Below are 55,864 nucleotides of genomic sequence, written 5' to 3' on the forward strand. Positions count from 1 at the left end.
GTTCTCCACCGTCACCGTGTAGGTGATGACGTCCCCGACCTCGTCCACCGTGGTCGTGTTGTCCTCGCCGTCGCCGGCATCCTCGTCGGTGATCGCGTAGCTCTTCTCGAGGTCGATCGCGGGGGCGGGGGGCAAGTGCACGAGTGCTGCGTCGGTGTCGGAATAGGTGATGTCCTCATCGGCGTCGTCGCCGGTGACGGTGGCGACGTTCTCGGTGTCGCCCACCGGGACCGTCGTGCTCCAGACGACCGTGATGGAGCCGCCTGCGCCGAGGTCGTCGGCAATCGTGTCGCCGTCCTCGTCGGTGAAGCCGCCGGCGGTCACGGTGACCCCGGCCTGCACCACGCCGTCGATGATGAGGTCGACGTCGTCGGTAAGGTCGAGCGGCGTGCCGTTGTCGTCGATGAGGTCGACGTCGAGCAGCGCGCCGTCGCCTGAGTTGGTGAGGACATACTGGTACTGGACGCCGTTCACCGCGGGATCAAGCGTCAGTTCGTTGACGAAGGCGTCGGCGGAGCCATCTTCGCGCACGGTCTTGTCGACCTCAACCTGGGGATCGAGATCCTGGATCACGTTGCGCGACAGCGAACGGTCCTGGTTGCCGGTGCCCACGATCTTGGCGTCCTTGGCGCCGTCGTAGCCCACCCAGTCGAGGAGCCGCATGTGGTAGGGCGAGCCGGAGGGGTCGGCGTTGGCCCAGTCGTCGGGCGTCGCGATATGGCCGCCCCAGGAGATGACGCCGTCGTCGCCCTCGTCCTGCTGGTATTCGAAGACGACGTAGAAGCTGACCGTGCTCGACCCGGCCACGCTGCCCGCGCGCTCGTAGATCGCGTCGCCGACCTCGAGGCTGGTGATCGTGTCGGTGACGGTCGAAAGGTCGAGACCGGAGAAATACTGGTCCCGCGTCACCATCACCTCGTTGCCGTCGCCCCAGGTGGTGTCGGAGCCATCGTCGCTGGCGAGATAGTAGATGTCGTCGCCGGTCCCGATGTCGCCGTCGGCGCCCGCGGTCGCGTAGCCGAGCAGGTCGACGCCCCAGGCCGTCATCACGCCCGGTTCCTGGCTGATGTCGTCTGCGGTGCCGGTCACGCCGTCGTCCCCGGCCAGGACGAGCGGATCGAGCGGGATTTCGAGCGTGCTGACGTTTAACCCGCCGTCGGTGATGGTCAGCCCATCGGTGGGGTCGATCGGGCCGTCCCCCTCGTGGGGCGCGCCGGTCTGGAAGCTGTAGTCGTAGGTGCCGATGTAGTCGATGGCGTACTCGCCGCCCTCGGTCAGGTCGAACTGGATCTGCAGGGCATAGGTCATGCCCTCCTGCAGATCGGTCAACTGTGCGCGATAGGGCACGAAATCGTCGTAGAAGTAATGCGCCTTGCTGGCCCCGAGGTTGCCGTTGACCCATTCCTCGTCATCCAGCGGATCGTGCCCGGTGTCAGGCCCGTTCGCCCACTGGTCGAGGCCGTACTGCGTCGCGTCGGTGAAGGAACTGGTGGCCAGGCGGCCATAGACGTCGTCGGCGGTGCCAAGGACGCCGTCCGTGCCGGCATTGACCTCCTGCGCGGTCAGCAGGAAGGTCTGGCCCAGGGAATCGTCGGGGTTCACGAACCATTCGGTGATCACGGTCCCGTTAGCCAGCCCGTCGAGGTCGCCCTCTCCGCCGTCGACGACGATCCAGGCGTCATGGCCGTCGCCGCCCAGGTCAATCACCGTGTCGTCGGCGGTCCCGTAGACGCCATCCGCGCCTGGGCCCGAGACGTGCTGGATCTGGAACTGCACCGCTCCGCCGACCTCGGTGCCGGTTGCGGTAATGATCGCCGTATCCTCGGGCGAATAGTCCAATGCGTCTGTAATGACTTCGAAATTCTGTTCGAGCGACATCCCGCGTACCCCCACGCATGAAATATCTGCTCGTACCCCAACACACCTTTGGGACCGCAAGACGGTCCTATTGGCCCACCCACAGGCAAAAATCAGCTTAGCCCAGTTGCAACCACCTGTAAATGCAGGCAAATCTTTCATCCTACGGGATGTGTTCGCCGCAGAGAATGCAATCAGGAGAAGACTCGCCTCAGGGCCCGGCCGAGAAAGAACCGGCGCCGCGCCGTCACTCGCGGCCGTTGATCGCGCGCATCAACCTCTCCAGACGTCGTAAAGCCGCCGCCAGAATGTCGGCCATGCCTTTGCCTTTCAAGAAATGGCGAGGAAGGACATGGCGGGCATCACTCCGGCTCAGTGTCGGACCTTCGTCTGCTTGATCGCGTGCCTTCCAGGTTCCCGCGTGACCCGCTTTCGCCGATGCCGTGGTCCAGACCTTTCCCTGCAACATGAAGCACGCCAGCGGGATGGCCAGATCAGAACTGCGTGCAACCGGCATCCGGCTTGCGGCGATTGCGCTGACCGCCAACCGAAGCAGTCACCCGGGTTGATCTCGGGCGAAGACTGCCGGTCACGGAGGCAGATCGATGGCTCCAGGGGAAAGACCGCCATCCATTGGCGCATCCGGAATGCACAAGTCAGTTTGTCTGGCGCGATACCGCTGCCGAAGCCTCAAGCCTGGATCTCAAGCGCACGAGAGGCGACACTTTGCGCGTGCAGACCATGTGGACCTATCAGCCCACGCCCCTTGATCAGCGCATAGACCGCCGGGATCACGACAAGCGTCAGCACGGTAGAGGAGACCATGCCGCCGATCATCGGAACGGCGATGCGGCTCATCACCTCGGATCCGGTGCCATGCGCCCAGAGGATCGGCATCAGGCCCGCCATGATGGCCACGACCGTCATCATCTTGGGCCGCACCCGTTCGACGGCGCCGACCATGATGGCGGTGTCGAGATCCGCGCGGGTGAAGGCGCGGCCGTCCCGGGCCACCTCGGCTCGGCGTTCCGCCAGCGCGTGGTCGAGGTAGATCAGCATGATCACCCCGGTTTCGGCGGCGACCCCGGCCAGGGCGATGAAGCCGACGGCTACCGCGACCGAAAGGTTGAAGCCCATCCACCACATGAGCCAGACCCCGCCCACCAGCGCGAACGGCAGCGAGAGCATCACGATCAGGGTTTCGGTCAGGCGCCGGAAGTTCAGGAACAGAAGCAGGAAGATCACCGCCAATGTCACCGGGACAACGATGGCCAGCCGCGCCTTGGCTCGCTCCAGGTATTCGAACTGTCCGCTCCAGCCCAGCGAATAGCCGGGCGGCAGGGTCACTTCCCCAGCGACGGCGGCCTGCGCCTCGGCGACATAGCCGCCGAGGTCGCGTCCGGAGATGTCGACGAAGATGTAAACCGCCAGTTGGCCGTTCTCGGTGCGGATCGAAGTGGCGCCACGTGTCCGTTCCACGGCAGCAACCTCGCCCAGGGGCACCGTGCCGCCGCCGGGGAGCGCCACCTGCACCTCGCGCGCGATGGCGTCCGGGTCTTGCCGCAGCGCCGCCGGGTAGCGCAGCGCCACGTTGTAACGTTCGCGCCCCTCGACCGTCTGGGTGATGGCCTCGGCGCCGAGCGCCATGGCGATCACCTTCTGCACATCCTCGATCGACAGGCCATAACGCGCCAGCCGCTCGCGGTCGGGCACGATGTCGAGGTAATAGCCGCCGATCACCCGTTCGGCATAGGCGCTGGTCGTGCCGGGAACGGCGCGCAGCACCGCCTCGACCTCGCGCGCGATGCGCTCCATCTCCGTCAGGTCCGTGCCGAAGACCTTCACCCCCACCGGTGTGCGGATGCCGGTCGCCAGCATGTCGATGCGGGCGCGGATCGGCTGGGTCCAGGCGTTCGAGACGCCCGGGAACTGCAGGGCCGCGTCCATCTCGGCGCGCAGGCTGTCCATCGTCACGCCGGGGCGCCATTCGTCCTTCGGCTTCAGCTGGATGATGGTCTCGAACATCTCGGTAGGGGCCGGGTCAGTCGCCGTCAGCGCGCGGCCCGCCTTGCCGAAGACCGTCTCCACTTCGGGGAAGGACCGGATGATGCGATCCTGCATCTGCATCAGTTCCGCCGCCTTGGTGACCGACAGGCCCGGCAGGGTGGTGGGCATGTACATCATCGTGCCCTCGTCGAGCGCGGGCATGAATTCGGACCCCAGTTGCCGCGCGGGCCAGACGGTCGCGGCAAGCGCCACAAGTGCCAGCACGATGGTGAACACCCGCGCCCGAAGCACCCACCGGATGACCGGGCGGTAAAGCGCGATCAGGACCCGGTTCACCGGGTTGCGGTGTTCCGCGACGATCCGGCCGCGCACGAAGATCACCATCAGCGCGGGCACCAGCGTGACTGACAGAAGCGCCGCCGCCGCCATGGCAAAGGTCTTGGTCGCGGCCAGGGGGCCGAAGAGACGCCCCTCCTGTCCCTCCAGCGCGAAGATCGGCAGGAAGGAGACGGTGATGATGAGGAGGCTGAAGAAGAGCGCCGGGCCGACTTCGGCTGCGGCTTCGACAAGCACCTCGACCCGCGACGTGCCGGGGTCAGCCCGCTCCAGGTGCTTGTGCGCGTTCTCGATCATCACGATGGCGGCGTCGATCATCGCGCCGATGGCGATGGCGATGCCGCCGAGGCTCATGATGTTGGCCCCGATCCCGAGTGCCCGCATGGCGATGAAGGCCATGAGAAGCCCCACCGGCAGCATGATGATCGCGACAAGCGAGGAGCGGACGTGGAGGAGGAACAGGAAGGTCACGGCCGCCACGACCAGGCTTTCTTCCAGCAAGGTCGTCCGAAGGGTTTCAATCGCCGACAGGATCAGGTTGGACCGGTCGTAGACGGTCACGATCTCCACCCCCTCGGGCAGGCTTTGCGCGATGCTGCCGATCTCTGCCTTGGCATTGTCGATCACGTCGAGTGCATTGGCGCCGACCCGCTGCAAGACGATGCCGCTCGCCACCTCGCCCTCGCCGTCGAGTTCCGCGATGCCCCGGCGTTCGTCCGGCACGATCTCGATCCGCGCAACATCGCGCAGAAGGACCGGCACGCCCCCCTCAGCGCGGAGCGGCACCATCTCAAGATCGGCAACGCCGTCGAGATAGCCCCGCCCGCGCACCATGAACTCGAACTCCGAAAGCTCGACCGTGCGCCCGCCGGTGTCCATGTTGCTGGCGGCGACCGCGTCGCCGATCTCGGAAAGGGTGATCCCAAGGGCGCGCATCCGCACCGGATCCACGGTGATCGAGTATTGCTTGACGAAGCCGCCGACGCTGGCGACTTCCGACACCCCGTCCGCCCGACTGATGGCAAACCGCATTACCCAGTCCTGGAGGGATCGCAGTTCCGCAAGGCTGAGGCCCTCGCCCTTCAGTGCATACTGGTAGACCCACCCCACGCCTGTCGCATCCGGCCCGAGCGCGGGCGTCACCCCATCCGGCAGGCGCGCGGCGGCGGCGTTGAGGTACTCCAGCACGCGCGACCGCGCCCAGTAGGGGTCCACCCCATCCTCGAAGATGACGTAGACGAAGGAGATGCCGAAGAACGAGAACCCCCGCACCACGCGCGACATCGGCACGGTCAGCATGGCCGAGGTGAGGGGGTAGGTCACCTGATCCTCGACCACCTGCGGGGCTTGGCCGGGATATTCGGTCAGCACGATCACCTGCACGTCCGACAGGTCGGGGATGGCGTCGATCGGGAGCGTGCGCAGCGACCAGAGACCTGCCGCGACGGTGAAGACGGTGGCAAAGAGGACGAGAGCCACGTTGCGGGCCGACCAGGCGATGAGATTGGCGATCATTGGTCGGCCTCCGGTGCGGCAAGCGCGGCGAGGGCCGCGTTGAGGTTGCTTTCCGCGTCGATCAGGAAGGTGGCGGCGCTGACCACCCGGTCGCCTGCGCCGACGCCCTCGACGATTTCCACCATGCCGCCACCTTGCTGCCCGGTGGTCACGGGCTGTGGCCTGAACCGCCCTTCGCCCAGGTCTAGGATCACCACCTGCCGGTCACCCGTGTCGATCACTGCCCCCTCCGGCACCTGGACGACGGGCGCGCCAGTCAACAGGATCTCGACATCGGCGAACATGTTCGCAAGCAGACGGCCGTCGGGGTTTGGCAACTCGATCCTGAGCTTGCCCGTGCGGGTCGTCATGTCCATCTCGGGATAGATCGTGTCGATCCTGCCCGTGACCGGCTGCCCGGAAAGGCCGCGAAACGTGACGCGGACCTCGACCCCCTTCGTCACCGCCATGAGCGCTGCCTCCGGCACCTCGGCGATCACCCAGACGGTCGAGGTGTCGGCGATGCGGAACAGTGTCTCACCCGCTTGCGCCATCATCCCCTCGACAGCCATCCGTTCCAGCACCACGCCCTCGCGCGGCGCCGTGATCGGGATGCTGACCGTCGGTCGGCCCTCGTCGGCGATCCGGTCTATCACCTCGGCCGGCACGCCGAGGTTCTCCAGCCGCTGTCGTGCGCCATCGCGCGGACGGCCTTCGGCGCGCAGATCGGTGACGAACTGGGCGATGGCCTGGGCGATCTCCGGCGAATACAGCGTCACCAGCGGGGCGTCCGCCCTGATCGTGCTGCCGGTGGTCACGTCGGCCACCGTCTCGATGAAGGCATCGGCACGCGTCGTGATGACGCTGACCTTGCGTTCGTCCAGCACCACGACCCCCGGCGCACGCAAGGCTGCGGCCAGCGGGGCCAGCACGGCCTCGGCCGTCCGCACCCCGGTACGCTGGAGCTTGCCGGGCGAGACGGTGATGGAACCATCGTCGCTGTCCTGGCCCTCGTAGACCGGGATGTAATCCATCCCCATCGAGTCCTTCTTCGGAACCGGCGAGGTGTCGGGCAGGCCCATCGGGTTGCGATAGTAAAGGATGCGCCGCTCGCCGGTTCCGGTTGCCGCGGGCGCGGTTTCGGGGTCGAGCGACAGATCCTCGCTTGCCCGGACCGGCAGGAAGGCGCGTCCGTTGTCGGTTTGCCGTTCGGTCGCGGACCATTCGGGCAGCCCGTCCGGATGGCGCCAGTAGATCACCGGGCCGGTCGGTTCCGGCCCGGGCATTGCCACGGCCTCACGCCCCATGAGCACGGCAATCTGCGCGACGGCCGCCTCGCGCAGCCCGTCCGAGGTCACGCCGCGCTCCCCGGCGGCAAGCCCGACCCAGGCGGCACTGCCGGCGACAAGCCCCATCATCAGCAATCGCACGGCGCCGCTCATGGCGCGGCCCTCAGCTCAAGCTCCGCCGTTACCGTTTCCGGTTCGCCCTGGATCTTGGCCGCCACCGAGAACCGCCAGCCTCCGGCCATGGTGATATCTGTGGCAAAGCGGTAGCGGCCCGGAGCTTCGGCGGGCATTGCCGTGACGGGCGTGGTCATCGTCGCCATCCCGTCGGGCGCCATGTCCATCCGTGTGGCATAGATGATCGCATCGGGTACGTGTTCCCCGGTGCGCAAATTGGTCAGCAGAAGTTCGATCGTCACCCCCGGTCCGACCCGATGCTCGGTCGAGACCATCTCGAACCGGAAATCATCCGCGCCTGCCCAGGCAGGGGAGGTGCACAGAAGAAGCGCTGATGCGCAGCCGCGCAGGCGGCGAAAGGCGATGGCCATGGCAAGTGAACCCTGGATTGCAGCGAAAGGACGCCCGCACGCCGGACGGGCGCGGGCGCTGGCGGCATCAACCGCGTGCCGAGGCACGCGGCAGGGTCAGACGCGGGGAGGGCGCTTCAATCCGGCGGGCGAATGGTCGGAAGGCAGCGGCTGATCAAGCGAGAACTCGGCCGAGCCTTCGGCGGCAACCAGAGCATCGGGCCCGGACGAAAATGCAGGAACGGCCAAGGCGCCGCTACAGCGGGCCATCAGGCTGCACGGATGGTCGCAGACCGGCTCATCCGGGCAGTCACCGTCGCAGCAATGCGCCATCGACGTCGCGATTTCGGACGCGACGCCGGACGTATGCTGCAGCGTCGCGGCTCCGAAAAGGGTGACGGCCAGAAGCAGCACGAGGATTGGGCGATTAAACCAGATCATGCGAGACGTTTTGCAGAGCGGCATTCGTTCGGCAACACAATTCTGCGAGAACGCATCTCTGGCGAGGAATTCGCCAGGGTGGAGACGACTTTGCTACTTTGCTTCGCCCGTTTGCTACTTTGCTACGCCCGCGCGCGGAATCCAATCGGTCTGGAGCCTCGCCTTATCGGTAATCCTTCCATTTCTTGGCGGGGCGTGACCGTCGAAATCAAGCGACCATTTTCAGCTGCGTGACGGGTGCGACCCCGCCGATGCCCATGTCGGGTGACCTGCTCCGGTTTATCCTCGTTCAGAAGTTGGTTCTGCTCAGGGTTTGGTCCTTTGCTGACCGGTTGACGCGCGCCCGGTCGCGCATGCTTTGGCGGCTCGCGCGCAGGATCCCGCCCGCGTCCGCAGCCTCGGCGAGGGTGCGAAGCACGAGCAGATTGCTGCCCTTCATAAAGTCGTGCGTCCAGACATGGGCGAAGTGGCGGATAAAGATGGTGCGTTCCTCGGCGTGGCTTGGAAACGACGATCCGCGCTGGCCTTTTGGAGGGCGATCGCAACGGAAGATGGCATCTGTTGAATGCCGTCGTTCGGCGACAGGCTACGGCGGCGGGACTTGCGTCTTGACCGCCCGATGCCCATGAAATATCTACGCCCACGCCGAGCGGGCGTTGTGTAATGGTAAGACCTCAGCCTTCCAAGCTGATGACGCGGGTTCGATTCCCGCCGCCCGCTCCAGCAAATGCGCCCCTGAAATTCGTACGGTTTCTGGTCGACCGGCCGCGACGGTGCGTGCCGGGAGCAGCGGCACGGGCGGGATGGCGCGGCGGGTCCGGGCCTGCGGCCATGCGACATCTGGCGCCGGACCGGCCGCCCCGGAGGGGGCATTTCCGCCTTGTTCGCGCGCCGGCCACCGCCTAAACCCGTTTCCTGAACAGGAGGTTTCATGGCGCGACATTCCGATCCCCTGCCGGCCGAGCGGCAAACCTCCCGGCGTGTCGGCTCCCTGGCAGCACTCTGGCCCTTCCTCCGGCCCTACCGCGTGATCGCTTCGCTTGCGGTTTGCGCGCTGGTGCTGACGGCCTCGGTCTCGCTCGTCCTGCCGCTGGCCGTGCGCCGGGTGGTCGACCAGTTCAACGGCGCGACCGAGCTTCTGGACAGCTATTTCCTCGTGGCGCTGGGCTTTGCCTGCCTTCTCGCGCTCGGCACGGGGGCGCGCTACTACCTTGTCACCCGGCTGGGCGAGCGGGTCGTGGCCGACATCCGCCGCGCCGTCTTCGACCGCGTGATCGGGATGAGCCCGGCGTTCTTCGAGCGGCTGATGACCGGCGAGGTGCTGAGCCGGATCACCACCGACACGACGCTGATCCTGTCGGTAATCGGGTCATCCGTCTCGATCGCGCTCAGGAACTTCCTGATCCTGATCGGGGGGGCGGCGCTGATGCTGCTGACTTCGGCCAAGCTGACCGTCTACGCGCTCCTGATCGTGCCGGTGGTGATCGTGCCCATCGTCCTTCTGGGGCGCCGCCTGCGCGCGCTCAGCCGCGAGAACCAGGACTGGATCGCGGAAAGCTCGGGCAACGCGTCCGAGGCGCTCTTGTCGGTGCAGACGGTGCAGGCATTCACCCATGAGGCCGAGAACCGCGCCACCTTCGCCGCGGTGACGGAGCGGTCGTTCGAATCCGCCAAGACGCGGATCGGCACGCGCGCGGTGATGACGGTGATCGTCATCTTCCTTATCTTCGCCGGCGTCGTCGTCGTCCTCTGGACGGGCGCGCGCGACGTGCGGGCGGGCGCGATGAGCGTGGGCGAGCTTGTGCAGTTCGTGATCTACGCGGTGATGGTCGCGGGTGCCGCCGGGGCCCTGTCGGAAATCTGGGGCGAGTTGCAGCGCGCCGCGGGCGCGACCGAACGGCTGGGCGAATTGCTGGCGGCCGAGGACAGCGTGAAGGACCCCGTCAGCCCGGTCGCGCTGCCGCGTCCCGCCGCCGGTGCCGTGGCGTTCGAGGGGGTGACCTTCCGCTATCCGGCGCGGCCCGAGGTTTCGGCGCTGGACGGGGTGGACCTCGCCGTGCGACCGGGCGAGACGGTGGCGCTGGTCGGCCCGTCGGGCGCGGGCAAGACGACGGTGATCCAGCTCCTGCAACGTTTCTACGACCCCGACAGCGGCCGGGTGACGATCGACGGGATCGACCTGCGCGACATGGCGCGCGCCGACTTCCGCCGCGCCATCGCGCTGGTGCCGCAGGATCCGGTCGTCTTCGCCGCGACGGCGCGCGAAAACATCCGCTTCGGCCGGCCCGACGCCTCCGACGCCGAGGTGGAGGCGGCGGCGCGCGCGGCGGCGGCGCACGACTTCCTGACCGCATTGCCGCAGGGCTACGACAGCTATGTGGGGGAACGCGGGGTGATGCTGTCGGGCGGGCAGAAGCAGCGCCTGGCCATCGCCCGCGCGATCCTGCGCGATGCGCCGATCCTGCTTCTGGACGAGGCGACATCGGCGCTGGACGCCGAAAGCGAGGTTGCGGTGCAGAAGGCGGTCGAGGCGATGGCGCAGGGCCGCACGACGCTGATCGTCGCGCACCGGCTGGCCACGGTGAAGCGGGCCGACCGCATAGTGGTCTTCGACCAGGGCCGGATCGTCGCGCAGGGCACACATGACAGCCTTGTCGCCGAAGGCGGGCTTTACGCGCGCCTCGCCCGGCTCCAGTTCACCGAAGGCATGGCGGCGGAGCGCTAGCGGGCCGGCGGCAGCGGTGGTATTCTGTATCTGGCGTTGCCGCGGAGCCTGACGGGGAGGCCATGCGCACGGTCGGAGCCCTGGTCTATCCGAACTTCGAGCTGCTGGACCTTTTCGGGCCTCTGGAGGTCCTTGGCTGGTATCCCGACGAATTTCGCATCGTGCTGGTGGGGCCACGCCGCGGCGCGGTGCCCAGCAACATGGGACCCTCGGCGCAGGCAGACGTCGCCATGGACGAGGGCGCCGATTTCGACGTGCTGCTGGTGCCGGGCGGATGGGGCCGCAGCATCCCGGTGGACACCGGGGCGCTCACCCCCTGGCTGGGCAGGGCCGCCCGCCGCGCGGACTATGTCCTGTCGGTCTGCACCGGCAGTGCGCTTCTGGCGCTGACCGGCTTTCTCGACGGTCGCACGGCGACCACGAACAAGGCGCTGTTCCATTGGGTCGCGGAGAAGCGGCCCGAGGTCGACTGGCGCCCGAGTGCGCGCTGGGTGCGGGACGGAAGGCTCTTCACCTCCTCCGGCGTGTCCGCCGGGATCGACATGGCACTCGCGGCACTTGCCGACATGGTGGGGGAGGAGCGCGCCGAAGCGGCCGCCACGGGGTGCGAATACCAGTGGCACCGCGACGCGGACGCCGACCCCTTCGCCGCGCGCCACGGTCTTTCCTAGGGCCGCGCCGCGCAGGGTGCGGACCGGATGACGCGACGTCCAGCGCGCCGACGGAGCGTGGCACTTGCCCGGCGTGCCGTTTCCTCCCATCCTGCGCAAAAGGGCCCGAACGGGCAGGGGAGGTATCATGGTGAGTTTCGTCACCCGCGCCGACCGCGACGCGGTCGAGCGGGAAATGCCTTGGGCCGCGCGCGGCGTGCCGCAGACTCTTTATGGCTTTCTCAGCCGCACCCGCGACCTTCACGGCGGCCGCAATGCCGTCAGCTATCAGATCCTGTCGGACCCGGGGTCTAAGGCGGAAACCCTGACCTGGGCCGAGCTTCACGCCCGTGTCACGCGGGCGGCGAACCTGTTCCGAAGCCTAGGCGTGGGCGAGAACGATGTTGTCGCCTATCTCCTGCCCAATGCGACCGAAACCGTGGTCACGCTGCTGGCGGGTGCGGTGGCGGGGGTGGTGAATCCGATCAACCCGCTGCTGGAGCCCGAGCAGATCGCCGGCATCCTGCGCGAGACGGGGGCGAAGGTTCTGGTCACGCTGAAGCCCTTCCCCAAGACCGACGTGCCGCAGAAGGCGGCCGAGGCGGTCCGGCTTGCCCCGAACGTCACCACCGTTCTCGAGGTCGACCTGAACCGCTACCTCACCCCGCCCAAGCGCTGGATCGTGCCGTTCATCCGGCCGAAGGTCGCCGTCGCCCACAGGGCCGCGGTGAAGGATTTCAACGCCGAATGCGCGAAGATGCCGGCCGACCGGCTGACCTTCGCCGACAGCGCGGGCGACCGGGTCGCGGCCTATTTCCACACCGGCGGCACCACCGGCCTGCCCAAGGTCGCGCAGCACAAGTATTCGGGCATGATCTACAACGGCTGGCTTGGCGGCACGCTCATGTTCGACGAGACCGACGTGCTGATCTGCCCGCTGCCGCTCTTTCACGTCTTCGCCGCCTATCCGGTCTTCATGTCCGCGATCTGGTCGGGCGCCCATACCGTTTTCCCGACCCCCGCGGGCTATCGGGGCGAGGGCGTGTTCGACAACTTCTGGAAGCTGATCGAACGCTGGCGCGTGACCTTCCTCATCACCGTGCCGACCGCCATCGCGGCCCTTATGCAACGCCCCGTCAATGCCGATGTCTCCTCGCTCAAGACCGCGATCTCGGGTTCGGCGCCGCTGCCGGTGGAGCTTTACAACCGCTTCAAGGCGGCCACCGGCGTCGAGATCGCGGAAGGCTACGGTCTGACGGAGGCGACCTGCCTGGTGTCCTGCAACCCGCCCATGGGCGGCAAGAAGGTGGGATCGGTGGGGCTGATCCTGCCCTATTGCGAGGTCCGCATCCTGCATGTCGAGACGGACGGCACGGTCAGCTACGAATGCGGCACCGACGAGGTCGGAGAGATCTGCGTCTCCAGCCCCGGCGTCTTCGAAGGCTCGACCTACACCGAGGCGTCGAAAAACGCGGGGCTGTTCGCCGGCGGACGGTTCCTCAGGACGGGGGATCTGGGCCGGATCGACGGCGACGGCTATCTCTGGATCACCGGCCGCGCGAAGGACCTGATCATCCGGGGCGGCCACAACATCGACCCGGCGATGATCGAGGAAGCCCTGGCCGGCCATCCCGCCGTTGCCATGGCCGGCGCGATCGGCCAGCCCGACGCCTTTGCGGGCGAATTGCCCTGCGTCTACGTCGAACTGGTCGCCGGTGCGACGGCCACGCCCGAGGAACTGATGGCACACGCGGAGGCGACCATCCCCGAGCGCGCCGCCGTGCCGAAGCATCTGGAGATCGTGGACGAGATGCCGAAGACGGCGGTCGGCAAGGTCTTCAAACCCGACCTGCGCAAGCGCGCGATCAGGCGCGTCTACGACGCGGCGCTGAAGGAGGCGGGCATCGCCGCCTCGGTCGCGGAGGTCTACGAGGACAAGCGGCGGGGCCTGGTCGCGCGGCTCAGGCGCGAGGGCGAGGTGGACGAGGAACGCCTGGGGCACCTGCTTGGCGGTTTTACCCGACCCTGGGAATGGGCGGACTGAAAGGGGCGGCCCCTCTGCGCGCTTGATCCGCGGCATGCCGGCGCTAAGATGCGGCCAACAGGTCGGGCTGGGAAAGACTGTCGCATGTTCAGATGGCCGGCCATCGGCGCCTTCGCAGCCCTAGGGCTGGCCCCTCTCGCCGCCCTGGCCGAGGCGTCGTCCGAAGTGGTCTTCAGCCACAAGCGCTGGGAAGTGCGCTATGTCGCCTTCGATGACGGCAGCGAGGCCTGCGTCGCGCAGGTGACGCAGGGGTCAGACAGCTTTTCCGTCTGGGCGCAGGCGGACCAGACGCTGCAGCTGCAGTTCTACTCCGAAGCCTGGGATTTCGGCGAGGGCCAGACCGCCGACCTGATCGTGCAGATCGACCGCCGCGCCGGCTGGTCGCTGTCGAACGCGGAGCTTTACCTGCAAAGCGTCCTGTTCGTGCTGCCGGGCGATGACGATGGCTGGCGCTTCCTGCGCGAGGTGATGGCCGGCAACACGCTGCACCTGCAGAACGACCGGGGCGAGGGGGTGATGGACTATTCGCTTTCCGGGTCTTCCGCCTCGATCGGTGCGCTGGTGACCTGTTACGAGGAAATCACGCGGTCATCCAACCCGTTCCAGTGATGTCCGCACCCCCCGCCCGACGTGCCCGCCGGCGGGGTCAGAGGTCGTCCTCGATCGGCAGCACGCCCCCGAGAAGCGCGATGAAGCGCGCCATCAGGCCGGCGTCGGGGTTGGGCAGGAAGGTCGTCCGGTCCGCGCCCTTGCGCTTCATCCAGCGGGGCAGGCCGGTATCCCCGACCTCGACGTGATAGGCGGCAGTGTCCGCGATCCGCTGCCAGTCCGCGATCAGGCTGCGGGCAAGGTCCGGGCTGTCGATGCGAAGGATGTGCTCGGTGTTGAGGTTCATCGACCGCGGGTCGAAGTTGGGCGATCCGACCAGGACGAAGCGGCGGTCCACGACGATCAGCTTGGAATGCAGCACGGTCCGGTTGACGGGGCGGCTCGTGCCCGGTTCGAGGAGCCGTCCGGATCCCGCCCGGATCTCGTAGAAATCCACCCCCCGCGCAGCCAGCCGGTCGCGGTAGCGCGAATAGCTGCCGTGAACGATGACATGGTTGGTCGAGGCGAGCGAATTCGTCACCACCGTCACGTCGACGCCGCGCGCCTCAAGCGCCTCGATCAGCTCAGATCCCTGCTCCTGGGGGACGAAGTAGGGGGTCACGATCAGCACCTCGGACCGCGCGGTGGCGAGGCTTCGGTAAAGCGCCTCTGCCACATGTTGCGGCGCGGCTTCGGGGTGCGAAAGCTTCAGCGGCGTGTCGACGATGAATTCCGCCGTGCCGCCGAAGGCGCGGCCGGTCGCCAGCGCGCGCGTGGCGGCCTCTGGCAGGGCGCCAAGGTCGCTCGGCGCGCCGCGCACCTCGGCAAAGGCCCCGGACCGGCCGAAGCGGGGCTTCAGCCTCTGGTAGGGCACGGCAAGCCGGTCGTTCCAGTAGACGTCGAACCCGGCCTCGAGCGGGGCGACCGCCGGCCCCTGCATCAGGATGTCCAGGTCGGCGAAATGCAGGAAGCGGTCCTGGCCGAAATACTCGTCGCCGACGTTGCGCCCGCCGACGATCGCGCTGGCGCCGTCGACGATCAGGGCCTTGTTGTGCATCCGCCGGTTCACGCGGGTGTGGTCGAGGACGTAGCCCACAAGCGCGGGTGCATTGCGCGAGAAGGGGTTGAAGGCGCGGATCTCGATGTTGGGGTGGCTGGTCAGGCCGCCCACGCGGTCGTCCTTCATCGCCATGAACACGTCGTCGATCAGAAGCCGGACATGCACGCCACGGTCGGCCGCGTCCAGAAGCGCCTGCGCGACGGCGCGCCCCGACCGGTCGGCGCGCATGATGTAGGTCATCACGTCGATGCGCGCCCGCGCCGTGGCGATCAGGTCGAGCCAGGTCGCCAGCGTCTCTTCGCCGGACACGAGCGGGTAGAAGCGGGCGGGCGCGGGCCGTGGCACCGGCATGGTGGGCGTCGCCGGCGCGACGCCCATGCCCGAGGGCAGGACAGGCGCACGCTGCGGGCCATCGAAGGGCACCGAGGTGCAGGCGGCAAGCGCAAGACCGGCCGCAAGCATCAGCCCGCGCCACCCGGATGCGGCGATGAGACGGAAACGGGATGGTCCGGCGGGTTCGGTCATGCGGTGTTCATGCCTCATTTCACGGGCCAAACCAAGCGGCAGGGCGGGGCGGGTGCGGTTTCAGTCGCTGTCCCCGACCGGCTCGATCACCTCGGGCCCCTCGGCGTCGCGCGTCAGTGGCGCCACGCGATGGAAGCGGAACCGCCCGTCCCAGCCGGTGCCAAGCCGTCCCTGCGCGGCCTCGGTTCCCATCCGGCCGGTGATCCAGTCCTCGATCTCCTCCGGCGGCACGATCACCGGCATCCGGTCGTGCAGCCCGGCGATCTGGGGCGCGGCCGGCCGGGTGAGAACGGCGCAGGTCCGCGTCCCGTCGCGCAGGCGCGAGGCAAGGCCGGCCATGAAGATCACCGGCAGGTTGGTCTCGACCGAGATGAACCAGGGTTTGCGGCCGCCCTTCGGACCCGTCCATTCGAAATAGCCGAGCGCAGGGATGATGCAGCGCCCCTTGGCCCAGGCGGCCCGGAAGGCGGGCTTTTCGGACGCCGACTCGATGCGGGCGTTGAAGGTCGTCTGTGTCCAGTCCTCGGCGCGCCCGTCGAACCAGTGCGGGACGAACCACCAGCGGGCGGTGGTCAGGACCGGCACCTCCATCCCGCCCAGCACGCTGACCTGCTGGGTCGGCTTGACGTTGTAGCCCCCTGCGGCCGGCAGCGCATCGGCGTCCACACGGAAAGGCCCCCGCAGGAAGCCCTCCATGATCTCCATCATCTGCGCTGCGGTCAGGCTCGGGGCCGAGAAACGTCCACACATGCGCGCATCATGGCACGGTCCCCACCCCGCCACCAAGCCATGCCGTCGCGGGGGGGGCGATCGCGCTCGACAGGGGCGGCGCTGGGCCCCGGCCCGCCGTGCCTTACCAGCCGGCGAATCCGGCGGCCGCCCGGCTGTCGATCCGGCCCGCCGCCAGGTCTTGAAGGGCCCCGTCCAGCAGGGAGAGCGCCTGCCCGATCTCATGCTCTGCGATGGTCAGGGGCGGGGTCAGCTCCAGTACGCTGGAGGAGGGGCCGACGCAATAGACCACGAGGCCCCGCTCGCAAGCGCGGAGCATCAGGCCGGCGGTGGCGGCGGCGTCGCCTTGCAGGGGCGTGTCTGCCCCCCGGATCTCGACTCCCACGGCAAGTCCGCGCCCGCGCAGCGCGCGGATGCACGAATGGCGTTGTGCAAGGTCCCTCAGGCCTGCCATCAGGATTTGACCCTTGCGGGCCGCCTCTGCGGGCAGGTTCTCCGCGACAAGCGTGTCCAGGACCGCGAGACCCGCCGCGGCGCAGACGGGGTTGCCGTGCAAGGTCTGCATTGCAAAGGCGGTGGCGCAATCCATCACCCATTGCGGCCCGATCACCGCCGAGATCGGCAATCCGCCACCCAGCCCCTTTCCGAGGACAAGGATGTCGGGTCGAAACCCCTCATGCTCAAAGGCATGCAGCCGGCCCGTGCGCCCGAGCCCGACCTTCACCTCGTCGCAGATGGTCAGGATGCCATGCCTGCGGCACAACGCATCCAGCCGGGCCAGAAAGCCCTCCGGCGGAACCACGAGGCCACCGTCCGACAGGATCGGCTCGAAGATGCAGGCGGCGATGGCCCCAGGCCCGGTTTCGGCCAGGTGACGCTCAAGCAGGCCAAGGACGGCGTCGGCGTCGGGGCCATCGGGATCTGCGCCGGGATAGGGCAGCTGGATCAGGCCCGCCGCCTTGTCCGAGGCCAGCGTCGGATGGCCTGAGACCGCCATCGTGCCGATGGTGCAGCCGTGATAGGCGCCGGCAAAGCCGATGATCCCCTGACGTCCGGTGGCCCGTCGCGCGGCGCGGATCGCGGTTTCGTTCGCGTCCGACCCGGAATGACCCAGCCAGACCCTTTGTGGTTGGTCCGACGGGAACAGCGCGATCAGGCGTTCCGCCAGGGCCGTTGCCGGCCCATTGGCCGCGGAAAGGACCGACGCCCCCGCCGGGTCGGCGATCGCAGCGCTGACCGCCGTCACCAGCGCGGGGTGGCCATAGCCGAGGCTGGCCGCGCCCCAGGCCGCCGACAGGTCGAGAAGGTCGCGCCCGTCGTCGGCGCGCAGCATCGTCCCCTTGCCGCCCACCACCGCCTGCGGAAAGAACCGCAGTTTCTGCAGCCCGGCGATCGCGGCCCCGTCGCGTGCGTAAAGCCCGCTCATCTGCCGGTCTCCATTCCCAGGCGGAGGCAGCGCTCCAGCCGGTCGGCCCATTCGGCGACGCCGCGCAAGGAGGAGATCAGGTCGTGCCGCACCTCGATCAGCAGGGCCGGCAGGCCACGCGCATCGCCGTGTACCGGCACCGTGTAGTCGTCATCGTCGATCCGGTAGGGTTCGTTGTCGCCGATCACCAGCCCCTCTTCCTGCGCGAGGGCGCGCATCATCCGGCCGGCAAACCCGGTGGCCCCTGCATAAAGGATGCCGGCATGCCAGGGACGGGAAACCCCCTTGTAGACCGGGGTGTAGCTGTGGATGCCGACGACGAAGGTCGGCTTGCCCGCCGCAGTTCGCAGGTCGAGGCGGCGGCTGACGGCGGCTTGGAACGGATGGAAGAAGGTCTCCAGCCGCTCGGCCCGTTCGGCCGCGCCAAGATGGCGATTGCCCGGAATGGCGGTGGTTTCGCTGGTTTCCGGTATCAGGGAGGGGTTGTCGAGCGGACGGTTGCAGTCGACCACCAGGCGCGAATAGCCGGTGTGGAACAGCGCCGCATCGAGCCGCGCCGACAGCTCGCGCGCCAGCGACAGCGCGCCGATGTCCCAGCCGATGTGACGCAGCCGCTCCGATTTCGGCAGGCCCAGATGCGCGAGCCTCCGCGGAATGCGCGGCAGGGCGTGCTCGCACAGGAGCAGCAGGTCCGATGCCCCGTCCGGGTTGATGACACCGTAGGGCGGCGGCTCATCCAGATCCAGAAGCGGCGCGGGGGCGGTCGCGGGCCGGGTCGGCATCAGTAGACCCCGGCATAGCGGCGGCAGAGTGCCGCGTCATCGAGGCCGGCGACGATTTCCAGTTCCTTCCTGCGCATTCCCGTCCAGCAATCCAGGAAGGTGGGTGACATCCAGCCGCAGACCACCCTGTCGGCCTCAAGCGCGGCCAGCGCCTCGGGCAGGCTCGCGGGCAGACGGCGGATGCCGAGACGGGCGCGCTCCTCGGCCGACATGTCCTCGGGGTCGCCTTTCACGATCGGCGGCGTGTCGAGGCCGGCCCTTACCCCCTCGATCCCGGCGCGGATCAGCATGGCCAGGGCCAGATGCGGGCTGGCGGTGGCGTCCGCGGCGCGGAATTCCATGTTGAAGGCGCGCGCGGGGTTGTAACCGGGACGCTCCGAGGTCGGGCAGATGCGCAAGGTCGCTTCGCGGTCCTGCTCGCCCAGCGTTGTCCATGACGCCGACCAGTGATGCGGCCGCAGGCGCTGGTAGGACACCACGCTGGGCGCGGTCAGCGCGGTGAGTGCCGCCATGTGGCGCACGATCCCGGCGGCAAAGGCCCCGGCCTGCGCCGACAGCCGCCCCGGCCGCGCGGCATCGAAGGTCGCCGGGTTGCCCTGAAGGTCGGTCAGCGAGATGTGGATGTGCACCCCGTTGCCCACGCCGTCCGGGTCGGTCTTGGGGCAGAAGCTGGCCTGCCAGCCCATCGTCGCCGCCAGTTCCCGCGTGACCTCGCGGATGGTGACGGCGCGGTCCGCCGCCGCCAGCGCACCCGAAGGCCCGCAGACGATCTCGAACTGGTCGCGGCCATATTCCGGCAGGAAACATTCCGGATCGCAACCCGCCGCGCCAAGGGCGGCCATCAGCATCGGTCCGAACGGATCGGCCCGCCGCTGCGCCGATAGCGCGAAGGATGGCGCCGGGGGCCAGTTGGCGCCGATGATCTGGAATTCCTGCTCGAAGGCCGCAACCACGCGCAGGCCAAGCGCCTCTAGATCGGTCACCGCCGCCTTCAGGATGGACCGGACGCAGCCCTCCCACGGGGTGCCGTCAAGATTTGTGATGTCGGAGTGGTAGAAATGCAGTGGCGTGCGCCCGTCGATCCCCTCGACCCGCACCCCGGCCTCGGGGTCGGGCATCAGCCGCAGATCGCCCGAAGAGCCGAAGGGGTTGGGGCTGGCGATTTCATCGAACGGGGTTAGCGACAGGTTCGCCGGCACCCATCCCACGCCCCGCGACAGGGCGGCGGGCAGGCCGGACGCCGCAACCGCGCGGCCCCGGGTGATGGCGGCAATGTCGGTGGTGACGAAGGTCACAAGCTCTTCTGCCCTGATCATGGTGTCCTCATGCGCCAAGGGCCGCGATACGGGCCAGCACGGTTTCGGTATCGGTGATCCAGCAATAGCCGCCATAGGCGCGCAGGGCCGCCTGGTGCCGTTCGGGGGTGTAGGTGGCGCAGGCATCCTGCACCAGCGTCACCAGATACCCCCGGTCCGCCGCATCGCGCACCGCCATGTCCACGCACTGATCGGTGACGATGCCGGCGATGACCAGAAAGCGGGTGTTCAGGTTGCGCAGGACGTAATCGGCATTGGTCGAGTTGAAAAGCCCCGAGGACGTCTTCGGCAGCACCGGTTCGTTCTCGCGCGGGGTCAGGGGCGCGATGATCGCCCCTTCCGGCGCACCCTTCGGCACATGCATGTTCGACAGCTTGTGATCCAGCGAGCGGTCGCGGCCATCGGCGGTCAGGCTTTCGATGATGGTGTGGCAGACATTCTCGCCAGCGTTTCGGAAGGCATCGAGCATCTTCACCTGGTTGGGTATGACGACGTCCCGCACGCGCGTCATGAAATAGCTGTCGGCCGGCATCGGGTGGGTCGGGTCCATCATCGGTTCGGCCCAGATGCGTTGCATGTCCACCAGCAGGAAGGTGCAGGCGCCCTTCGCATAGGCGCTGTCGCGGCGGATGGTCTGGCCGCCATACTCAATGGATATCAGGTCGCTCATGTCAGTCTCCGGCTTGGGCCGCGTTCGGCGGCGCTGTCTTGGGATCATCGGCAGGCCGGTCCTCGGTGATGCCGGAAAGGCCCCGCAGGGCCTCGATCTCGGCGATGCGCGCGCGCGAGGTGGCCGACAGGCGGGTGGTCACCGCGGCGATCAATGCCTCGACCTGCGCAAGGGCGGGAACCATGGTGTCAAAGGGCGAGGGCCCTTCGACCGGGGCCGTCACCACCACCTTTGCATGGGCCACAAGCGGGGAGGCCCAGGGGTCGGTGAACAGGATCACCTGCGCCCCCCGCTCGGCGGCGGCGGTGACGAACTGGATCGTGTCGGTCTGGTACCGGCGGTAGTCGAAGGCGACGATCAGGTCGCGCCGCCCGATGTCGATCAGCGAATCGACCCTGTCGGGCCGATTGCCGCTGACCACCCGGCAATCCGCGCGCAGCTGGTGCAGGTGTTGCCACAGCATTCCCGCCAGATAGCCCGAGAATCGCCCGCCGATGAAATGCAGCCGCAGTGCCGGATCGGTGACAAGCCGTGCCGCGGTGTCGAAATCGGCCGCCGGCACCATGCCCGCGGTGGTCTCAAGCAGGGCGGCGCAAGACCGGATGACTTCCTGGTAGATCTGCTCCTGCGGTACCGCGGCGGCCTTGCCCGCGTCGATCATCGCCAGGGGGGAGTTCATCCGCGCCTGAACTTCCCCCAGCAAGGCCTTCTGGAAATCGGGAAATCCGTCGAAGCCAAGCCGCGAGACAAAGCGCACGACCGTCGGGCCGGACACCCCGGCCAGTGCGGCAAGATGGGCCACGGTGTTCAGCCCCGCCGCGGGATAGTCGGCGAGCAGGGCCCGCGCCACCTTCAGGTCGGACGGCGTGAGCTGCACGCTTCCATCGGTCAGGCGATCGCGGATTGCCATGTGGTCTTCCCCTGTCCGGGCCGGTTCCCTGCCAGTCAGTATGTAATAGATGATACAAACGTCAACTGTTTTGGTGTTTGTGAAATGATATTGACATCGTGGCCACGCCTGCACCATGCTTTGCGCAGCACCGGGGCTGACGTCGAGGTTGGGAGGGATGATGCCGCGACTTGGGATGCAGGCCGTCAAGGGGACCATCACGCTTGCCCTGCCGCTGATCGCGCTGACGGTCATCGCCGAGCTTTTCCTGCCGGCGGCCCTGGCGCGTCTGGCGACGCTGTATCTCATCTATGTCACCGCCGTCGTCGGGATGCAGATCTACAGCGGTAATTCCGGCATCATCTCGTTCGGGCAGGCGGGGTTCATGGCGCTGGGGGCCTACGGCTCCGCGCTGCTTACCATCCAGCCTGCGGTGATCTCCACCAGTCTGCCCGATCTGCCCGGATGGCTGGCCGCAATCGCCGGGGGGCAGTCGCTGCCTGTCGGGATGGCGGGCGCGCTGCTGCTGGTCGGCCTCGTCGCCACCGTTTTCGGACTGCCGCTGTCGCGGCTCGGGGGGGCGGCGGCCTCGATCGCCACGCTGGGCTTTCTGGTGATCGTCCATGTCACGCTGGTCGCCTCGACCGACATCACGCGCGGCAGCCAGACCTTCTTCGGGGTGCCCCGCGGCGTATCGGCCTTCACCGCGCTCGTGGTGGCGCTGGTCGCGGTGGCGGTGGCGCGGCTCTATCGCGGCACCAGGGCCGGACTTGCCCTGCGCGCCGCGCGCGAGGATGAGGTTGCGGCGCGGGCCAGCGGCGTGAACGTGGTGCGCGAGCGGTTCCTGGCCTGGGTGCTGGGCGGCCTGGTTTCGGGTGCGGCGGGGGTGCTTCTGGCGCATTTCCTCGGCGCCTTCTCACCCAAGGATTTCCATTTCAACCTGACCTTCCTGCTGATGTCGATGCTGATCCTTGGCGGTATCTCGACGGTCTCTGGCGCCGTCGGGGGTACGGCGCTGATCGTGGTCATGGTCGATCTGCTGCGCCGTCTGGAAGGGGGGGCGGAGGTTCTTGGCCTGCAACTGCCCGAGGTATTCGGCCTGACCGACATCGGCGTCGGCCTTGTCATCCTTGCCGTTATGTACCGCCTGCGCGACGGCCTGTTCGGCCTGCGCGAGGTGGATGAGCGGCTGTTCCCCGAGCCTGCCGCCGCAGCGGCCCCTGTCGCGCCATCAGGCGCGACCGATCAGGTTTCGCTGACCGTCGAAGGCGTCGGGCGGCGCTTTTCCGGACTGGTGGCGCTGGAGGATGTCAGCTTTTCGGTCCGCCCCGGCCTCGTCACCGGGCTGATCGGTCCGAACGGGGCGGGGAAATCGACCCTCATAAACGCCATCTGCGGCATCGTCCCGCCCAGTTCCGGCCGCGTACTCCTGAACGGAACGGACACCGCGCTTGTGCCGGTGCACGAGATTCCCTCCCGCGGCCTTGGTCGAACCTTCCAGAACATCCGCCTGTTCCGCAACCTTTCCGTGCTGGAGAACGTGACCGTCGCCGCAGACGCCGTCGCCGGCCCGGGCGAGGACAGCCGCGCCGCGGCCATGGCCGCCCTGGCCGTCGTGGGAATGCAGGGCCTGGCCGCCCGACCCGCCAGCTCCTTGCCCTACGGGGCGCAGCGCCGGTTGGAAATTGCCCGCGCGCTGGCCCTTCGCCCGTCGTTCCTGCTGCTCGACGAGCCCGCCGCCGGCATGAACCCGGCCGAGACCGACGCCCTGATCGCCGTGCTGCGCCAGATCCGCGCGGATCACCGGATCGGCCTTCTGGTGGTGGAGCATGACCTGAAGCTCATCATGCGGCTCTGCGACCACATAGTCGTGCTCAACAAGGGCCAGATGATCGCCGAAGGCCCGCCGGAACACATCCGCGCCGATCCCGCGGTGATCGAAGCCTACATCGGCAAGCGACGTGCTGCCGCCTGACGTTTCCAGCCAACCAACAGAGGAAGACCGGACATGAAGAAGAACAAGCTCTTGCTGCTTTCAGGCGCCTTCGCTGCGCTGGCGTCGGCCCCCGCGATGGCCGAAGATCTGGTGATCGGGCTGGCCACCGCCCAGACCGGCGGCCTTGCCCCCTATGACCAGCCGAACCTTGCCGGCTTGCAGATGCGGATCGAAGAGATCAACGCCGCGGGCGGGATCGCCGGGAAGTTCCCGATCCAGACCATCATCAAGGACACCCGCTCGGACTCGGCGCAGACCGCCCTGGTGGCGCAGGAACTCGTGGATGCTGGCGCGCAACTCATCATCACGCCCTGCGACGCCGACCCTTCGATCGCGGCCGGCATGATCACCCAGGGCGCCGGCATTCCCGCCATTTCCTTCTGTGCCACCACGCCGACGCTGCCGCTGGCGGTGGGGGACTACATGTTCTCGAACTATCCCGCCGACAACGTGCAGGCGGCCATGCTGGCCGCCCATGCCGTCGAGAGCGGCTACAAGACTGCCTACATCCTGACCTCGCCCGACAGCGCCTATACCCTGAAACTGCCGCAGTACTTCGGGCAGGCGTTCACCGCGAAGGGCGGCGCGCTGGCGGGCGAAGGCACCTATTCCATGGGCCAGCAGGATTTCGGCGCCGAGGTGACCAAGATCGCGGCGATGGACCCCAGGCCCGATGTCATCATGACCTCGGCCTATGAACCCGATTTCCCGGCCTTTGTCCGCCAGCTGCGCGGCGCGGGCGTAACGACGCCGATCCTCGGGTCGGACGGGATCGACAGCCCGACCACCTTCGGCCTTGGCGACCTGGTCGAAGGCGTCGTCTTCTCGACAGCGGGGCACGCCACCGCCGGCAGCCCGCTTGAGGCGTTCAACGCCAGGTGGACGGAACGGACCGGTGCGGCCCCGGATACGATCTACATCGCCAACGGCTATGACCTCGGCACCATCATCGAGGCCGCCGTCACCGCCGCCGACAGCCTCGATCCGGCCGCCATCCGCGACGGCATCGCCAATCTGGAAGGCCTTCAGGGCGTGACCGGGGCGATCACCTTCAAGGGAACCATCGGCATGCCCTTGCGCGCCGTCTCGCTGGTGCGGATCAAGGCGGGCGAGCGGGAACTGGTCGCGCAGGGCCAGCCCGACCCGGCCGACATCCCGGCCCCTTGAACCCATGCCCGGCGGCCCGGGACCAGCCCGGGCCGTTTCCCACCCGCGAGCCTTGAAGGACCCCCCGACCATGCCGGATGAACCCCTTCTGTCCATCGAGGGACTGACCGTCAGCTACGGCGCGGTCGAGGCGGTGCGCGGCATCGACCTGACGGTGAAGCGGGGGGAGGTCGTCACCCTGCTGGGGGCGAACGGAGCGGGCAAAAGCTCGACCCTGAACGCGCTGGTGGGGCTTGCGCCGCGCAAGGCCAGGCGGATGCTGTTCGAGGGCGCCGACATCGCGGGCCAGGCGACCGAAACCATCGTCCGGCGCGGCATGACGCTGGTTCCGGAGGGCCGCCGGGTGTTTTCGTCGCTGACGGTGGAGGAAAACCTGATGCTGGGCGGCGCCCGGCACGCCGCCCGCGGCGATCCCGCGGCGGTGAAGGCCGATATGCTGGAACGGTTCCCCATCCTTGCCGAACGGCTGCACCAGAAGGCGGGGTCGCTCTCGGGGGGCGAACAGCAGATGCTGGCGATTGCCCGCGCGCTGATGTCCTCGCCCGATCTTCTGCTTCTGGACGAGCCCTCGCTGGGCCTGGCCCCGCAGGTGGTGGACCGGATATTCGACCTGATCCGCAATCTGCGCGACCGCGGGCTGACCATTCTTCTGGTCGAACAGAACGTGGCGCAATCGCTTGAGATCGCCGACCGCGGCTATGTGCTGGCCAACGGCCGGATCGAGTTGCAGGGCGCCGCCGCCGACCTGCGCGCATCCCCGGAAATCCAAGACGCCTACCTGGGCGCATGAGGCCAAGGACTTCGCCATGGACATCTTCCTGCAGCAGCTTCTGAACGCTCTCAGCCTTGGCGGAACCTACGCGCTTCTGGCGCTGGGGCTGGCGGTGGTGTTCTCGATCATCGGCCTGATCAACTTCGCGCATGGCGAACTGATGACCGTCACCGGCTACGCGATCTGCTTTGCGCTGATCTGGGGCCTGCCCTTCCCGCTTGCGGTGATGGCCGGGCTTGCGGTCGCGGTGGTTGCGGCCCTTCTGATGGAGCGTATCGCATTCCGCCCGGTGCGGGGGGCATCGGGCACGACGCTGCTGCTGACCAGCTTTGCTGTCAGCGCGATCCTGCGCGTGCTGTTCCAGAACCTGATCTCGGCCCGCCCGATCCCGGTGTCGATCCCGGCCTCGCTTTCGGGCGTCCTGACCATCGGTCCGCTGCATCTGGGCATGATCCAGCTGATCTCCATCATCGTCACGCTGGTCATGCTTCTGGGGCTGAACCTGTTTCTGCACCGCACGATGGCCGGCCGGGCGATGCGCGCCGCCGCCGAGGATTTCGCCGTGCTGCGCCTGATGGGCCTGCGCGCCAATTCGGTTGTGGCCACCGCGTTCGCGATCTCGGGATTGCTGGCCGGGGTGGCGGGTCTGCTCTGGGTCGCGCAGCGCGGCAGCGTGGACCCGCTGATGGGGGCGCTGCCGGTGCTGAAAGCCTTCATAGCGGCGATCATCGGCGGCCTGGGCAGCCTGTCGGGTGCTGTCGCCGGCGGCTTTCTTCTGGGTTTCATCGAGGTCATTCTCCAGGCCTATCTGCCCGAAAGCCTGCTGCCCTACCGCGATGCCTTCGCCATTCTTCTGGTGATCGCGGTCCTGTTGTTCCGCCCGCAGGGCCTGCTCGCGCGCAAGACACCGGTCAAGTTGTGACAGGTTCCTGCCGCCGCGCGCCGCCCGGCTGCGGCAGGTCGCGGCGGTCGCATCCCGCCCTTGGCATTGAGCGGGCCCGTTCCGCTCCGTCACGCTTGCGTGGCCGTTGTTGGGATGCAAATCTGCGCCGCAATGGACGGCAGGCCTGGCCGTGCTTCGGGGGATTGGACAATGGACGCCGCTACTCGGCCGCTCGCGACAGGGCAGAACCGGGATTTTGGCGATGCGCTTGCGCAGGCGAGCATCCTGATCGTCGACGATGAGGCGGGCATGCGCCACTTCCTGTCGCGCACGCTGGAGAATCGGTGCAAGGCGGTCGAGGTGGCCCCGGACAGTGATGCCGCGATGACGCTGATGGAGACGCGGCATTTCGATCTGATCATCGTCGACAACCGCATGCAGGGAAAGCTGGGCGTCGAATGGCTGGCGGAACAGCGGGCGTCGGGCCTGTTTCCCCCTGCCATCCTGATCACCGCCTTCGCCGACCTCGAGACGGCCATCCAGGCGCTCAAGGCCGGGGCGTCGGACTTCCTGCTGAAGCCCTTCCGTTCGAACCAGATCCTGAACGCGGTGGCGCGCTGCCTGGAACGTGTGCGGCTGGAGCGCGAGAACCACGTCCTGCGCCACGAACTGAGGTCCAATTCGGACCACATCCTTCTGCGCGATCGGCTGATCGGCAGCTCGCCGGCGATCGAGGCCGTGCGCCAGACCATCGCGCGTGTCGCTCCTCTTCCGTCGACCGTCCTGCTGACGGGCCAATCCGGAACAGGAAAGGAGGTTGCCGCCCGGATGATCCATGACCTGTCCGATCGCGCCGAACGGCCTTTCGTGCCGGTGAACTGCGCGGCCATCCCGGCGGACATGGTCGAGACCGAGTTGTTCGGCCATTTGAGAGGGGCCTTCACCGGCGCCCACCAGAACCGCGAAGGGCTGTTCCTGCATGCCCGTGGCGGCACGCTGTTCCTGGACGAAATCGGGGAACTGCCGCTTGCCGTCCAAGCCAAGCTCCTGCGGGTGCTGGAGGATCGCCGCGTCCGTCCGCTCGGGTCGGAACGCGAAGTCGCCGTGGACGTGCGGCTGCTTTTCGCCACCAATTCCGATCTCGACCGCGCGGTGGCAGAAGGCCGCTTCCGCGCCGATCTTCTTTATCGCATCAACATCCTCGCGATCCACATGCCTCCGCTGTCGCAGCGCGGCGACGATGTTCAGGAACTGGCCCGGCTGTTCATGTCGAAGCTCGCACAGCAGATGGGCATGCCGCCGATGGCGTTGACCCCCGAAATCGAGGCCGGATTTGCCGCATACGACTGGCCCGGAAATGTGCGGGAACTTCGCAACACCATAGAGCGGGCGCTTATCCTTGGGCGATTCCCCGCGGACATGACGCCGCCGCTGGCCCTGGATCGGGCGGGCGAAACGCTGGCCGAGCTCGAGCGCCGCGCGATCCTGTCTGCGATCGCCGCGGAGAATGGCGACCGTGATGCCGCGGGGCGGCGTCTCGGGATTTCGCGCAAGACGATCGATCGGCGCCTGGCAGACTGGAATGGCTGATCCCGGTCGCCTCGGGCCGGGGCGCTCGGTGCGCCATCGGCTGCTGGCCATCGCCCTGCTGCCGACCCTGGTGATCCTGCCGCTGCTTCTTGGCGCGACCATCATCCGCTGGTCGGGCAAGTTCGACGACCTGCTGATCACCAAGGTGAACAGCGACCTTACCGTTGCGCGCCAGTACCTCGAACGCATCCTCGAAACCACCGATGACAGGGTCAGGGCCCTGGCGGAATCGGTCGATTTCGCGACCCGAGGAAAGAGTGCCGAGGCGATGGAGACCTGGAGGCGGGAACTCGGCCTGGATTATCTCTATCTTCTGGGCACAGGGGGGCGCGTCCTGTCGATCAGCCCGGCCACGGGCGCCCCCGCAGGACCGAGTCCGGCCTTCATGGGGACCTCGATCGAGATCCTGTCCAACGCGGAACTTGCCGCGCTGTCGCCCGACCTCGCGCAGCGCGCGCGACTTGACCTGGTGCCGACGGCGAACGCCGTCCCGACTGACCGCGCGGCGGAGGACCGCGGAATGGTGGTGCAGACCTTCATTCCGGTGACCCTGCCTGACGGCAGTCCCGGCGTGCTGGGCGGAGGTCTGCTGCTGAACCAGAATCTCGTGTTCATCGACACGATCAATGACCTGGTCTACCGCGCCGGCAGTCTGCCGGATGGAAGCCAGGGCACCGCGACGCTGTTTCTGGACGATGTCCGCATCTCGACGAATGTCCGCCTGTTCGAAGGGCGCCGCGCCCTTGGAACACGCGTCTCGGCGGCCGTTCGTGCGCGCGTGCTCGACAAGGGCGAGACCTGGCTGGACCGGGCCTTTGTCGTGAATGACTGGTACATATCGGCCTATGAGCCCATAGCGGACCGCATGGGAAACCGGGTCGGGATGCTCTATGTCGGCTTTCTGGAGGCACCTTTCGCTCAGGCAAAGCGGGTCACGCTCTGGCTTGTGGGGCTGGCCTTCCTGGCGGTGACCGTCCTGACCGTTCCGGTCTTCCTGCGATGGGCGCGCAGCGTGTTCCAGCCGCTCGAAAAGGTGACCGATACGATGGCCGCGGTGGAAGCCGGCGATCTTGGCGCGCGCACCGGCGTGACCGGCAGCCGGAACGAGGTCGTGAGGGTCGCACAGCATCTGGACCATCTTCTGGATCAGTTGCAGGTGCGCGACCGGGAACTCCGCCGCTGGAACGAGGAGCTGAATGCCCGCGTGGAGGCGACGACCCGCAAGCTGATCCTGTCGGAAAAGCTGGCCACGGTGGGCGAGATCACGGCCGCCGCCGCGCATGAAATCAACAATCCGGTCGCCGTCATCCAGGGCAATCTCGATGTCCTGCGCGAAGTCATGGCGGACCGCATGTCCGAAGTGGCGACCGAATTCAGTCTGATGGACGAACAGGTCCACCGCATTTCCTCGATCGTGAACCGTCTGCTTCAGTTCGCGCGCCCGGAGGAATATGCGGGCTGGACGACACGCCTGCATCCGATGGAGGCCGTCGCGGATTGCCTGCCCCTTGTCCGCCACCTGCTGAAGCAGGCGCGGGTCACGCTTGAACTCGGGGGAAAGACAAGCCGTCAGGTCACCATGAACCGAACCGAGTTTCAGCAGGTCATCATCAATCTCATCGCGAATGCGACCCACGCGATGCCGGATGGCGGGTGTATCACGGTCACGGCGGAAGACGTGGACCAATCGGATGTTCCGGGGGTGCGCCTGAGCGTGCGCGACACTGGCGTCGGGATGGACGAAGACACCATCTCCCGCATCTTTGACCCATTCTTCACGACCCGCGGGCCAAACGGCGGAACCGGTCTCGGCCTTTCGATCTGCCGCACGCTCGTGGATCGTCAGGGCGGCACTATCGACGTCGAAAGCGCGCCGGGTCACGGCTCTGCCTTCGTCATCTGGCTGCCGGAAGCCGTCTAGGCCGGCCAGTCTGTCCGGCCTTTCCGGACAGACTGGCCGGATCTTTCCGGATCTCGCTTATAAGAAATTGATTCTAATGCGATATATCGTCGCGCGGAACTGGCACGATCTGCGCATTCACCCTGATCGGGAAACTGTCGCGTCCTTTCGGAGGAGCAGGTGGAAACCTGTGGAGAGGCGCGCCACCCGATAGCCGGCCGCAAGGGCCGAGGGAGAGAGAAAATGACTGCAATCACCGAAGGGATCACCGACGGCGGCACTGGTCTGCTGGACCGGGAAAGGATCGTCGCGAAACCGGGCTTCAACCGCTGGCTCGTGCCGCCTGCGGCGCTGGCCATCCATCTTTGCATCGGCATGGCCTATGGCTTCTCGGTCTTCTGGCTGCCGCTGACCAGCGTCATCCCGGGCGAGGCGACCGACGCCTGCAAGAGCATGGGCCTGATGACCGCGCTCTTCACCACCGAGTGCAACTGGCGCATTGCCGATCTCGGCTGGATATACACGCTGTTCTTCGTGCTGCTGGGCTGTTCGGCGGCGGTATGGGGTGGCTGGCTGGAGCGGGTCGGCCCGCGCAAGGCCGGGTTCGTCTCGGCGCTCTGCTGGTCGGGCGGTATCTCGGTGGCGGCGGTCGGCGTGATGACCCACCAGCTCTGGCTGATGTGGCTGGGCGCCGGCGTCATCGGCGGCGTCGGCCTGGGACTGGGCTACATCTCGCCCGTCTCCACACTGATCAAATGGTTTCCCGACCGGCGCGGCATGGCTACCGGCATGGCGATCATGGGCTTTGGCGGCGGCGCCATGGTCGGTTCGCCCCTTGCACAGAAGCTGATGGAGCATTTCCGCACCGACACGACCGTGGGGGTCTGGGAAACCTTCCTCGCCATGGCGGTCATCTACCTGGTCTTCATGATGGGCGGGGCCTTCGGCTATCGCATTCCGCCCGCGGGCTGGCAGCCGGAAGGCTGGACGCCGCCCGCCAAGACCAGGAAGGCGATGATCACCGAACACCACGTCCACCTGAAGAACGCCCACAAGACCATGTCCTTCTGGATGATCTGGATCGTGCTGTGCATGAACGTCTCGGCCGGGATCGGCGTGATCGGGGCGGCCTCTCCGATGCTTCAGGAGATCTTCGCGGGGAACCTGATCGGGCTGCCGGGCGTCGCCTTCGCCGATCTGGACGCCGACCAGAAGCTCCAGATCGCCGCGATCGCTGCGGGTTTCACCAGCCTGCTTTCGCTCTTCAACATCATGGGCCGCTTCTTCTGGGCCTCGATCTCTGACAAGTTGGGACGCAAGAACACCTATTATATCTTCTTCCTTCTCGGGATCGCGCTTTACGCCTCGGCCCCGACTTTCGCCTACTCGGGCAACCAGATCATCTTCGTGGCGGCCTTCTGCATCATCCTGTCGATGTACGGGGGTGGCTTCGCGACCGTGCCGGCCTATCTGGCCGACATCTTCGGCACACAGTTCGTAGGTGCCATCCATGGCCGGTTGCTCACCGCCTGGGCCACGGCAGGCATCCTTGGGCCGGTGGTCGTGAACTATATCCGGCAGTATCAGGTCGATCGCGGCCTGTCCGGCGCCGATGCCTACGCGGCGACGATCTACGTCCTCTGCGGAATGCTGGTGGTCGGCCTGATCGCAAACGCCTTCGTCCGCCCGCTGGCTGACAAATGGTTCATGTCGCCCGAGGAGGTCGCCTCGCTACAGGCGAAATCGGCCAGCGACGAGGCGAAGATCCGGCATGGATCCTTCGGCATCGACAAGGGCCGGTTCGACCTGCCCGCGCTTGCCGCCTGGGCTGTGGTCGGGATCCCGGTTCTGTGGGGGGCCTGGTTCACCCTTGTCAAGACAGCGGCGCTGTTCTGAACCGGCATGACGCGCGCCTCCGAGGCGGCGCGCGTCTCATTCCAGGTCCGGTCACTTGCGAGGGGCTGCGCAAATCATCACCTGATTGCGCGGCGTTTCGATATGTCACCCCTGCTTCGCCGGGGTCGTTGCTTCCGCGTGGCCAGCCGGTTCCTTGCTTGCGGAACACGTAGATAGTGCGAAGGCAGATCTCAGAAGCCCGTAGGAGAGCCGCTGGCGGGGCATTCTCTCACTGCGCATGGTTGGGCACCGGCGTTGTTGCGTAACTCACGCGTGCGTCACGATATCCCCTTTCCCCTACGGCATCAGCTTGCGCGAACGATTTCGGCCATTCCGAGAGCCGAGAAGCGGTTCATTAGTGCGATGCGGATCTGGATTTCGGCGGTCTGGCGGTCCGGGTCTCTTGCGGCGATGCGTTCGCCGAAGGCCTTCAGGCACCGCATCTTTGCTTCGATCCGGCTTCGGACATGGTATCCGGTCCAGCGTTTCCAGAACGCCCGGCCGTAGTATCGAGTGGCGCGCAGGGTTTCGTTTCGGGCGATCGCGGCCGGGCAGTCCTCTCTCCAGGGCCGGCCGTTCTTGCGGATCGGAATGATCGCCGTGGCCTCGCGGTCAATGATGGCGGTGTGACAGCGGCGCGTATCATAGGCTCCGTCGGCGGTCACCGTGCCGATGTCTTCGCCCTTTGGGATCTGGTCCAGCAGGTCTGGCAAGACCGGACTGTCGCCGTCGCTGCTGGAGGTAAACTCCACCGCTCGAATGTCAGACGTGGCGGTGTCCATGGCCAGATGGACCTTGCGCCATTGGCGTCGGCCCTGAACGCCGTGCTTGCGTGCCTGCCATTCGCCATCACCGAGGAACTTGATGCCCCTCGCCGGTTCGCTCGAACCGGTGGCACTCACCGGCTCGATGTCCACCAGCAGGTTCAGGGGGCCATCGGCGCGACGATACGGGATCTGGACGGCCAGCGTCTTCTGGCGTCGGCACAAGGTGGAGTAGTCAGGCACCGCCCAGTCCAGGTCCGCCATCTTCAGCAGGCTGGCCACCATTCCGGTCGTTTGCCGGAGCGGCAGCTTGAACAGGACCTTGATCGACAGGCAGAACTGGATCGCTGCGTCGGAAAACACCGCAGGCCGACCGGGGCTGCCGTCATGCGGCGCAAACCAGGTCATGTCCTTGTCCAGCCAGATCAGCAGTGATCCTCGCTTGCGCAGAGAGGCCGTGTAGCTGGACCAGTTCGTTGCGCGGTAGCGGGCAGGGAGTGGCTTGCTCATGCGGTCCCTCTAACCGCATGGATGCACGATGTGAATCCTCAAAGGCCAGAGTTCTGCAACAACGCCCTGTGCCGCCGAGGTACCGGGGGCATGGCCGGGCACGCCATGGCGGAAGCGGAGGACAAGGCGGGCAATCACGGCCAAGAGGATCACGAAGCCGATGCTGACATGGAACATGGCCCAAGCCATGTCGGCATCGGCGGGGGCCTGGCCGGCCTCACGCGCATCGACGACGGCGACGATGGCGCTGTTGAAGCCGATCTGCAGGATGACCCCGATCACGGCGATCCAGTGCAGCCAGATCTGGGCGGGGCGGTAGGTGGCGGGGGTGTCGGACATGATGGGGTCTCCATGTTGGGGGTCAGGCAGCGGTGAGGCGGGGGCGAAGGGTCCAATACCAGACGCGGTAGGCCTCCAGCGCGACCAGCGGGCCGAAGTGGACGAGCGCGGGGGCCACCCCGCCCCAGTCGTTCAGCGCGGCCCAATGGGCCAGCGTCAGGACGGCCGCTGCATAGGTCCAGCGCTGCAGCCACTTCCACCAGCGGCCCATGCGGCGCACGAACCAGTCATGCGAAGTGACGGCCAAGGGCACAAAGATCAGGAAGGCAACCCAGCCGATCCAGATGTGGAACTTCGGCAGGTCCGTGAGCACCGGGTCGAGCGCGGCCATGTCGATCAGGTAGAGTATCGTGTGGAGGAGCGCATAGCCGAAGGCCGCGACACCCAGATAGCGGCGGTTCCGCTTCATCCACTGCGGCCCGCGCCAGCCGCGCAAGAGCATGGCCAGGGGCGTGGCCATCATCGCGACGATCAGGAAGCGGGCCGAGAACTCGCCCGAGGGATGGATCATCTCGTGGATCATCGCCGCAGGCGTGGCCGAGGTGAAGATCGCCACGGTCATCACCACACCGGGCAAGGCGAACAGCGCCCAGAGGCCATAGGGGTACAGAAGGCTTTTCAGCAGCGACGGCGTTTGAGCAGTTTCAATGGGGCTTTGCAGGGTCATGCTGCATTCTCCTTCCGGTGTTCGGTGTTGCGCAGGGCCAGGGTCAGGGTGACGCCTGCGGGGTCTGTCCCGGTCAGAACGCCCGAGCCTGAAGATTCCCTCAGGTGAACCCTTGCGGCGACGAAGGTGTCGGTGTCGGGTGTCTCCAGCCGATAGGACAGAAGTTGGGCCGATCCGACAGGCGCGGGCCGCGCCGCGGGTCCTGCCCAGAGGTTCATCGCCAGCCGGTGGGTGTAGGGTGCCCCTGTCCCCATGTCGGCCATGCCGAAGTCGGCAAAGGTCAGGTTGCGCGCAAAGCCCAGGGCCTCAAACCAGGTCAGCGAGGGGTCAAGGGCGGGCACATGCAGGTGAAGATGCGCCACCGTCACGTCGCGGTGCAGGGGAAGGGATGGGTTGGTGCCGCCGGCCCCGGCGAGTTCCGCCAGCAGGTCCAGCTGCTCGCGTCCGCTGTGGGCGCGCCCATCGACGTCGAACATGGCGAACAGGCCTCGGTCAAAACTGAACCGGCCAAAGCGTTCCGGCGTCTCGAAAGCGATCTCTATGCCGTGGCCATCGGGGTCGCTGACATAAATCGCCTTGGACATCAGGTGATCGACCGGCGAGAACGGGAGGCGGAGGTCGATGAACCGCTGCATCCGGCGGGTGAACTCGGCCTGGCTCGGCATACGGAAGGCCACGTGGTACATGCCCGCATATCCCTTCGCGACCGGGCTGGTGGCACCGGGTTGAAGCACCACCAGCGTCCGGTCCGGGGTGCCGAGCGCGAGGCCCGGACCCAGCTCGGGGCGCCGGACGAAGCCTACGACTTCGGTCCAGAACGCCTCGGCGCGGTCAAGGTTGGTGACCGACAGGGTCAGCGGGCCCCAGGTCAGCCGTTCGGGAAGATTGTCGGCTGCGCGTTGCCGGGCAAGGGCAAGGGCTGGCGTGTCCATGTCGGCCTCCTGCTCGCAAGGATCAGGCGCGGGGCGCGATGGGGGCCTTGCGGGCCCGGCCCCAGAGCACCAGAACCGCCAGCGCCACGTAGATCAGGTTGAAGGGCAGCGGTTCGAACTCGACCCGGATGGCGTGGAAAGGGATGGCCAGCGCCTGGATCGCCAGAAGGCCTGCGGCGGCCCAGACTGTCAGATGCGGCATGATCCGGGTCGCCGCGGGCAGGATCAGGCCGAGGGCGCCCAGCACCTCCACCACGCCGATGAAGCGGGGCAGCGCGATCGGCACTTCGGTCATCCAGACCGCGCCCATCTTGGCGGCTTCTTCCGGGGGCAGGAAGTGGAACCAGGCGCCCATCAGGTAAAGGCCCGCAAGGGCGATCTGCGCGGCACAGAGGCCGATGTGCCAGCCGCGGCTGGGGGTGGCAGGGGCGGTCGATGTCATGGTCATGGTTTGTCCTTCTGGCTTTTGGGCGCATGGGGCCCGGTGAGATGTGTGCCCAGAGATACCCGGTCCTCCGGCGCCAATCATTGGCGCGCGGGTGAAGGCTGTCTTTGCTGACAGCTGATGATCCTTGCCGCTGTCCCGGGCATTCCGCATTGATCGGAAAGCGCGGCGCCATTAGGTTGCCTGCAGGGAAAGTGACCCGGGCCAGTCTGCCTGGCCGGTTCGGCAGGAGGAAACCATGGACAGCCTGCTGAGCCTGCGGGTCTTTGCCGCCGTGGCCGAGGCGAAAAGCTTCGCCGCCGTTGCCGACCGCTTGAACCTCTCGGCCGCGATGACCAGCAAGCATGTCCAGCACATCGAGGCCGAGGTCGGCGCGCGGCTGCTGAACCGCACCAGCCGCAGGGTTAGCCTGACCGAGGCGGGGGCACTCTACCTTGCCGCCGTGCGCCCGCTGCTGGAGGGGCTGGACGAGGCAGGGGCGCGTCTGGCGCAATCGACGATCGACCCGCGCGGGACGCTGAAGATGTCCCTGCCGGTCTGGCTGGCCGAACCCGGCGTTGTCCGCGTGCTGGCTGCCTATCGCGCGCGGTATCCGGAGGTCATGTTCGACCTCGACTTCAGCGGGCGGCAGGTGAACCTGGTCGAGGACGGCTATGACCTCGCGCTGCGCGTGAGCCCCGCGCTGGACGAGGGGCTGATCGCCCGGCGGCTCATCGACATCACCTTCCGCATGGTGGCGACTCCTGCCCTGCTCGACTGCATCGGCCGCCCAGGGCGGATCGAGGATCTGACCGGCGCACCCTTCCTCGCCTACAGCCCGGTCAGCGCCGGGGGCCGCGTCCGCCTGGGCCTCGGCCCGAACGCGCCCGAGGTGCGGATGACCCCCGTCCTGCAAAGCGCAAATGAAACCGTGCTGTTCCAGGCGGCACTCGAAGGCATGGGCATCGCCATCATGCCCCACATGGTCGCCCGCGCCCATCTGGACGAGGGGCGACTCGAACGCCTGCTGCCCGACCTGCCCGCACCCACGGTCGCCCTCTCGGCCATCTACCCCGACCGCAGTTATCTGCCCGCCAAGACCCGCAGCTTCCTGGACTTCCTCGCCGGCCCGGAAGGCTTTGGTGGCCCGCTGGGTGCACTGTGACAGGCGCCCTGACATCGGCGCGATCATCTAACCGCAGGAAAGTCAGGATCAACAACCCGCCGGATGATCACCCGGGAGTAAAGGTCTAGCTTCCTCTCATCGGACCGCGGGACAACCGAAGGACAGCGGTCCCGATCCGAACCCGAAACCCAAGAGAACGGCCCGCCGGGCCGCGCGAAAGGCGCGGCACCTATCGGCAGAGCTCAACCCAAGGAAGGAGACCACCTTGTCCATCACCCGCCGCGCCACCCTAGCCCTTGCCACCGCCGCCTTGTCGCTGTTCGCCGGGGCCGCAATGGCCCAGGACGACTACAAGGAGCGGATTCGCATCTTCTACGAAACCTTCAACACGAACGACCCGGCCCTTCTGGACCAGATCATCGCCGAGGACTGGGTGAATATCCCGGTCAACCCGGGCCAGGGTCCTGGCCGCGAAGGCTTCAAGCAGATGATCCCGGGCTTTGCCGCCACCTTCGCCGACGGCAAGCTTGTGATCGAGGACATCGTCCAGGAAGGCAATAAGGTCGCCGTCCGCTCGACATACACCGCCACCCAGATCGGCCCCTTCGCGGGCTTTCCGGCCAAGGGTCGCCCCTTCACGATTATGACCATCGACATCCACGAGTTCAACGATCAGGGCATGGTCCAGACGACCTGGCACCTTGAAGATTGGCTCGGCGGCCTCTTCCAGATGGGCGCGTTCGAACCGTAATCCGACAGACTGGACGTCAAGCCACGGCCCGGAGCGAAAGCTCCGGGCCGCGTTGCCTTGTCCGAAGTCAGATTTAGTACTGCGCAAGGACGATGATCTGGTCATCTCTGATCTCAGGTCCCTAAGGCAGCCCGGGATGTCGAGCGTCCGCTTCCCGCCCTTTGAGCCCGCGGCCGCTTCCGGCCCTTAGCGGCCGGTCGGTTCAGCAAAGAGCCGACCTGCCGCAACATCGGTCGAGCCGTCAGGCCATGCGGCCCATGACGATGCGCTCGGCCAGCGACGCGGCCTGTTCGCGGATATCCGGAACGGCCGTGATTTCCCAGAAGGCGGCGCGACTGACCGGGCCGATCGCCGATAGTCGGGACGAAGGGGTGCCGTCGGCGCGGATGACAGAGCCGTCTTGGGCGATGTCGAGACCGATACACAGAGGGTCCATGCGCGCGATCCCCTTGTCGAGCAGGCGTGCAAGCAGGGGTGAATCCGTGGGTCGTCCGCGCAGGCCACGCGCGTCGATGGCCAAGGTGGCCTTCAGAACGACCTCGATGCTGTCCCGAAACGGTCGGTAGCGCGCGGTGATGCGGCCGGATGTGGCCACGACCTCGCGGACCTCGCCCTTCATGAGCGTGAGGTGCCCGTCCGCCATGGCGGCAAGGATGCGCGCTTCGGACTCCGGTGGCATCCGGTGGCGATGGATATCCCACCATCTCTGGCCATGCCGCAGGAAGCGGGCGCGTTCCACAGGTGGCAGGCTGCGCCAGATGCGCCGGACATAGGGCCGCACGGCATCCATAGCGTCACGCCAGGTGCCGCCCTGCTGTTCGGCTTTCCGCGCCAGGGCGCGCAGCCAGCCGCAGAGCGTGCTGACGGGTGCGGCAAAGGGAATGTCCTGCGGGCCGATCTTCAGCGGCACGGAAGGGCGGTGCGCGCGGGGTAGAAGACCGCGGCGCGAGATGGCTGTGATCGGCCCATCGAAACCCGCATCCAGAAGCGTCAGGACCTGATCCACCATCGTCAGGCCCGTGCCGAGGATCAGGACGGAGGCATCCGGCGCAAGGTCGGGGATCGGGTCCCATGCCGGCAGGACGGCACTGTCGCTTGGTGGCACAGGCAGACTGTGCCCCGTGGCGAGGATTGCGTAGTCGGCAAGTTGAACCGTGCCATCATCGAACTGGGCCACGATGCCCTGCGGCCCTTCGCCCAGCTCCGTGCATATGCCATGCGCGCGGCGGAAGCGGGCAGGGCGGGCCGACGCCCAGATGGAAAGCAGGTCCGCAAGGTATCTGCCATAAACGCTCCGGCTGACGAAACGGTCCGGCAGGCTGGGCAGGCCCTGAGCCGCAAGCCATGACAGAAAGTGGTTCGGATCGTCGGGAAAGGCGCTCATGTTGGCGGCGCGGACGTTCAGCAGGTGGTTCCGGTCGGGCGTCGAATAGGCAAGGCCCAGCCCGATCCTCTCCCGCGGTTCCACCAGCGTCACGCGGACGGCGGGATCGCCGCGAAGGATATGTGCGGCGGCCAGCACACCGCTCGCCCCGCCCCCCACGATTAACACATGGGGGCCGGGGCGATCCTGCCCTTGGACGGAGGAGGCGTCCGGGTTGGCGGTATCCTTCATCCCGTGACCAGAAGGCTGGTAGCGGCCAGAAACGAGGCAGCGGCAAAGGCCACCCATTCCACGACATCGCGCCCCTTGGCCGTGCAGGACGGCGTTTCGGCCATGAACACGGCCATCGCCGGATCGATGCAGCCGAACATCACAGGCCTCCGTCCCGAAGCGCGACCGATGCAGCCTCGACCCCGCCTGCCGGAACGGCGCGCAGGCTGTCCGATCCGAAGACGACGGCCAGTGTGGCCAGATAGACGATGCCGAAGGCCATCAGGGCGGGATAGCTGGTGCGCTGTGCGCTGCGGATCGTCTGCGTCATGCGATGGCCCTCTGTTCCGCGGTCCTGCCTGCGCGCGTGGCCGGCGCGCCCGCGCACATAGCCAGATCGTCTCGCAGCGTCAGCGCGGCAGGCCAGGGACCATATCCGTTGGCCAGGTTGATGTGACCCGCGAAGCCTAGATCGACGAGATCCGCCCGCCATGCATCGGCAAGCGCCGCACTCTGGCTGAAGGACATCCACGGGTCGTTGCGGCTGGCGACGACCGTTGCGGGCACGCCGAGCGGTTGGTCGGGGGTGCCCGCGAATGCCGCGAGCCTGCGGCTGACCGCGGGATCGGCCGGCGCGACCAGCAGCGCGGCGGAGATCTTTAGCTGCGGCCAGCGCGTCAGGATGCGGGCGGCGAGGATCGCGCCAAGGCTGTGGCCCACGAGGATGCAGCCAGGATGGTTCAGGATCGCGCCAGCGACCTCGGTCTCCCATGCCTCGGGCGTTGGGCGGGACCAGTCGATCTGTTCGACAATCAGCGCGTTCGGGTCGGTCGCGGCCCACCAGTGCTGCCAATGCGGGGCAGGCGAGCCGTCAAATCCGGGCAGGATGAGCGTCTTGGGCATGGGCGACTCCTTCGTTGCCATAAAAGACTACCATGTTTGTCGTGATTATCGTTCCAAAGATGGGGCGCGAAAGAGAAAAGCCCTGTCGTGCGATCCGTCCGGCCAGCAGAATCGCCGCACGGGTGCGTGCCGGCAGCGGGTCGATGCGGCGCTGCGGACGGGCGGAAGCGGGCACCCGCAGGACCCGCCGCTACCCTACGCGCGCGAGGGAAGGGCGGGGGAACGATCCTTCCCCGCCGACAGGGTGCCCGAGTGTTTCTTGCTGTTTTCCTTCAGGTATTTGGAATGGCCGGAGGGCGGATTCGGGCGCATGATCCAATCACGACCAAACGAATCGACATAAGGCGACCTGACCATGACCCGCACCATCATCGGACTTTCCGGAAACCTCGATCGCCCGTCCAAGACCCACGCGCTGGTCCAGTCCGCCGTCGCCACCGCTGTCAGCCGGTTCGAGGCGGTGGGGGCGGTGTTCGACCTTGCCGACTTCGGCCCCTCGCTCGGCACGGCGCGGCGGGTGGACGATCTGGCCCCGACAGCCCGCTCGGCACTCGACGTGATCCTCGGCGCTGATGCGCTTGTTGTCGCAAGTCCTGTCTACAAGGGCAGCTACACGGGGTTGTTCAAGCATCTGCTCGATCTGGTCGAGCCTCAGGCGCTGGCGGGCAAGCCTGTCCTGCTGGCGGCGTCGGGCGGCGGGGACCGGCACGCGCTGGTCATCGAACACCAGTTGCGCCCGCTGTTCGGCTTTTTCGAGGCGCAGACCTTGCCGACCGCCGTCTATGCCTCTGACCGCGACTTCAGCAACGGCCAGCCCGCTTCGCCCGTGCTGGAGGACAGGCTCGGACGGGCGGTGGACCAGTTCTCACCCCACTTTACCCGCCGCACCCAGCCCGAGGTGTTCGTCCTGAGCGCCTGATCAACCGCGGCTTCCCTGACAAACAGCGTCGCCCCGTCGGGCGGCGAACGATCTCCCTTTGCCTGACGAAAGGACCTGACACATGACCCGCAAGATCCGCCTTGGTGCCTTCCTTCCCGGTGGTGGCCAGCATGTCGCCGCGTGGCGGCACCCCGACAGCCCCTCAGACGGGGCGACCAGCTTTGCCTTCCATGTGCAGCTTGCACGAGAGGCGGAGCGGGGGCTGTTCGATGCCTATTTCCTTGCCGACGGTCTGGCCGTGTCCTTCGGCGGCGGGATGGAGGGTGGCAATGCCAAGGTTGCAGGCTTCGAACCCGTGACACTGTTTTCGGCCCTTTCGCCGCTGACGAAGAACATTGGCTTCATCGCCACAGCCTCCACCACCTATGAGGAGCCTTACAACCTTGCCAGAAAATTCGCCTCGCTCGACCTGATCAGCGACGGACGCGCGGGCTGGAACGTCGTGACGACCGCGACGGAAGCGGCGGCGCACAACTTCAACCTCGACCAGCAGCACCCCCATGCACACCGCTACCGCCGCGCCGCGGAACATGTTGATGTGGTAAAGAAGCTGTGGGACAGTTTCGAGGATGACGCCTTCCTGCGCGACAAGAAGTCGGGGAGGTTCTTCCACGAAGGCAAGCTGCACCTGACCGACCACCGGGGCGAGCATTTCAGGGTGAAGGGGCCGCTCAACGTGTCCCGTTCGCCGCAGGGGCATCCGGTGATCGTGCAGGCAGGCCAGTCCGAGGACGGGCGTGGTCTGGCTGCGGCGACGGCCGAGGTGATCTTCACCGCGCATCAGCGGCTGGACACGGCGCAGGAGTTCTACCGCGACATCAAGGCCCGCGCACGTGGGCTGGGGCGTGATCCGTCGCATATCCTCGTGATGCCTGGCGTGTCGCCCTTCGTGGGCCGGACGCTGGACGAGGCGCGCGAAAAATACGACCGCCTGACCAGCCTGATCCTGCCCGAGGACGGCATCTCGCTTCTGAACGGGCTGACCGGGGGGACGCTGGACCTGAAGGGCTACGATCTTGACGGTCCCCTGCCGCCCGCGCCGCCCACCGAAGGGATGAAGTCGCGGCAGGCGCTGATCCGCCAGATCGCGGACGAGAACAACTTCACCATCCGCCAGCTTTACCAGTGGGTCGCCTCGGCGCGGGGCCATTTCACCATCGTCGGCACGCCCGAGAGCATCGTGGATACGCTGCAAGAGTGGTTCGAGAACGAGGCGGCGGACGGCTTCAACATCCTGCCGCCGTGGCTGCCCACGGGGCTGACGGATTTCGTCGACCTCGTGATCCCCGAACTGCAGCGGCGCGGGCTGTTCCGGACCGCATACGAAGGGCGGACCCTGCGCGAAAACCTCGGCCTGCCGTTACCGACCAACCGCCACGCGCTGTCCCGCAGTGCGTCGCATGCCGCGGAGTGACGCCATGACGCTTGAGACGCTTGAAACCCCCGCCCTTTCCGCCCCGCCCGCCCGAGTGGTGGCGGCACGGCTTGCGCAGGCCGGACGCTCAGGATTTGCCAGATACGGGCTGCTGGCCGGCTTCCTGATCCTGTGGCAGGTGGGCAGCACACAAGGCTGGCTGAATGCCACGGTCTTTCCGCCGCTGGACCTGATTTTCGCCGCGCTCTGGGACGGGCTGGCATCCGGCGCGCTGATCGACGACATCGCCATCAGCCTGCAACGCTCCGGCCTCGCCTTCGCCGCCGCCGTGGTCCTCGGCATCCCGCTTGGCCTCTTCATGGGGCAGATCCGGGCGGTGGAACACGCGCTGGACCCGATCCTGCAATTCTTCCGCCAGACCTCGGCCCTCGCACTTTATCCCGTGTTCATCCTGCTTCTGGGACTGGGGGAGGCGTCCAAGGTCTTCGTGATCTTCTGGGCGACGCTGTTCCCGGTCCTTCTCGCCACCATCGGCGGCGTGAAGGAAGTGGACCGCAAGCTGATCGAGATGGCGCGCACCTATGGCGCGACGCGCGGCACGGTGTTCCGCCGCGTGGTCCTGCCTGCCTCGGTCCCGTCGATCTTCGTGGGCCTGCGCCTGTCGGCGACCACCGCGCTGCTTCTTCTGATCGCGGCCGAGATGATCGGGGCCAACCGGGGCCTCGGTTTCCAGGTGATGAACGCGCAATACAACTTCCAGATTCCCCTCATGTTCGCGGCGATATTCCTGCTCGCGCTTCTCGGCCTCGCCGCGAACTTCACCCTCGTTACGCTGCAGCGCCGTCTGTGCCGCTGGGCCGAAGCGAACTGATCACTCCCAACCTCCTCAACCTACAAGGAAACGAAAAATGACCTTCTCTTTCCGCTCTCTCGCCCTGACGACTGCTTTGGGCCTCTCCTTCGCCACGGCGGCCAGCGCCGAGGTGACGATCCGCTACCTCGCCAGCCAGGGAGGCCTGAACGCCCACGAACTCGCCGCCGAGCTGGGCTATTTCGACGGCACAGGCATCACCCTTGAAAACGTGGGCTATGCGACGGGCGGCCCGGCGTCACTGGTGGCACTGGCCGGTGGCAGCGTGGAGCTGGGCTCGGCGGCCACGGCGGCTGTGCTGAACTCCATCGCGGCGGGCAACGACTTCGTCGCGGCCTATCCGTCGAACGGGATCAATGACGAAGCGCAGTCGATCTTCTACGTGCTGGAAGACAGCCCCATCAAGACGATCGAGGATCTGAAGGGCAAGACCATCGCGGCGAATACGCTCGGCGCGCATCTGGATTACGTGGTGCGCGAGGCGCTGCACCAGAAGGGCCTGCCGCAGGACTCGGCCAGCCTCGTCGTCGTGCCGGGGCCGCAACTGGAGCAGGTGCTGCGGTCCAAGCAGGTGGACGTCTCGGCCTTCGGCTACTGGCAGACGACGTTCGAGGGGGCGGCGCGTCAGGCGGGCGGTCTGCGGGCGGTCTTTGACGACACCGACATCATCGGCGAGATCGCTGGCGGCTTTGTCGTCCTGCGCCGCGACTGGATCGAGGCGCACCCCGAAGAGGCGAAAGCCTTTGTCGACGGGTCGGTCAAGGCGCTGGATTTCGCCCGCGAGAACCCCGAGAAGACGCGCGAGATTTTCGCCAGGGTGCTGGCCGAACGGGGCGAGAACCCCGAGGTCTCCAAGTTCTTCGCGGGCTACGGCGTGCGCGAGGGCGGGCTTGCGGTCGAACGTGACGTGCAGTTCTGGATCGACGTGCTGGAGCGTGAAGGTAGCGTCGAGAAGGGTAAGCTGGTCGCCAAGGACATCCTTTACGTGACGGGCGACAGCCCGGCAACGAACTGACGGGGCAGGGGATGGTTTTGACAGAGCCCATCACCCGCCCCGCCGCCGGAGAGGTCACGATCCGTGACCTCTTCAAATCCTTTACCCTGAACGGGCGCAGGCTGGACGTGCTGCGCGGGATCGACCTTCAGGTGCGCGGCGGCGAGGCCATCGCCATCGTCGGCCCCTCGGGCTGCGGCAAGACCACGCTTTTGCGTGTGCTGGCGGGGCTGGAGGACCCCGATCGCGGCGATGTGCTGATCGACGGCGCGCCGGTCCACGGGATCGGCAACCAGCGTGCGGTTATCTTTCAGGAACCCCGCCTGCTGCCTTGGCTGACCGTGACGCAGAACGTGGCCTTCGGGCTGGAGGTGCGCGGAACCGACCGCATCAAGGCTGCCGAGAAGGCGAGGCACTACATCCGCCTCGTCGGTCTGGGCGGCTTCGAGGAGGCCTATCCGTGTCAGCTTTCGGGCGGCATGGCGCAGCGCGTGGGTATCGCGCGGGCGCTGACCGTGCAGCCGGAGATCCTGCTTCTCGACGAACCGCTCGGCGCGCTGGACGCGATGACGAAGCTGACGATGCAGGAAGAACTCTCCCGCATCTGGCGCGAGGAAGGCGTGACCATGATCCTCGTCACCCACGATCTGGAAGAGGCGATCTATCTTGCCGACCGCGTGCTGGTCATGTCGAAGGACAGCGGCACTCCTACCCGGCTGATCGATCTTGACCTGCCACGCCCGAGGGACCGCAGTGCCCCGGTCTTCGTCGCCCTGCGGCGCCGACTTATGGCGGAGTTCGGGCTGCATTGAGGGGTTTGGGCGAAAGCCCGCTCCCCGCCCCTGTTGACCCAAGTGTAAGGCATGCGCATCTCGGACGTGGATCTTACTCGGATCGGCAAGGAGGCCGAATGGCCGGCGATAATCTTGAAAACGTTTCCGACTGCGGCTTGAAAGCGGACGCTGCTGTCCCCTCCTCCGACCAGATCGCACGCGGTGTCCAGAAACAGCCGCCAGCCACTTCAGGCGTCACCGCGCCAAAGGGCAAGTGCCTTGCGGATCGAGTCGAGCATATGCGAGCGATCCGCCGCGTGTTCATAGGCATATGACTGTTCGGCTCGCGCAAGATGGTCCCAGTCAGGTTCAGCCTCGGCCACCGCGTCGAGGTGTCGACGAACCTCTTCAGGTCGGCCCAGTTCGGCAGCAAGCGCTGCCATCCAGACCCGCTGGCGCAGGTCCGGATGCGGGACGCGCGACAGCGACCGGGCAGCTTCGTCATAGCGACCAAGCATGAACAGTGCCTCGAAACGCAGGATGTCCTCGTGCCCAACCGGCAGCGGCCCCGAGTTCTCCACCTGCGACAGCCAGTCAAGTGCCTCTTGCGGTCGGCCGCGACTTAGCAGAAGGACGACCATGTCCGTCACCGTGTCGACGCTCGACGGATTAAGGGCAAGGGCACGGCGAATGTTGGCTTCGGCGGAGATATAGTCGCCCAGATAACTTTGCACGTAACCCAGTAGCGAAAGCGCTCGTGCTTCACCGGGGGCAAGTTCGACACCCTTCTGCGCCAGCGCCTTTGCCCGCGTCCTTGTGGCAGCTGACGCGAGGCCAAAGCCATCGGAGGCGATTTCGGCCCAGGCAAGGAAGGAATAGGCCAGTCCGAAGCCGGGATTCTCGGCAACCGCTCGTTCAAAATGATCACGTGCCGTAGCATAGGTGCTGGGGTCGCCGTGACGCATCAGTGCGCGACCGCGGATCACCTGATCATAGGCCGTCAGGTTTTCGGTTGGCCATGAAGCAGTTCGGGCGCGTTCACCAAGTTCTAGCGACAGCGAGAGGGTGCGGACGATGCGGCGAACGATGTCTTGCTGTGTCAGCAGCGCGCACGCGTCGCAGTTGAAGCGTTCGACCCAGACCAGCGCCCCGTCTTCGGCCCGAACAAGCTTGACCGAAAGGCGCAATCCCCCCGATAGAGCTTGCACAGATCCTTCAACAAGATAATCAGCCCGGGTCTGCCGAACGATGGCGGGCAGGTCTCGCTCTGCGGTGTCGGCTGTGGCGATCACCCGGGGTGAAAGCACAGTCACGTCACGAAACCGTGTCAGACCGTCGGCGATTTCCTCGGACAGCACCTCAACAAACGGCAGCCAGTCGGTTTCTGTCACAACGCCGGTCGTCGGCAGCACAGCAATCCGTGGCGCGTGTGCCCCGGTGTCCTGCCGGTCCGGCCGAACCGGCGTCAGTTCCAGCATGTAACCCCGACGTGCCACGGTGCGAAGTAGACGGCCGTCCTGCACTCCAAGGGCGAGACGAATGTCCCGCACCGCCTGCGTCAGGGAGTCATCGGTCACGATCACGTCCGGCCAGACCGCCTCGATCAGCTCGGCTTTGGTCAGGACCCTTCCGGCATGCTGCGCCATATAGCAAAGCAGGGCGAAAGACTTCGCCCTGATGTCGATGATCCTGCCGTCTCGATTCAGCGTCCCGGCATCAAGGTCGAGGGTTGATCCCCCCAGCTCCATCCGGCCCGCCAGCTGCGCCCCGGTCATGCCCGCCCATGTATTCGGATCTCGGTCAGGTTTCCTGAATTGCAGGTGCCCGTCAAGTGCGGCCAAACTGTATCGGTGCCGACGGCGGATCCGGCAGGCCTGCCGCCATGCCAAGGCCAATGTCGTCCAGGAGATGGGGTGAAATACTGGCCATCCGTTCGACCGCGCTTTGCAGGGCGGCTTCATCTCTGCGCTGCATGAGGATCGTGCGGATGGTGGCACGGCCCGGAATTCGCGGCAGGCGCAGCGAAAGGGAGAAGCTGAGAAGCGAGACCGTTGTCATCGTGCGGATCCTTCTGGCTGATGACCGGCTGTCCACCGGTGCCCGCAAACATGAACGCCGGAAAGGCGCAAGTCCGGAAAGCTCGACGAAATCGGTCTGAAGTTTCCGTGAATCTCTAGGAAATGACAGGGTCCGACGCTGTCCGGCCGGCTTGTTTGCACCGACCGGTCGTCACTGCAGATAGCATCGTCAGCTTCCGTCGCGGTCGTTTTGCGCGACGCGAATTACAGTCAGCGTGCGCCTCCGATTGACGAAACGTGGCGAACGTCGGTGTCCACCGGCTTCGCCCTCTCGTCAGTCCGCGACCTTCTTCCCGAACTGCTACTTGAGGCTGATCTCCCCGAAACCGGGGAGCTTGCAGTAGATTTCGTCGTCGCCGGCGATCAGGCGGATGGTGCCGACCTTGATCACGCTGGAGGAGCCCTTGATCTTCAGATCCTTGATCACGGCGACAGTGTCACCGTCCGCGAGCAGATTGCCCAGGCCGTCGCGCACCTTGGCGCCCGCCTCGGGCGACCATTCGTGCCCGCATTCCGGGCAGGCAAGCAGGGAATCCGCCTCTTCGGTGTTGGCTCAGCGACATTCGGGGCACGGCGGCAGGGTCCAGGTCATGTGCGCACCTATGACGGCAGGATCGATGACGGATAGGGCGCTTGGCGGCGGGGCGCAGCTTAAGCCCCACGAGAGGCGCGACCCTTCGCGTGCGCACCCCTCAGCCTCGCAAAAATGGGGCGAAGCCTGTATTGAGGGGCCTGGTTTTAAGGGCGCCGTTCAGCCAAGGGGCCAGGGAGAAGCTGCATCCTCCACAATCTGTCCAAAGATATTCTCTCGATGCCATCGCAGGTTGTGCGGATGCGGCGTGTGATGGGGATCCTCAGGCTTCAGCAACTTGCCGCCGGGTCTGATGAGGCGATCGACGACATCGCCAGGGACCTTGTTGCGAGACACGAGGATCGTCTCGTTGTCCTCGGCAATCGAAATTAGGCCACGGTCGAACATCCAGTGCAGTGTCCCGGAGAGCGCCAGACCGTTGCGGACGGAGTCGCTTCCGTCCCGCTCGACCGGCCGTATGTGAGCCGCCTGGACCTCGGGGCGATCTCCACCATTGCGCAGCTGCAACCCCGACATCGCGCAGCGGTATCCGTAGGCTTCCCTGACCTTTCTGCTGAAGGCGACCTCGCGGTATTTTCGGCGTGTCAGCCGCTCGATCACCGGCCGTTGAAAGATCAACGGTTCATCATCCAGCTCATTGGAGTGCGGGTCGTAGCGGGTCGCTTCGATCCGTTCGAGATCCTCCGGCAGGCCAAGATTGACGATCCGCGCGAAGTCGCTCTCTGGCAGGCGCCGCACCGCCGACTGCACGGCACCACCCGAAAGCGGTGCGCCGTCGGGGCCTGCCAGCGACGATTCCAGGGGGCGTCCGTTCACCAGTCGCGGCACTTCCCTGTCGAAGGGCAGGTAGCTCCCCGGCGCGATCAGGGCCAGATACCTTCCGTCGAACCCGGGCTTCGGAATCACCTGCGAGATTCTGGCCACGGCAAAATAGCCGCGCGGCCCGGCCTTTACAGGTTCATAGTAGACGATCCAGTCGCCAACCGCCGCCTCGACGGCCTTGAGGTAGGCGCGCGGAAGATCGTATTCGACATCGAGTTCATCCTCGTAGATCGAATCCGCCTTGTGCAAGAGAACGAGCTTGACCATGCGTCCAGGAAACCAGGATCGCCGGTGATGGCAAGACGAAACCGGCGGCGGTCGAGTGCAGCCAGGCTCCGTTCAGGTGGTGGCGGGCAGGTTACCCGCTTTCCCCGAAACCTGCTTTAACCGATACCAGGCGGCGCGCTGTCCACCCCTGTCCATGTAGCAAAGATCAAACAGACCGGACTCATGGATAACCTGTCGCCAGCTGCGGCACGCATACTTCGCTGGAAGCAATTCAGGATAGCGCTCGGCAATCCATTGGCCGGCCGCCTCGACAGAGGTCCAGCCTTCGACCGTCAACTCTCTTGCTGCTTCCTTTAGCGCCTTCACGATCCCTGAGACTTGCCAGTGCACGGTGCCATCCGGGGCAATTCCATAAACGATAAAGTCTCGGGACTCGTCCGAACCGAGAAGCTCCGCATGCTGACGCCGAGCCTCATACAGTATTCTCCCCCATATCTGGAGTTCTTGTTTGTGCAGACTAATGCGATCATAGGCCGCGACCAGGGCTTCTTGCGCAGCACGGCAGCCATCCGGACTCCAGACATCGTGCTGGTCGAGGAAGTGATGAACTAGGTCGTTCCTCAACACCACAAGTTCCCGCAGTCCGGCTTCGATCCGGGCGAGATCTTCGGCCGGCGGTGAGAAGCTAAACCGAGCCTCGATCCAGATCTCCCCCTCGGGTGCGTCCGGCTCGGCCCCGGCTTGGGCGGCGATCTCGTCGGCGACAAGATACGATCCGAGCAGTTCGCCGACCAGGGTGCCGAGGGTCTTGCGCGCGGTCGCGGCTACGCGCTCCTTCTGGGCCCCGTCGAGCGTCCGTGATCCGAACGAGAACCGGCTATGAGCCACGATCGCCTTCATCTGGCGCTCGTATGCTTGGAGCTGCAACATGCATCGACCCAGCAATCGCTGAACATCCCGCTGGAGCGCTTGAACCGTGTCGTCGGGTGGTGCCGTCATCGCTCTGTCTGATCCAAGTCTGGCACATAACAAACACATGCTGGTGAAGGGCACCATACCGCCATAGCATTGAGCCTGCGCGCTTGGCATTCGCTACTGCCAGCTTTGCGCCTTTCAGCGAATGATCGGCATCGGAGCATTTTCTGCGAACCTCCGCCGCATTTGCCCGTTTCGACGGGGTGACCTCGGGCAGCCCGCACCGTTTCCGTAATCGTGCGTTGGCACTTCTCACAGACAGCCGTTCGCGACTGACGCATCTGTTCTGCGCTGAACCCCGCTGCCCTCGCCCCGCTGGCGGATTTCATTGCCGGCCTGACGCCCACAGCCGGCAGCGCCTGCTGTGTCCCCGCCGCGAAGGATACCTAGTATGCCTTTTCGAACGCTGGCTGACCCGCTGGGTCGCCCTATGTATCCTTGCGGGCCTGGCCCTGGGTAACCTTTTGCCCGCCCTCTTCGGCGCCCTGACAGGTCTCGAATAGGCCTCGGTCAACCTTGTGGTCGCGGTGCTGCTCCGGGCGATGGTCTATCCGATGATGATCGCTATCGACTGCGACTCCCTCAGGGACGTCGGGCGGCGACCCAAGGGCCTCCTCATCAATCTGGCCATGAACTAGGTGATCGGCGCGCCTTACGCCTTTCGCCGCAGGATGCCTTCAAGCGGCACGGCGCCCGACAGGGTGTTCGAGATAGTCCCGTATTTCAGCACGTTGCGATGCAGAAGGTCGAGGCGCTGATCGGTTTCGGGGCTGTCCACGATGATCTCGTATCGGATCAGCGTCAGCCTGGGTGGCGCATCCTGGCGCACAGCGTCCAGCCGCACCTCGGCGCCGGCGATCCGGAATTGCAGCATCGGCGTCACCCGCTCGATCCCCTTCAGCATGCAAGCCGCCAGTGCCGACAGCAGCAGTTCGACCGGGTTCATCGCGTCGCGCCGCCCGGCCAGATCGGTATCGAGCGTCACCTCGGCTTCCTTGGCGACCGCGAGGCTGCCATGGGCGTCGATACGGCGGGCTTGAACGCGGTATTCCATCAGAGGAGCTTTCCGATCTCGTCCGCCGTCAGCACCTTGCCGGTCGAGACGACCTTTTCGTCGACGACCAGACCCGGTGTCGACATCACCCCATAGGCCGCGATCTCGGCGAAGTCGGTGACCTTGACGATCTCGGCCTTCTTACCCGCCGCCACCGCCGCGGCCTTTGCGTTCTCGCCCAGGGCCACGCATTTCTTGCAGCCCGAGCCGAGGATCTTGATGATCATGATGTGGTCCTTTCTCAGATGAACCAGTTGGAAATCGCGTTGAAGATCAGGCCGATCGACAGGATGCCGACGATCACTACGCCGGTGAAGGTGACGAGAAGCGGCATCTTAACGACGCGCTTGAGCATGATGAGCGAGGGCAGGGAGAGCGCAGTCACTGCCATCATGAAGGCCAGCACCGTGCCTAGACCCACGCCTTTGCCAACCAGCGCCTCGGCAATCGGCAGGGTGCCAAAGATGTCCGCATACATCGGAATTCCCACAATCACCGCTGTTGGGACCGACCACCACTTGTCTTGCCCGAGCAGGGTCGAGATGACCTCTGCCGGCACCCAGTTGTGGATTGCCGCCCCGATGCCAACGCCGATCAGGACATAGGCCCAGACGCGGTGGACGATTTCGACCACCTGATCGCGTGCGTAGGTAACCCGTTCGGCTCTCGTCATCGTCGCGACCTCACCGGTCACCGGCACGGCGCGGACGAAGGCCGCAACCTGATCCTCCATTCCCAAGCGCCCGATCACCGTGCCCCCGACGATGGCCACGACCAGCCCGACGGCGACATAGGCCAGCGCTATCGGCCAGTTGAAGATCGACGCCAGCAGGATCACGGAGGCCAAATCGACCAGTGGCGAGGAGATCAGGAAGGAGAACGTCACCGCAAGCGGCAGACCCGCCGCAGTGAAGCCGATGAACAAGGGGATTGACGAGCAGGAACAGAAGGGTGTCAGCGTGCCCAGAAGGGCCGCCAGCGTGTTGGCACCAAGGCCGGAGCGGCCGCCCAGGAGAGCACGCGTCCGCTCCGGCGGAAAATGGCTTTGTACATATGAGATGGTGAAGATCAGAACGGACAGCAGGATGAAGATCTTGATCACGTCATAGACGAAGAACTGCACCGAGCCGCCAAGGCGCGAAGCCGGGTCAAGTCCGACCGAGGCCACACCTTGACCCACCAACTCGTTGAGCAAAGTCATCCGCAACAGTTGGTCATTCATCCAGCCGAACACGTTCATGCGGCCGCCCCCATGACCATGATCTGACGCTCCAGTGCCGCCTCGACCAGACGTGCGAGAGACAGCGGCAGTTCAGGATTGATTCGGTAGCGCACCCATTGCGCATCGCGCCTGTCCACCACAAGCCCTGCTTGCTTCAGCACTTGCATGCGCCGAGACATGCGGCTTTGGGTTGCGCCCAGCCTCTGCATCAACTCGCAGACACAGTGTTCCGAGCCGTCCGCAAGCAGACGCATCGCGTCAAGGCGGGTCGGTTCGGCCAAGGCGGATAGAACGGCTAAGATCATGGGGGCGCGCTCCAATTCATGCGCATTTGCGCATAGACTGGCATTCTCCACCGTGATCTGGATCATGACCTGCCCCCCCCGGAAGTTCCCTCGCTGTGATGGAGAGTCTGCCCAACCTGAGAAGGAGCAGACGACATGAGGAAAAGCCGTTTCACCGAGACCCATATTATCGGGATGATCAAGGAACAGGCGGCGGGACCGCCCACTTCCGAGCGTTGCCGGAAGCACGGCCTGAGCCCCGCGACGTTCTACAAGCTCAAGGCCAAGCATGGCGGGATGGACCCGTCGGACGCCAAGCGGCTGAAGCAGCTCGAGGATGAGAACGCGAAGCTGAAGCGCCGGTTGGCCGATGCCATGCTTGATAACGTGGTGGTGAGGGATCATCCGATCTCCCAACGCCGGGCCTGCGTCCTGATCGGTGTCGATCCGAAGACGTTGCGGCGTGAGCAGCCGCCCGATAGCCCGGAAACCCGTGAGGAAATGCACAAGATCGCCGAGAAGCGTCGACGCTTCGACTATCGACGCGTGACGGCCCCCTGAAGGGCATCCTCGGCTTCGAGATGCCCCCCTGGTGTCTTGCGATTTCACCAACGACCCGCGGTCGTCCATCGTCTATGGCCCCTGCACCATGGTGATCAACGGCACGCAGGTGACGATCTGCGCCTGGTATGACAACGAATGGGGCGATGCCTGCCGGCTGATCGGCGCGCTCCTGTCCGGCCCGAGCTATCAGGCCGGGGGCCTGGCCCTGTGCCTTGCCACGGCAGGTGCGATGGCACTGGCCAGCTGGCTGGCCGCCTGCAGGCTCAGGCTCGCCTGAGGACCGGCAGGGCTGCACCTTGCCGCGATGGCTCATGTCATCGAGGTCCAGAGCTGGAACAGCAGCCCGGATGCAAAGGCCCCGCTCAGGGACAGGCCGATGTAGACCGCGAAAACCTCGCGCTTCGCCAGCGCCCAGACCGCCATTGCCGCCGGGATCGAGGTGACGCCCCCCGCGACGAGAAAGGCCAGACCGGCGCCCGGTGCCATGCCCTGCTCGATCAACCCGCCGACCAGCGGCAGCGCCGCATAACCGTTCAGGTAGGCGGGCACGCCCACCAAGGTCGCGGTCGCGATGGGCACCAGGCCATCGCCGCCCAGCATCTCTGTGATCGTTTCGGCCGGGATCCACGCCAGCATCAGGCTTTCGAGGACGAAGGCCAGCATCAGCCACTTGGCCAGGAACAGCGTCGTGCTCAGCGCCGTCTTGCCGAACTTCGCCCGCCGGTCGGCATCGGCCCAGAAGCGCCAGACGACGGGCCTGGGCGCCCGCATCTTCGCGCCACCGCAGCCGCCGTTGCCGACCCCCTCGCGCAGCGGATCGGCGAAAGCGCCGCCCTTCATCATCAGGTGCACCACCGTCCCGCCGAACAGGCCGAGCCCAATGGCGGCCAGCGTCTTGGCCACCGCGAACTCGAGGTCGAGCACGCCTGCCGTCAGGACGAACATCGACGGATCCATGATCGGCGAGGCGAGCCAGAACGCCATCACCGCCGAGAGCGGCACCCCCATCGCCAGAAGCGCCGCGATCAGCGGGATCACCCCGCAGGAGCAAAAGGGCGAGATGCCCCCCGCTAAGGCGCCCAACCCAATCATCAGGAGCGGCGTGCCCGAGAACGCCTTGGCGATGAGGTTGTCGGCCCCGGTTGCCCCCGCCCAAGCCGCGATGGCGATGGAGAGGATCAGGAACGGCGCCGTGTTCAGGAGCGCGCCAACCGCGAAGACCGCGCTTTCGGCGGCTTGCAGCGGGTCGAAGACCGCTAGCGCCGCGAGGATCGTGGCCGAGGCGAGCCAGACCCTCTGGGTCTGCCACAGGCTGCGAAGGACAGATCGTTGGCCGGGCGCTCCAAGAGGCATGTCAGTCATCACCAAATCTCCGGTATTGCGGTTGTTATAGGGCAGGAAAAAGGCCGCACTCGTCTCATGCGGCGTCCTCCGACGGGCGGATCGTGACGCCGGCGCAGCACTCCGAGGTCAGGAAACCCACCACGCGATGCATCGCAGGATAATCGACACGGTTGAACACCTCGCGCCCCTGCTTGTCCTGCAGCACCAACCCGGCGTCGACGAGCGTCGAGAGGTGATGCGCCAGCGTCGATGGTGCGAGCCCCAGGTGCTCGCCGATGTCGCTGACCCGGAGCCCCGCGTCCCCGGCCTTCACCAGGAGGCGAAAGATCGACAGGCGGGCATCGTGGCCAAGGGCGGCAAGGGCGCGGGCGTTGGGGCTGATCGTGGTCATTGCGCCAACATAACTATAATGCCAGTTTTGTAAATGATTCGATCCCCCGCGCCGCAAGGGATTGTATGCGGCGCCATGCGATCAGGACCCGCTCCCTTTCGCAAGGTCACTCCTTCGCACGCCTACTCAGGATTCCATCCCTTCAGAAGCCCCAGTCTGCGCAGGTCCAAACGGGGCGAAGCGGCCATCATCACGGCTGTCTCCGCGGTGGTGGATCATGGTATCGCTTGGCTCGGACAGTTCCGATCCATGCGCCAGGGTCAAGGCTCAGGCCGTTTCGTGCGCTCGCCTAGCTTTACATCGGCGTAAAGCCGTCAGTGATATGGCTGACGCTACCTTTACATTTTCGACAAAACGCGACGGCAGAACAGGAAAATGTCAATGTTCATTGGGGTTTCGATGTAAGGCTATGTAAAGGTAATGCTCCAAATCCACCCGGTTCTACCCTCGGATCCGACGCAAATCGGGGCCTACCTTTACGTTAAGTTGACAGAACTTTACGTTTTCGGGCCGAATTTGCGCGTTTTCTGAGTTTTCCGAGCGCCGCTGTTTTGGACTGAATTTCGTCTGTGATACGCCCAGCTATGCAGAGAGTGCAATCAAGGAAGGCTTCTTAGAACGGAGGCACTGCAGCAAGATGCGGTTCGGATGGATGCGGATCGGGCGAGAGGAAGCGAAAAGGCGAGAAAGAATGTCGCGCGCGCCATAGGATTTCTCGGCTCGCCGAAGTCCACTACCGGCTGCTTCTGCGACCGATCGACCGGCGATGCCAACGAGGTCGGTTTCCTGGATGTCGATGCGGCCGAGCCGAGGACGCTGATCGACGGGAGCGACGACGCCATCATGAAGGCGCTCTCCGCGTCGCCGAAGGTCATCCGCGCTGTTGCGATCAACAAGGTGCCGCTCCTCTTTGCCATCGCGGAGCCGAAGCCGGAACATCTTCGCAAGGTGAGGATCGTTGCGGATGCTCCAGAGCTCATGGAGCGCGTCGGAAAGGCACTGGCTTCTCGCTTCGCGTCAGCGCCGGAACCAGCGTCGCTGCCGGTCGAGAAGCAGATCTACGCGGAGTTCTACACAGACGGTGAGGCTACGCTGAACGTGTGCGACTGATTTCGGCTCTTGTATCGTGATGATGAAGCGCGTCGACACGCCGCCGGCGTCTGGCTCGATTGTCCTGACGTCGCAGCGCCTCGGAAAGAAGGCCTCAAGCTCGCCTTGCAGGTGGCGAAACTGCGTCGGGTGACAGACCTCCACCTCGACTTTAATCCAGTCTATCACCGCCTTGAACGCGTAGCGGCCGAGATCGATGTCGGGCTTGAGCACCGTCCGGCCGCGTGTCGCCGCCTGTGTGCCCGTGTGTGGCGCTTCAGGAGGGTCAGGGGAAACGGGGCGGCGATTGTCTTCGCGAAGCTTAGAACGGTGGTGAATGGTTCCTGCACTGGCGGCTCCGGGGGTTGGGCCTTTCGTGATATAGCAAGATGGTCGCCGATTGCTTCGGAACGTAAGATAATTTCTTTGCCCATGCCGGATCGACGACTGACAGGGGCCTGAAAGCCGCGGCCGTTCCCCCTTCCGGATCGGCGGTCTCACCTGAGCGGGCCAGTTCGCGCCCCGTAGGACTCCACAGAGATTCCGAGCGAGTCGCTGAGGCGCATGCCTGTCCGGCAGGGGGTCATCCTGCCCGAAACGCAGGGCGGCCCCAGTGGCTCTCTTCGGTGCTCTAGAACGGGGAGTGCACGATCCGGCAGAGCCCCAGATTCGACGTCGGAAAACCCACCAGGTTCTGCTAGG

General features: G+C 66.2%; 53 protein-coding genes, 1 tRNA gene and 2 pseudogenes. 22 read left to right on the forward strand and 34 right to left on the reverse strand.

What is annotated here, in order from left to right:
* From N5I32_RS14640 to N5I32_RS14670, 7 genes are all read right to left on the reverse strand, one after another.
* The coding region (locus tag N5I32_RS14640; RefSeq protein WP_261496614.1) for a hypothetical protein at window positions 1-1,878 on the reverse strand (1,878 nt) is incomplete at its 3' end.
* A 226-nt stretch (window positions 1,879-2,104) separates the two neighbouring features.
* Complete coding sequence (locus tag N5I32_RS14645) at window positions 2,105-2,404, reverse strand: hypothetical protein (protein ID WP_261496615.1); 300 nt, start codon at window positions 2,402-2,404, stop codon at window positions 2,105-2,107.
* A 143-nt stretch (window positions 2,405-2,547) separates the two neighbouring features.
* Window positions 2,548-5,715, reverse strand: coding sequence for an efflux RND transporter permease subunit (locus tag N5I32_RS14650; RefSeq protein WP_261496616.1), 3,168 nt, complete (start codon window positions 5,713-5,715; stop codon window positions 2,548-2,550).
* Entirely contained in the window at window positions 5,712-7,136 is a 1,425-nt protein-coding gene (locus N5I32_RS14655; RefSeq protein ID WP_261496617.1) for an efflux RND transporter periplasmic adaptor subunit, read from the reverse strand. Before N5I32_RS14655 ends, N5I32_RS14650 begins: the two co-directional genes overlap by 4 nt.
* Window positions 7,133-7,528, reverse strand: coding sequence for a FixH family protein (locus N5I32_RS14660; RefSeq protein ID WP_261496618.1), 396 nt, complete (start codon window positions 7,526-7,528; stop codon window positions 7,133-7,135). Before N5I32_RS14660 ends, N5I32_RS14655 begins: the two co-directional genes overlap by 4 nt.
* A 96-nt stretch (window positions 7,529-7,624) precedes the next feature.
* Window positions 7,625-7,948: a hypothetical protein gene (locus N5I32_RS14665; protein WP_261496619.1), complete on the reverse strand. Its 324-nt coding sequence runs from the start codon at window positions 7,946-7,948 to the stop codon at window positions 7,625-7,627.
* Window positions 7,949-8,237: 289 nt separating this feature from the next.
* Window positions 8,238-8,387 (reverse strand): hypothetical protein, encoded by a 150-nt coding sequence (locus N5I32_RS14670; protein WP_261496620.1) that lies wholly within the window; start codon window positions 8,385-8,387, stop codon window positions 8,238-8,240.
* A gap of 210 nt (window positions 8,388-8,597) precedes the next feature.
* Here N5I32_RS14670 and N5I32_RS14675 point away from each other — a divergent pair.
* From N5I32_RS14675 to N5I32_RS14695, 5 genes are all read left to right on the forward strand, one after another.
* Window positions 8,598-8,671 (forward strand) — tRNA-Gly (locus N5I32_RS14675).
* Between the two features lie 208 nt (window positions 8,672-8,879).
* Entirely contained in the window at window positions 8,880-10,673 is a 1,794-nt protein-coding gene (locus N5I32_RS14680; protein WP_261496621.1) for an ABC transporter transmembrane domain-containing protein, read from the forward strand.
* A gap of 62 nt (window positions 10,674-10,735) precedes the next feature.
* A complete protein-coding gene (locus N5I32_RS14685) occupies window positions 10,736-11,344 on the forward strand; it encodes a DJ-1/PfpI family protein (RefSeq protein ID WP_261496622.1) in 609 nt (202 codons plus the stop codon).
* Between the two features lie 127 nt (window positions 11,345-11,471).
* Window positions 11,472-13,367: an acyl-CoA synthetase gene (locus tag N5I32_RS14690; RefSeq protein WP_261496623.1), complete on the forward strand. Its 1,896-nt coding sequence runs from the start codon at window positions 11,472-11,474 to the stop codon at window positions 13,365-13,367.
* 84 nt (window positions 13,368-13,451) lie between these two features.
* Entirely contained in the window at window positions 13,452-13,976 is a 525-nt protein-coding gene (locus tag N5I32_RS14695) for a hypothetical protein (RefSeq protein ID WP_261496624.1), read from the forward strand.
* Window positions 13,977-14,013: 37 nt separating this feature from the next.
* Here the strand turns inward: N5I32_RS14695 and N5I32_RS14700 are convergent, their stop codons facing one another.
* From N5I32_RS14700 to N5I32_RS14730, 7 genes are all read right to left on the reverse strand, one after another.
* A complete protein-coding gene (locus tag N5I32_RS14700) occupies window positions 14,014-15,540 on the reverse strand; it encodes a phospholipase D-like domain-containing protein (protein WP_261496625.1) in 1,527 nt (508 codons plus the stop codon).
* 60 nt (window positions 15,541-15,600) lie between these two features.
* Complete coding sequence (locus N5I32_RS14705) at window positions 15,601-16,290, reverse strand: SOS response-associated peptidase (protein ID WP_261496626.1); 690 nt, start codon at window positions 16,288-16,290, stop codon at window positions 15,601-15,603.
* A 103-nt stretch (window positions 16,291-16,393) separates the two neighbouring features.
* On the reverse strand, window positions 16,394-17,695 hold the full coding sequence (locus N5I32_RS14710; RefSeq protein ID WP_261496627.1) for an aspartate aminotransferase family protein: 1,302 nt from the start codon (window positions 17,693-17,695) through the stop codon (window positions 16,394-16,396).
* Window positions 17,692-18,477, reverse strand: a complete 786-nt coding sequence (locus tag N5I32_RS14715; protein ID WP_261496628.1) for an N-formylglutamate amidohydrolase — start codon at window positions 18,475-18,477, stop codon at window positions 17,692-17,694. Before N5I32_RS14715 ends, N5I32_RS14710 begins: the two co-directional genes overlap by 4 nt.
* Entirely contained in the window at window positions 18,477-19,793 is a 1,317-nt protein-coding gene (locus N5I32_RS14720; RefSeq protein ID WP_261496629.1) for a glutamine synthetase family protein, read from the reverse strand. Before N5I32_RS14720 ends, N5I32_RS14715 begins: the two co-directional genes overlap by 1 nt.
* Window positions 19,794-19,800: 7 nt before the next feature.
* Window positions 19,801-20,463, reverse strand: a complete 663-nt coding sequence (locus tag N5I32_RS14725; protein WP_261496630.1) for a cysteine hydrolase family protein — start codon at window positions 20,461-20,463, stop codon at window positions 19,801-19,803.
* 1 nt (window position 20,464) lies between these two features.
* The gene (locus N5I32_RS14730) at window positions 20,465-21,373 is read right to left on the reverse strand and encodes a MurR/RpiR family transcriptional regulator (protein WP_261496631.1); all 909 of its coding nucleotides are present in this window, start codon (window positions 21,371-21,373) and stop codon (window positions 20,465-20,467) included.
* A 160-nt stretch (window positions 21,374-21,533) separates the two neighbouring features.
* Here N5I32_RS14730 and N5I32_RS14735 point away from each other — a divergent pair, with 160 nt between their 5' ends.
* The 7 genes from N5I32_RS14735 to N5I32_RS14765 all read left to right on the forward strand — a co-directional run bounded on the left by N5I32_RS14735 (window position 21,534) and on the right by N5I32_RS14765 (window position 31,556).
* Window positions 21,534-23,327: a branched-chain amino acid ABC transporter ATP-binding protein/permease gene (locus N5I32_RS14735; protein ID WP_261496632.1), complete on the forward strand. Its 1,794-nt coding sequence runs from the start codon at window positions 21,534-21,536 to the stop codon at window positions 23,325-23,327.
* 33 nt (window positions 23,328-23,360) lie between these two features.
* Window positions 23,361-24,515: an ABC transporter substrate-binding protein gene (locus N5I32_RS14740; protein WP_261496633.1), complete on the forward strand. Its 1,155-nt coding sequence runs from the start codon at window positions 23,361-23,363 to the stop codon at window positions 24,513-24,515.
* 70 nt (window positions 24,516-24,585) lie between these two features.
* Window positions 24,586-25,305 (forward strand): ABC transporter ATP-binding protein, encoded by a 720-nt coding sequence (locus N5I32_RS14745; RefSeq protein WP_261496634.1) that lies wholly within the window; start codon window positions 24,586-24,588, stop codon window positions 25,303-25,305.
* Window positions 25,306-25,321: 16 nt separating this feature from the next.
* Window positions 25,322-26,209, forward strand: a complete 888-nt coding sequence (locus N5I32_RS14750) for a branched-chain amino acid ABC transporter permease (RefSeq protein WP_261496635.1) — start codon at window positions 25,322-25,324, stop codon at window positions 26,207-26,209.
* A 171-nt stretch (window positions 26,210-26,380) separates the two neighbouring features.
* Window positions 26,381-27,760: a sigma-54-dependent transcriptional regulator gene (locus N5I32_RS14755; protein WP_261496636.1), complete on the forward strand. Its 1,380-nt coding sequence runs from the start codon at window positions 26,381-26,383 to the stop codon at window positions 27,758-27,760.
* The gene (locus N5I32_RS14760) at window positions 27,753-29,681 is read left to right on the forward strand and encodes a sensor histidine kinase (RefSeq protein ID WP_261496637.1); all 1,929 of its coding nucleotides are present in this window, start codon (window positions 27,753-27,755) and stop codon (window positions 29,679-29,681) included. Before N5I32_RS14755 ends, N5I32_RS14760 begins: the two co-directional genes overlap by 8 nt.
* 222 nt (window positions 29,682-29,903) lie before the next feature.
* Window positions 29,904-31,556, forward strand: a complete 1,653-nt coding sequence (locus tag N5I32_RS14765) for an OFA family MFS transporter (protein WP_261496638.1) — start codon at window positions 29,904-29,906, stop codon at window positions 31,554-31,556.
* Window positions 31,557-31,861: 305 nt separating this feature from the next.
* Here N5I32_RS14765 and N5I32_RS14770 read toward each other — a convergent pair whose 3' ends face one another.
* Genes N5I32_RS14770 through N5I32_RS14790 form a run of 5 tightly spaced genes read right to left on the reverse strand, consistent with a single transcriptional unit; the run spans window position 31,862 to window position 35,216 of the window.
* Window positions 31,862-32,830 (reverse strand): IS5 family transposase, encoded by a 969-nt coding sequence (locus N5I32_RS14770; RefSeq protein ID WP_261496639.1) that lies wholly within the window; start codon window positions 32,828-32,830, stop codon window positions 31,862-31,864.
* 9 nt (window positions 32,831-32,839) lie between these two features.
* On the reverse strand, window positions 32,840-33,169 hold the full coding sequence (locus tag N5I32_RS14775) for a cytochrome b family protein (RefSeq protein WP_261496640.1): 330 nt from the start codon (window positions 33,167-33,169) through the stop codon (window positions 32,840-32,842).
* 22 nt (window positions 33,170-33,191) lie between these two features.
* On the reverse strand, window positions 33,192-33,836 hold the full coding sequence (locus tag N5I32_RS14780) for a protein-methionine-sulfoxide reductase heme-binding subunit MsrQ (protein WP_261496641.1): 645 nt from the start codon (window positions 33,834-33,836) through the stop codon (window positions 33,192-33,194).
* Window positions 33,833-34,768 (reverse strand): VOC family protein, encoded by a 936-nt coding sequence (locus N5I32_RS14785; RefSeq protein WP_261496642.1) that lies wholly within the window; start codon window positions 34,766-34,768, stop codon window positions 33,833-33,835. Before N5I32_RS14785 ends, N5I32_RS14780 begins: the two co-directional genes overlap by 4 nt.
* Window positions 34,769-34,790: 22 nt before the next feature.
* Entirely contained in the window at window positions 34,791-35,216 is a 426-nt protein-coding gene (locus N5I32_RS14790; protein WP_261496643.1) for a DoxX family protein, read from the reverse strand.
* 235 nt (window positions 35,217-35,451) lie between these two features.
* Between N5I32_RS14790 and N5I32_RS14795 the strand changes: the two genes are divergently transcribed.
* Together N5I32_RS14795 and N5I32_RS14800 are read left to right on the forward strand one after the other, a co-directional pair.
* Complete coding sequence (locus tag N5I32_RS14795) at window positions 35,452-36,357, forward strand: LysR family transcriptional regulator (RefSeq protein ID WP_261496644.1); 906 nt, start codon at window positions 35,452-35,454, stop codon at window positions 36,355-36,357.
* A gap of 226 nt (window positions 36,358-36,583) precedes the next feature.
* Window positions 36,584-37,069, forward strand: coding sequence for an ester cyclase (locus N5I32_RS14800; RefSeq protein WP_261496645.1), 486 nt, complete (start codon window positions 36,584-36,586; stop codon window positions 37,067-37,069).
* Window positions 37,070-37,310: 241 nt separating this feature from the next.
* Here N5I32_RS14800 and N5I32_RS14805 read toward each other — a convergent pair whose 3' ends face one another.
* The 4 genes from N5I32_RS14805 to N5I32_RS14820 are packed head-to-tail and all read right to left on the reverse strand — an operon-like array spanning window position 37,311 to window position 39,566.
* On the reverse strand, window positions 37,311-38,684 hold the full coding sequence (locus N5I32_RS14805; RefSeq protein ID WP_261496646.1) for an FAD/NAD(P)-binding protein: 1,374 nt from the start codon (window positions 38,682-38,684) through the stop codon (window positions 37,311-37,313).
* Window positions 38,681-38,824 (reverse strand): hypothetical protein, encoded by a 144-nt coding sequence (locus N5I32_RS14810; RefSeq protein ID WP_261496647.1) that lies wholly within the window; start codon window positions 38,822-38,824, stop codon window positions 38,681-38,683. Before N5I32_RS14810 ends, N5I32_RS14805 begins: the two co-directional genes overlap by 4 nt.
* Window positions 38,824-38,994 (reverse strand): hypothetical protein, encoded by a 171-nt coding sequence (locus tag N5I32_RS14815; protein WP_261496648.1) that lies wholly within the window; start codon window positions 38,992-38,994, stop codon window positions 38,824-38,826. Before N5I32_RS14815 ends, N5I32_RS14810 begins: the two co-directional genes overlap by 1 nt.
* Window positions 38,991-39,566, reverse strand: coding sequence for an RBBP9/YdeN family alpha/beta hydrolase (locus tag N5I32_RS14820; protein WP_261496649.1), 576 nt, complete (start codon window positions 39,564-39,566; stop codon window positions 38,991-38,993). Before N5I32_RS14820 ends, N5I32_RS14815 begins: the two co-directional genes overlap by 4 nt.
* A 355-nt stretch (window positions 39,567-39,921) precedes the next feature.
* Here N5I32_RS14820 and msuE point away from each other — a divergent pair, with 355 nt between their 5' ends.
* The 5 genes from msuE (at window position 39,922) to N5I32_RS14845 (ending at window position 44,558) form a co-directional block, all read left to right on the forward strand.
* Complete coding sequence (gene msuE, locus N5I32_RS14825; protein WP_261496650.1) at window positions 39,922-40,485, forward strand: FMN reductase; 564 nt, start codon at window positions 39,922-39,924, stop codon at window positions 40,483-40,485.
* Window positions 40,486-40,567: 82 nt separating this feature from the next.
* Complete coding sequence (locus N5I32_RS14830) at window positions 40,568-41,920, forward strand: LLM class flavin-dependent oxidoreductase (RefSeq protein WP_261496651.1); 1,353 nt, start codon at window positions 40,568-40,570, stop codon at window positions 41,918-41,920.
* 4 nt (window positions 41,921-41,924) lie between these two features.
* Window positions 41,925-42,752 carry an ABC transporter permease gene (locus N5I32_RS14835; RefSeq protein WP_261496652.1) on the forward strand — a complete coding sequence of 276 codons (828 nt, stop codon included), beginning with the start codon at window positions 41,925-41,927 and terminating at the stop codon, window positions 42,750-42,752.
* Window positions 42,753-42,789: 37 nt separating this feature from the next.
* Window positions 42,790-43,767 (forward strand): ABC transporter substrate-binding protein, encoded by a 978-nt coding sequence (locus tag N5I32_RS14840; protein WP_261496653.1) that lies wholly within the window; start codon window positions 42,790-42,792, stop codon window positions 43,765-43,767.
* Window positions 43,768-43,784: 17 nt separating this feature from the next.
* Complete coding sequence (locus tag N5I32_RS14845) at window positions 43,785-44,558, forward strand: ABC transporter ATP-binding protein (protein WP_439648201.1); 774 nt, start codon at window positions 43,785-43,787, stop codon at window positions 44,556-44,558.
* 209 nt (window positions 44,559-44,767) lie between these two features.
* On the opposite strand, the gene N5I32_RS14850 is transcribed toward N5I32_RS14845, so the two are convergent.
* The 9 genes from N5I32_RS14850 to N5I32_RS14890 all read right to left on the reverse strand — a co-directional run bounded on the left by N5I32_RS14850 (window position 44,768) and on the right by N5I32_RS14890 (window position 51,795).
* Window positions 44,768-46,294 (reverse strand): winged helix-turn-helix domain-containing tetratricopeptide repeat protein, encoded by a 1,527-nt coding sequence (locus tag N5I32_RS14850; RefSeq protein WP_261496655.1) that lies wholly within the window; start codon window positions 46,292-46,294, stop codon window positions 44,768-44,770.
* A 52-nt stretch (window positions 46,295-46,346) separates the two neighbouring features.
* A complete protein-coding gene (locus N5I32_RS14855; protein ID WP_261496656.1) occupies window positions 46,347-46,577 on the reverse strand; it encodes a hypothetical protein in 231 nt (76 codons plus the stop codon).
* Between the two features lie 321 nt (window positions 46,578-46,898).
* Complete coding sequence (locus tag N5I32_RS14860; protein ID WP_304504919.1) at window positions 46,899-47,126, reverse strand: alkylphosphonate utilization protein; 228 nt, start codon at window positions 47,124-47,126, stop codon at window positions 46,899-46,901.
* A 222-nt stretch (window positions 47,127-47,348) separates the two neighbouring features.
* On the reverse strand, window positions 47,349-48,278 hold the full coding sequence (locus N5I32_RS14865) for an HNH endonuclease (RefSeq protein WP_261496657.1): 930 nt from the start codon (window positions 48,276-48,278) through the stop codon (window positions 47,349-47,351).
* 72 nt (window positions 48,279-48,350) lie between these two features.
* Window positions 48,351-49,139: an OST-HTH/LOTUS domain-containing protein gene (locus N5I32_RS14870; protein WP_261496658.1), complete on the reverse strand. Its 789-nt coding sequence runs from the start codon at window positions 49,137-49,139 to the stop codon at window positions 48,351-48,353.
* Window positions 49,140-49,866: 727 nt separating this feature from the next.
* The gene (locus tag N5I32_RS14875; protein WP_261496659.1) at window positions 49,867-50,268 is read right to left on the reverse strand and encodes an OsmC family protein; all 402 of its coding nucleotides are present in this window, start codon (window positions 50,266-50,268) and stop codon (window positions 49,867-49,869) included.
* A complete protein-coding gene (locus N5I32_RS14880; RefSeq protein WP_261496660.1) occupies window positions 50,268-50,495 on the reverse strand; it encodes a thioredoxin family protein in 228 nt (75 codons plus the stop codon). Before N5I32_RS14880 ends, N5I32_RS14875 begins: the two co-directional genes overlap by 1 nt.
* Window positions 50,496-50,509: 14 nt before the next feature.
* On the reverse strand, window positions 50,510-51,508 hold the full coding sequence (locus tag N5I32_RS14885) for a permease (protein WP_261496661.1): 999 nt from the start codon (window positions 51,506-51,508) through the stop codon (window positions 50,510-50,512).
* Window positions 51,505-51,795 carry an ArsR/SmtB family transcription factor gene (locus N5I32_RS14890; RefSeq protein WP_261496702.1) on the reverse strand — a complete coding sequence of 97 codons (291 nt, stop codon included), beginning with the start codon at window positions 51,793-51,795 and terminating at the stop codon, window positions 51,505-51,507. Before N5I32_RS14890 ends, N5I32_RS14885 begins: the two co-directional genes overlap by 4 nt.
* 135 nt (window positions 51,796-51,930) lie before the next feature.
* Here N5I32_RS14890 and N5I32_RS14895 point away from each other — a divergent pair.
* Window positions 51,931-52,323: pseudogene (locus N5I32_RS14895) on the forward strand (transposase); the annotation flags it as partial.
* A pseudogene (locus tag N5I32_RS14900) lies at window positions 52,323-52,615 on the forward strand (hypothetical protein); the annotation flags it as partial. The pseudogenes N5I32_RS14895 and N5I32_RS14900, both read left to right, overlap by 1 nt.
* A 32-nt stretch (window positions 52,616-52,647) precedes the next feature.
* Here N5I32_RS14900 and N5I32_RS14905 read toward each other — a convergent pair.
* Both N5I32_RS14905 and N5I32_RS14910 read right to left on the reverse strand, forming a co-directional pair.
* Window positions 52,648-53,700, reverse strand: coding sequence for a permease (locus N5I32_RS14905; protein ID WP_261496662.1), 1,053 nt, complete (start codon window positions 53,698-53,700; stop codon window positions 52,648-52,650).
* A 55-nt stretch (window positions 53,701-53,755) separates the two neighbouring features.
* The gene (locus N5I32_RS14910; protein ID WP_261496663.1) at window positions 53,756-54,073 is read right to left on the reverse strand and encodes an ArsR/SmtB family transcription factor; all 318 of its coding nucleotides are present in this window, start codon (window positions 54,071-54,073) and stop codon (window positions 53,756-53,758) included.
* Window positions 54,074-54,721: 648 nt separating this feature from the next.
* On the opposite strand from N5I32_RS14910, the gene N5I32_RS14915 reads away from it, so the two are divergent.
* Window positions 54,722-55,183, forward strand: coding sequence for a hypothetical protein (locus tag N5I32_RS14915; protein WP_261496664.1), 462 nt, complete (start codon window positions 54,722-54,724; stop codon window positions 55,181-55,183).
* Window positions 55,184-55,864 lie beyond the last annotated feature (681 nt).

It is taken from the genome of Albidovulum sediminis (genome assembly GCF_025380365.1).
GTDB classification, from domain to species: domain Bacteria; phylum Pseudomonadota; class Alphaproteobacteria; order Rhodobacterales; family Rhodobacteraceae; genus Albidovulum; species Albidovulum sediminis.

Excerpts from the sequence above, each read along its gene's own strand:
- msuE (WP_261496650.1), top strand. The coding sequence starts at position 39,922 with ATGACCCGCACCATCATCGGACTTTCCGGAAACCTCGATCGCCCGTCC.
- N5I32_RS14740 (WP_261496633.1), top strand. The coding sequence starts at position 23,361 with ATGAAGAAGAACAAGCTCTTGCTGCTTTCAGGCGCCTTCGCTGCGCTG.
- N5I32_RS14685 (WP_261496622.1), top strand. The coding sequence starts at position 10,736 with ATGCGCACGGTCGGAGCCCTGGTCTATCCGAACTTCGAGCTGCTGGAC.
- N5I32_RS14760 (WP_261496637.1), top strand. The coding sequence starts at position 27,753 with ATGGCTGATCCCGGTCGCCTCGGGCCGGGGCGCTCGGTGCGCCATCGG.
- N5I32_RS14810 (WP_261496647.1), bottom strand. The coding sequence starts at position 38,824 with ATGTTCGGCTGCATCGATCCGGCGATGGCCGTGTTCATGGCCGAAACG.
- N5I32_RS14755 (WP_261496636.1), top strand. The coding sequence starts at position 26,381 with ATGGACGCCGCTACTCGGCCGCTCGCGACAGGGCAGAACCGGGATTTT.
- N5I32_RS14805 (WP_261496646.1), bottom strand. The coding sequence starts at position 38,684 with ATGAAGGATACCGCCAACCCGGACGCCTCCTCCGTCCAAGGGCAGGAT.
- N5I32_RS14660 (WP_261496618.1), bottom strand. The coding sequence starts at position 7,528 with ATGGCCATCGCCTTTCGCCGCCTGCGCGGCTGCGCATCAGCGCTTCTT.
- N5I32_RS14745 (WP_261496634.1), top strand. The coding sequence starts at position 24,586 with ATGCCGGATGAACCCCTTCTGTCCATCGAGGGACTGACCGTCAGCTAC.
- N5I32_RS14905 (WP_261496662.1), bottom strand. The coding sequence starts at position 53,700 with ATGACTGACATGCCTCTTGGAGCGCCCGGCCAACGATCTGTCCTTCGC.
- N5I32_RS14710 (WP_261496627.1), bottom strand. The coding sequence starts at position 17,695 with ATGAGCGGGCTTTACGCACGCGACGGGGCCGCGATCGCCGGGCTGCAG.
- N5I32_RS14915 (WP_261496664.1), top strand. The coding sequence starts at position 54,722 with ATGGATGCGGATCGGGCGAGAGGAAGCGAAAAGGCGAGAAAGAATGTC.
- N5I32_RS14885 (WP_261496661.1), bottom strand. The coding sequence starts at position 51,508 with ATGAACGTGTTCGGCTGGATGAATGACCAACTGTTGCGGATGACTTTG.
- N5I32_RS14665 (WP_261496619.1), bottom strand. The coding sequence starts at position 7,948 with ATGATCTGGTTTAATCGCCCAATCCTCGTGCTGCTTCTGGCCGTCACC.
- N5I32_RS14670 (WP_261496620.1), bottom strand. The coding sequence starts at position 8,387 with ATGAAGGGCAGCAATCTGCTCGTGCTTCGCACCCTCGCCGAGGCTGCG.
- N5I32_RS14875 (WP_261496659.1), bottom strand. The coding sequence starts at position 50,268 with ATGGAATACCGCGTTCAAGCCCGCCGTATCGACGCCCATGGCAGCCTC.
- N5I32_RS14650 (WP_261496616.1), bottom strand. The coding sequence starts at position 5,715 with ATGATCGCCAATCTCATCGCCTGGTCGGCCCGCAACGTGGCTCTCGTC.
- N5I32_RS14870 (WP_261496658.1), bottom strand. The coding sequence starts at position 49,139 with ATGAAGGCGATCGTGGCTCATAGCCGGTTCTCGTTCGGATCACGGACG.
- N5I32_RS14865 (WP_261496657.1), bottom strand. The coding sequence starts at position 48,278 with ATGGTCAAGCTCGTTCTCTTGCACAAGGCGGATTCGATCTACGAGGAT.
- N5I32_RS14790 (WP_261496643.1), bottom strand. The coding sequence starts at position 35,216 with ATGACCATGACATCGACCGCCCCTGCCACCCCCAGCCGCGGCTGGCAC.
- N5I32_RS14910 (WP_261496663.1), bottom strand. The coding sequence starts at position 54,073 with ATGACCACGATCAGCCCCAACGCCCGCGCCCTTGCCGCCCTTGGCCAC.
- N5I32_RS14850 (WP_261496655.1), bottom strand. The coding sequence starts at position 46,294 with ATGACCGGGGCGCAGCTGGCGGGCCGGATGGAGCTGGGGGGATCAACC.
- N5I32_RS14700 (WP_261496625.1), bottom strand. The coding sequence starts at position 15,540 with ATGACCGAACCCGCCGGACCATCCCGTTTCCGTCTCATCGCCGCATCC.
- N5I32_RS14890 (WP_261496702.1), bottom strand. The coding sequence starts at position 51,795 with ATGATCTTAGCCGTTCTATCCGCCTTGGCCGAACCGACCCGCCTTGAC.
- N5I32_RS14735 (WP_261496632.1), top strand. The coding sequence starts at position 21,534 with ATGCCGCGACTTGGGATGCAGGCCGTCAAGGGGACCATCACGCTTGCC.
- N5I32_RS14775 (WP_261496640.1), bottom strand. The coding sequence starts at position 33,169 with ATGTCCGACACCCCCGCCACCTACCGCCCCGCCCAGATCTGGCTGCAC.
- N5I32_RS14880 (WP_261496660.1), bottom strand. The coding sequence starts at position 50,495 with ATGATCATCAAGATCCTCGGCTCGGGCTGCAAGAAATGCGTGGCCCTG.
- N5I32_RS14715 (WP_261496628.1), bottom strand. The coding sequence starts at position 18,477 with ATGCCGACCCGGCCCGCGACCGCCCCCGCGCCGCTTCTGGATCTGGAT.
- N5I32_RS14690 (WP_261496623.1), top strand. The coding sequence starts at position 11,472 with ATGGTGAGTTTCGTCACCCGCGCCGACCGCGACGCGGTCGAGCGGGAA.
- N5I32_RS14785 (WP_261496642.1), bottom strand. The coding sequence starts at position 34,768 with ATGGACACGCCAGCCCTTGCCCTTGCCCGGCAACGCGCAGCCGACAAT.
- N5I32_RS14840 (WP_261496653.1), top strand. The coding sequence starts at position 42,790 with ATGACCTTCTCTTTCCGCTCTCTCGCCCTGACGACTGCTTTGGGCCTC.
- N5I32_RS14835 (WP_261496652.1), top strand. The coding sequence starts at position 41,925 with ATGACGCTTGAGACGCTTGAAACCCCCGCCCTTTCCGCCCCGCCCGCC.
- N5I32_RS14720 (WP_261496629.1), bottom strand. The coding sequence starts at position 19,793 with ATGATCAGGGCAGAAGAGCTTGTGACCTTCGTCACCACCGACATTGCC.
- N5I32_RS14725 (WP_261496630.1), bottom strand. The coding sequence starts at position 20,463 with ATGAGCGACCTGATATCCATTGAGTATGGCGGCCAGACCATCCGCCGC.
- N5I32_RS14680 (WP_261496621.1), top strand. The coding sequence starts at position 8,880 with ATGGCGCGACATTCCGATCCCCTGCCGGCCGAGCGGCAAACCTCCCGG.
- N5I32_RS14830 (WP_261496651.1), top strand. The coding sequence starts at position 40,568 with ATGACCCGCAAGATCCGCCTTGGTGCCTTCCTTCCCGGTGGTGGCCAG.
- N5I32_RS14730 (WP_261496631.1), bottom strand. The coding sequence starts at position 21,373 with ATGGCAATCCGCGATCGCCTGACCGATGGAAGCGTGCAGCTCACGCCG.
- N5I32_RS14655 (WP_261496617.1), bottom strand. The coding sequence starts at position 7,136 with ATGAGCGGCGCCGTGCGATTGCTGATGATGGGGCTTGTCGCCGGCAGT.
- N5I32_RS14815 (WP_261496648.1), bottom strand. The coding sequence starts at position 38,994 with ATGACGCAGACGATCCGCAGCGCACAGCGCACCAGCTATCCCGCCCTG.
- N5I32_RS14750 (WP_261496635.1), top strand. The coding sequence starts at position 25,322 with ATGGACATCTTCCTGCAGCAGCTTCTGAACGCTCTCAGCCTTGGCGGA.
- N5I32_RS14820 (WP_261496649.1), bottom strand. The coding sequence starts at position 39,566 with ATGCCCAAGACGCTCATCCTGCCCGGATTTGACGGCTCGCCTGCCCCG.
- N5I32_RS14855 (WP_261496656.1), bottom strand. The coding sequence starts at position 46,577 with ATGACAACGGTCTCGCTTCTCAGCTTCTCCCTTTCGCTGCGCCTGCCG.
- N5I32_RS14705 (WP_261496626.1), bottom strand. The coding sequence starts at position 16,290 with ATGTGTGGACGTTTCTCGGCCCCGAGCCTGACCGCAGCGCAGATGATG.
- N5I32_RS14765 (WP_261496638.1), top strand. The coding sequence starts at position 29,904 with ATGACTGCAATCACCGAAGGGATCACCGACGGCGGCACTGGTCTGCTG.
- N5I32_RS14695 (WP_261496624.1), top strand. The coding sequence starts at position 13,452 with ATGTTCAGATGGCCGGCCATCGGCGCCTTCGCAGCCCTAGGGCTGGCC.
- N5I32_RS14770 (WP_261496639.1), bottom strand. The coding sequence starts at position 32,830 with ATGAGCAAGCCACTCCCTGCCCGCTACCGCGCAACGAACTGGTCCAGC.
- N5I32_RS14795 (WP_261496644.1), top strand. The coding sequence starts at position 35,452 with ATGGACAGCCTGCTGAGCCTGCGGGTCTTTGCCGCCGTGGCCGAGGCG.
- N5I32_RS14780 (WP_261496641.1), bottom strand. The coding sequence starts at position 33,836 with ATGACCCTGCAAAGCCCCATTGAAACTGCTCAAACGCCGTCGCTGCTG.